Below are 55493 nucleotides of genomic sequence, written 5' to 3' on the forward strand. Positions count from 1 at the left end.
GTGTACGCCGACATGGCCCGCAAGCGCGCCGCCTGATCCCCGACCTCGCAACGTCGCCCAGAGGAGATCCCCAACCCATGCGCACCCAACGTCTCGCCGCGGCCCTGGTCGGTGCCGCGCTCGTACTGGTCACGGCCGCCTGTGGCGGCGGCAGCGGCTCGTCCAGCGGCGGTTCAGGCGGCCAGCCGTACGTCGCGATCGTGTCGAAGGGCTTCCAGCACCAGTTCTGGCAGGCCGTCAAGAAGGGCGCCGAGCAGGAGGCCGCCAAGCAGAACGTGCGCATCACGTTCGAGGGCCCGGCCAGCGAGTCCGAGATCGAGAACCAGATCACGATGCTGACCAACGCGCTGGGCCGGCAGCCCAACGCGCTCGCGTTCGCCGCGCTGGACTCCAAGGCCGCCGCGCCGCTGCTGCAGCAGGCCAAGAGCCGCAACATCCCGATCGTCGCGTTCGACTCGGGCGTCGACTCCGACGTGCCCGTCACCACCGCCGCCACCGACAACAAGGCTGCCGCGGGCGAGGCCGCGAAGCACATGGCCCAGGCCGTCGGCAACACCGGCAAGGTCGCGCTCGTCGTCCACGACCAGACCAGCCGCACCGGCGCCGACCGCCGCGACGGCTTCATCAACTGGATGAAGGCCAACGCGCCCGGCATCCAGGTGCTCGAGCCGCAGTACGGCGGCGGTGACCAGGCGAAGTCCGCCGACATCACCAAGGCGATCATCGCGGCCAACCCCGACATCAAGGGCATCTACGGCGCCAACGAGGGCTCCGCCATCGGCGTCCTGCGCGGCATCGCGGAGAGCGGCAAGCAGGGCATCCAGGTCATCGGCTTCGACTCCGGCAAGGCCCAGATCGACGCCATCAAGAGCGGCGCGATGCTCGGCGCGGTCACCCAGAACCCGGTCGGCATGGGCGCGTCGACCGTCGTCGCCGCGGTGAAGGCGATCAAGGGCGAGCAGCAGCCGAAGACCATCGACTCCGGCTACTACTGGTACGACAAGTCCAACATCGACAGCCCGGAGATCACGGCCGTCCTGTACCAGTGATCCACCCCTGACAGACCGAAGAGCCCGCCCCGGAACACGGGGCGGGCTCTTCGCCGTCCCGAGACAGGTGACTCGCGGTCCCAAGGCGGGCAACTCGCGGTGCCAAGACGGGCAACTCGCGGTCCCAAGACGGACAACTCGCGGGCACGGGGTCCAGTGCACCGCGCGAGTTGCCCGGATCGGGACGGCGAGTCGCCCGCTTCGGGACCGCGAGTTGCCCGGATCGGGACGGCGAGTTCCCCGCTTCAGGACGGCGAGTTGCCCAGGTCGACGCGGCTGCTGGGGGTGCTCAGCCCGTGCGGTCAGGCGGGGACGTGCGTCAGGACGGTGGCGCGACGGCGACGCAGCAGTACCAGGCCCGCGCACGCCGCGAGCGGCACGATCCCGCAGACCGCCATCCCGGCCCGCGCCCCGTACGCCGCGGTCAGAGCCCCGATGATCGGCGCGCCGATGGGCGTCCCGCCGGCGAAGACGAGCATGTAGAGACCCATGACCCGGCCGCGGATCGCCGGGTCCACCCAGGCCTGCACCGACGCGTTCGCCATCGCCTGGAACGCCAGGTTGGCCACGCCCAGCGCGACCAGAGCCACGCAGAACACCGCCACGTTGGGCGCTGCGGCCGCCGCGGCCTGCACCCCGGCGAAGATCGCCGCCGAGCCCACGAGCACGGGCATGCCCGGCCGGCGCACCTGCGTGGCGACCAGTGCGCCGCCCACGGAGCCGACGGCGAGCACGACGTTGAACAGCCCGTACAGTCCCGCTCCCCCGCCGAACGACTCGCCGGCCATGGCGGTGAGCACGATCGGGAAGTTCAGCCCGAACGTGCCGACGACGCCGACCAGGACGATCGTCGCGGCCACCCGGGGCCGGGCCGCGATGTGGCGCAGCGCGTCGCGCACCCGCGCCGCCGACGGGTCGACCGCCGGCGCCGGCTGGAGCTCGGCCGGTCGCATCAGCAGGAGGCCGGCGATCGGGAACAGGAACGACACGGCGTTGGCGGCGAACGCCCAGCCCGTCCCGACGGTGCCGATCAGCAGGACCGCGACGGCCGGCCCGACCAGCCGTGACGCCTGGAAGGTGGCCGCGTTGAGCGCGATCGCGTCCCGGGCCCGTCCCGGCGGCACCACCTCGTTGACGAAGACCTGACGGGCCGGGTTGTCCACCACGAAGACCAACCCACCGGCGAGGGCCAGCAGGTAGAGGTGCTCGACCCGCACCACCCCGCTGATCGTCAGCACGGCGATCGTGCCGCTCACGACGGCGTTCAGCGACTGGGTGAGCAGCAGGACCGTGCGCTTCGGGAACCGGTCGGCGATCAGGCCGCCGTGCATCCCGAGCAGCAGCATCGGCAGGAACTGGCACGCCATCACGATCCCCACCGCGGACGGCGTGCCGGAGCGCTCCAGCACCAGCCAGTCCAGCGCGATGCTCTGGATCCACGTGCCGGTGCTGGCGACGGTGTGGCCGGCCAGGTAGATGCGGTAGGTGCGCTCCCGGAGGACCGCGAAGGCGCTCCCCCCGGTCGCAGCGATGCTGGTGGACTGCTCGGCCGTGGCCGTCGTCACGAGGGGCCCTTCGTCGTGGTGGGGAGGCGTACTCCCACCTTGCGACGGCGACGATCTATTCTGAACCCCGATCCCGGAGCTAACTGTTATCGCGAGACGCTATGACCGAGCCGTACGACCCCGCGCAGCTGCGCACCTTCCTCGCCGTCGCGCAGACCCGCAGCTTCACCCAGGCCGCCGCCCGGCTGGGCATCCGGCAGCCGACCGTGAGCCAGCACGTCCGCAAGCTGGAGGAGGCGACGGGGCGCGTGCTCGTGCTGCGCGACACCCACACCGTCGCCCTGACCCCCGACGGCGAGGCCATGATCGGGTTCGCGCGCTCGATCCTCACCGCGCACGAGCAGGCCGCCCGCTTCTTCAGCGGCGACCGGCCGCACGGGCGGCTGCGCATCGGCATGTCCGACGACCTCGCCCTGACCCGGCTCCCCGCGATCCTGCGCGACTTCCGCGCCGAGCACCCGCTCGTCGACCTCGACCTGACGATCGACCAGAGCGGCACCCTGCACCGCAGGCTCGAGAACGACCGCCTCGACCTCTTCGTCGGCAAGCGCCCGCGCGGCGAGCACGCCGGCAAGCTGGTGAAGCGGGACAAGCTGGTCTGGGTCGGCACTGCCGGCACCCGCATCGACCCGACCCGCCCGTTGCCACTGGTCGTCTACCCGAACCCGAGCATCAGCCGCGCGGCCATGCAGAACGCGCTCGACCGCGTCAGGAGCGGCTACCGCAGCGCCTGCATCTGCCGCGGCGTCAACGGGCTCATCGCCGCGGTCGCCGCCGGCATCGGGGTCTCGGCGATGGCCGCGAGCCTCGTCCCCGTCCAGCTCACGGCGCTCGGGCCGCGCCACCGCCTGCCCGAGCTCGGCCACATCGACCTCGTCCTGCTCACCAACCCGCGCACCGAGGACCGACCCGCCACCCGCGCGCTCGCCGCGGCGGTGCTGGCCAGCGGCCCGACCAGCCTCACCACGGCCTGACGGTCAGCGGAAGTCGCCGGCGTGGTCCACGGCCCACTGCGCGAAGGTGCGCGCCGGACGGCCAGTGACGTCCGCGACGACCGTCGAGACGTCGGCGGGGCTGCCGTTGCGGCTCGCCCACTGGCGCAGGAAGGTCTCCACGCCGATCTGCGGGATCGTCCTGCTCAGCTCGGCGCGGGCCTCGTCGACGGAGATCACGTCGAACCGGATCGTCCGGCCGAGTGCGTCGCCGATGTGCTCGACCTGCTGCCGCAGGGTGAGCGACTGCGGCCCGTAGACGGTGTAGGCCTGGCGTTCGTGGCCGGGCCGGGTCAGGGCGGTCACGGCCAGCGCGGCCAGGTCGGCCTCGTGGATCGGAGCGGTCTGCGCGTCCGGGTACGGGTTGCGCACGACGCCCTCGTCGCGGATGGGCTGCTGCCACCACCACAGCGTGTTGGTGGCGAACATGCCCGGCCGGACGAACGTCCAGTCGATGCCCGACCGCTCGATGGCCGACTCGACGACCCGGTGCGACTGCGCGATCGGGTTGTCGTCCGCGCCGGGCAGCACCACCGCGGCCGACGACAGGAGCACGACGTGCCGGACGCCGGCGGACACGGCGGCCTCGACGAATCCCTCGACACCGTCGGGCTTGGCGTAGACGAACACCTTGTCCGCGCCCTTCACCGCGGCCGGGAGCGTCTCCGGTCGCTCGAGATCGGCCGCCACGACCTCGACGCCCGCCGGGAATCCCGCCGCGTCGGGACTGCGGCTGGTCACCCGGACCTCCGCGCCCGCATCGAGCAGACCACGGGCGACGTGCCGCCCCACGTTCCCCCTGGCCCCGAAGACCACCACCGTCATGCGCAACGCCCCCATGATCACGTCTACCGCCCGATGGTAGCCAGTTGATCTGACGACCGAGCCCGCGATGGGCGGGGTCAGCCCGCGGTCCGGCGCAGCCACTGGGCCACGCCGTCGATGTGCACCGTCGCCTGCGCCGCGGCGAGGACGGGGTCGCGACGGGCGAGTGCCGCGACGATGGCGCGGTGCTCGGTGAGCGTGCGCTCGGTGGTGCCCTCCTCCGACATGCCGCGCCACAGGCGGGCACGGAGGGTGCTGCTGGAGAGCGTCTCCAGCAGGCCCGTCAGGTAGCCGTTGCCGGCGAGCTGGGCGATGCAGCGGTGGAACACGATGTCGTGCTTCACGAGCTCGTCGACGGGCGTGCTGCCATCGACCTCGTCGAGGAGCTCTTCGAGCCGGGCGATGTCGGCGTCGGTGGTCCGTCCGGCGGCGAGGCCGGCGGCGGCCGGTTCCAGGATGCGCCGCACCTCGAACATCTCCAGCAGCGACGTGTCCTGGTGCACGTCCACGACGAACGACACGGCCTCGAGGAGCAGCTCAGGGGTGAGGCTGGTGACGAACGTGCCGTCGCCGCGCCGCACGTCGAGCACCCGGATCGCTTCCAGCGCCTTGACGGCCTCGCGCAACGAGCTGCGCGAGAGACCCAGCGTCTCGGACAGCTCCTTCTCGGGCGGCAGCCGATCACCGGGGCGCAGCTCGCCCGTCCGGATCATCTCCTTGATCCGGCCGATCGCCAGGTCGGTCAGCGCCATCCGGTCATTCTCTCAGGCCACCGGGCGCGGCTCAGCAGATCTCCAGGTGGTCGAGCGCCGGGCAGGTCGGGCGCTCGGTGCTCGTGCGGTCCAGGTAGAGGAAGGCCGTGGAGGCGATGTCGTCGGCCAGTTGCAGGTAGCGGCCGTCCGAGCGCCAGCCCAGCGCCTGCACGTCGACGCGCAGGCCGCGGTCGAACCGGATGGGGTCGGGCACGTGCCAGCGGTACATGCCGAACCGCTGCTGGCTGCGGTAGGCACCGTCGGGCCGGAGGATCTGGTGCAGCCCCAGGTACGGCGTGGTGAACGCGGTGTAGCCCTGACCGGGCACGTCGAAGTTCCACGCGCCGCCGAAGTAGTCCTCGGTGCCGGTGCCGCAGATGGTGGGGAGGCGGTCGTCGCCGTCGAGGTAGAACTTCACCTCGCCCTCGCCCCACCATCCGGTGTTGTTGACGCCCCACGCCAGGTAGGTGCCGACGTAGCGGCCGCGGCCGGTCACGCCGTCGACGATGCGGTGCACCTGGCCGCGTTCGAGCGGGTTGTCGCGGTGCCACTGGACGTGCAGGTACGCGGCATCATCGGGGACGTCGCCGAGCGCGTAGGTGATCTGGAAGTACACGATCGCGGGTTCGCCGGCGAGGTTCTCCAGCGTGATGCGCGCTCCCCGGCGGAACGGCATCGGCCAGTAGCTGTTGCAGCCGCCGTGCGGGTTCACGGCCACCATCTGCGACGACAGTTGCGCGAACTCGCCCCAGCCCTGCCCGAAGAAGTCGCCGACCGGCACCTCGACGGCGGGTTCGGCGTCGCCGTCCCAGTGCATGCGCAGCAGGAGCTGGCGCCAGTGCCGCGGGTGGGTGGTGAGCCAGATGTGCTGGATGGTGCCGGCGCCGTCGATCTCGGCGAGGTCGGCCGTCGCACCGGCCGGGATCTCGATCGACGGCGACACCTTCCAGCCCTGACCGAGCCCGCGGGCCGCGTGCGCACCGGTGCCGTGGACGGCCCCGCCACCGCCGCCGCGTGCCCCCGTGGGGTTCTCCGGCGAGATGGACCTGGTCACGGCGTCGTCGAGCACGGCGATCGAGTGGTGGGGAGCGAACACCGGCGTCCTCCTCGACGACGAGAGATCGACTCCCGACACTACCCAGCCGGCACGGACGATCGCGATGCCCGACGCGCCCGGCCGACCAGCACGGCGGCGATCACCACGATCGCGGCACCCACACTGACGCCTGCGCCGCTGCGGGCGTCGAGCGTCGCGCCGCCTCCGACCGCCGCGGCCACGGCCACCCCGACGGCGACGACCACGGCCGTGCCGACCTGCGCGGCCGTGTTGAGCAGTCCGGCCGCACCGGCCTGCTGGTCGTCCGGCACCTCGGTGCCGAGCGCGTAGGCGGCGACGGCGCCGGCGCCGTTGCCGAGACCGGCCAGCACCAGCCCGACGACGACCACCCCGACCACCTCCGGGATCGCGGCCGCTGCCGCTGCACCCGCGCCGATGACGGCCAGGCTGCCGACGAGGACCGCGGTGGCGCCTACCGCCGAGAGCAGCCGCCCGGCGGCGGCCGCCGCGACGACGACCCCGGTGCTGAAGCAGAGGATCATCAGCCCGGCAGACCCGGTCGCGAACCCGAGGTCCTGCTGCAGGTGCACGGTGGTGATCACGATGAACGTGCTGGTCGTGGCCGTCACGCCGAACGATCCCGCGAGACCGGCGACGAACGCCGGTCGCCGCCACAGCTCGTGCGGCACCAGCGGCGAGGGCGCGCGGCGCTCCCGGACCACCAGCAGCAGTGCCGCGCCGGCGGCGAGGGCGCCGAGCACGGCGAGCAGCACGCCGGAGTGCCGGGCGGCGTCGGCCGCTGCGACGACCAGCGCGATCGTCGCGACCTGGAGGCACGCCGAGCGTGTGTCGAAGGACTCCTGCGCCCGCCCGCCGGCGCAGTCGCGACGCACGGTGCGCAGCACACCGGCCGCGAGCAGCACCGTGACGGCGATGTTCGCCCAGAAGATCGCCCGCCAGCCGACGGCGTCGGTGACGAGCCCGCCGACGAGCAGTCCGGCGGCGCCGGCGAGCCCGCCGCACGCGTTCCATGCGCTCAGCGCCCGTCCCCGGTCGGGGCCGGCCTCCCTGGTCAGCAGCGCGAGCGCGTTGGGCACGCTCACCGCGGCGGCCACGCCCTGCAGGAACCGGGCCGCGACGAGCACCGCCGTCGTCGGCGCGACAGCGGCCAGCACCGATGCGACGGCGAACGTCACGAGGCCACCGAGCAGCACCCACCGGTGGCCGCGGCGGTCGCCCCAGCGCGCGGCGACGACCAGCAGCGCGGCGAACCCGACGGCGTAACCGGGGACGAGCAGGCCGGCGGCCGCCGGGGACGCCCCGAGGTCAGACAGCATGCGCGGCAGCGCGGAGACGACGACGGTCACACCCATGACGTCGACGATCTGCACCCCGCACAGGACGGCGGTGGCGGTTCGCGAAGCACTCATCGACGTCGACGGTAGGATAATGGTTTTACATCCGCAAACCGTTAGGATGCCTGGATGCGGGCGGTACCGACGTGGACCTGGCTCGAGGGCCATCCGGCGCTGGACCTCGCCAACACGGTCAAGCGCACGGGGATGCAGGAGCACGACCTCCTGCGGAGCCCGCGCGACCTGGACTCCTGGCTCGACGCGGCCGCCCTCCCGGCGCCGCGTCCCGAGACCGTCGACGAGGCGGACCTGGCGGCCGTCATCGCGCTGCGCGACCCCGCTCTGCGGCTGCTGCGCGCCGCCGTCGGGCGCGGCCCGTGGCTCGCCGCCGACGTCGGCGCCGTCAACGCCGTCCTGCTCGCCGCGCCGGAGATCGAGCTCGTCGGGGACGCTCCGGGAGCCCGAACCCACCAGCCGTTGGGCGAGCCCGCGGTCCTGCCGCGGTTGCTGGCCCGGCTCGCCGCGGAGGTGCGGGACGCCGCCGCCCGACCCGACCTGGCCTTCTGCGACGCCCCCGGCTGCGGCCAGCTGTTCTACCGGCACCGCACCAACCAGGCGTGGTGCGGCCCGCCCTGCGGCAACCGCGCACGCGTGGCGCGCCACGGCGCCTGACCCCGACGGTTTCCTGGCATCCTGCGGGCGTGCCCGACCTCACCGTCCGCCAGCTCGATGCGACCACCTGGCCCGCGTTCGCGGACCTGGTCGAGGCGAACAACGGGGTGTGGGGCGGTTGCTGGTGCATGGGTTTCCACGTCCGCCTCGCGGGGCGCACGCCCGCGCAGAACCGGGCGGAGAAGGAGCAGCGCGTCCGCGACGGGCGCACTCACAACACGCTGGTGTTCGACGGCGACCGCTGCCTCGGCTGGGTCCAGTTCGGCACGCCGGCCGAGCTGCCCGAGATCAAGAGCCGGCGACGGTACGAGAAGGAGCTGACGGCGCTCCCCGACTGGCGGATCACCTGCTTCTTCACCGGACGGGGCGGGCGCCGGCGCGGGGTGGCGCACGCCGCGCTCGGCGGAGCGCTGGCCGAGATCGCGCGCCTCGGCGGCGGCACGGTCGAGGGCTATCCCGAGGAGACCGACGACCGGGCGGTCAACGGGTCGTTCCTGCACACCGGCCCGATGGCCGCCTTCGAACGCCACGGCTTCACCCGCACCCGCCCGATCGCACCGCACCGGTGGGTCGTGACGCGGCACGTCGAGGCCGGTTAACCGTCGTCGGTCAGCTCCCGGCGCAGGGTGGCCAGCGTGCGGGCCAGCAGCCGGGACACGTGCATCTGCGAGATGCCGATCTCCTCGGCGATCTGGCTCTGGGTCTGGCCGCCGTAGAACCGCAGCAGCAGGATCCGGCGCTCGCGGTCGGGCAGCTGGTCGAGCAGCGGCCGCACCGACTCGACGTCGTCGACGCCGGCGAGCAGCTCGTCCTCGGCGCCCAGCCGGTCGGCGAGCGCCTGGTCGTCGGGCCCGTTCGGCGCGTCGAGGGTGGACGTGTGGTGGCCGGCCTCGGCGCGCAGCGCCTCCAGCACCTCCTCGACGTCCACCTCGAGCCGGCGGGCGATGTCGCTGGGCCGAGGGGCCCGCCCCAAGTCCTGGGTGAGCTCGCCGGTCACTGCGCGGATCGAGACGCTGAGCTCCTTCAGCCGCCGCGGCACTCGCATGGCCCACGTCCGGTCCCGGAACCAGCGCAGGATCTCGCCGCGCACGCTCGGCACCAGGAAGGCCAGCACGTCGGAGTCGCCGGCCCGGACGGGGTCCCAGCGGTCGACGGCCTTGATGACCCCGACGGACGCCACCTGCTGCAGGTCCTCCCGCGACCACGGGTTGGCGGACGCGTAGCGGCGAGCCAGCCGCTCCCCCACGGGCAGCAGCTCGACGATGACCCGTTCCCTCAGCTCGGCCCGTTCCGGCGCGTCGGGCGGCAGCTCGGCCAACCGGTCCAGCATGGGGGCGACGAACGCGAACTCGCTGGCGGGGCGCTCGGGCGAGTCGGCACCGTCAGGGGCGGCGCGGTCCCGGACGGGATCTCGGTCGGAAACGGGTGTCTCGGGCATGGCACCTCCGCACCTTGCGACGGAGGGCGACCGGTTGCACCCCACGAGTCGGCACGACTCCCGCAACACCGTACCCGGGCGGGTCCCCGACCGCATCACCGCAGCGATTGGGACCACGATCCCCGGGGTACGCGCCCCCCGTGCACCCCTTCATCGCCCTCACCGCGCCCCGCCCCGACGTGCAGGTCGTGGCGTTGCGCGGCGCCCTCGACGGCGTGACCGCGGTGCGGGTGGCGCGGATCGTCGAGGCCAGGGCTCGGCTGGCCGGCACGGGCGGGGTCGTGACCCGGCACATCGTCGTCGACCTGCGCGGGACGACGAGCGTGACGGCCACGGCCGCCGCCGAGCTGGACCGTGCCGCCACCCGGGCGCGCCGCCGCGGCCTGCACGTGCACGTGGTCGGACCCGACCCGACCGCCGACATCGAATCGGTGCTGCAGCGCACGGCCGACGCGTGACGGGCGGTGCGAGGGGGTACGCGGGAGTCATGAGCACTACGCCGAACGTCCGACGGCGGGCCGGCTCGGCCGTCGTGATCGGGCTGCTCACCTGCGCTCTCGCGGGCACCGCCTGCAGCAGTGGCGGCCGTGGCGGCTCCAACCAGCCAGGTGTGGAGGGCCCGACCAGCATCGCGCAGGGCGCACCGGGTCCGCGCGTCACGATCAACTACTCGTCGGCCCAGGACATCGCCGCCCAGCTGCACGCGAACGACGTGAGCGACCCCGAGAAGTGGGCGCAGCTGCTCGTCGACAACCAGCCCTACCCCGCCGGCGCCGCCGGCAACGACAAGATCCGCGACGTCCTCACCCGCGGCGGGGCCAGCCCGGACGACATCGCGAAGATCACCAACGTGATCGTGCCCTGACCCTTCAGGAGGAAAGAAATGGGAGTGCTCGACGGGAAGCGGGTCGCCGTGCTCGCCACCGACGGCGTGGAGGAGGTGGAGCTCACCGATCCGCGCGCGGCGGTCGAACGGGCGGGCGCGACGGTCGAGGTCGTGTCGATCGACACCGACCCGATCCAGGCCATGAACTCCGACATCGAACCCGCCGGGAAGCACGAGGTGCACCGCCGCGCGGCCGAGGCGAGCGCCGACGACTACGACGCGCTGATCATGCCGGGCGGCACGGTCAACGCGGACCGGCTGCGCATGGACGCGGACGTGCGCTCGTTCGTCACGGCGGTGCTGGAGTCCGGCAAGCCGGTGGCAGCGATCTGCCACGCGCCGTGGACGCTGGTGGAGGCCGACCTCGTGGCGGGCCGCACCCTCACCTCGTACCCCAGCCTGCGCACCGACATCGCCAACGCGGGCGGGAAGGTCGTCGACGAGGAGGTCGCGGTCGACGGCAACCTCATCACCAGCCGCGACCCGGGCGACCTCGCCGCGTTCAGCGCGACCCTGGTCGAGGCGATCGCGAAGAGCTGACGCTCAGGCGGGCACCGGGGCGTCCCGAGCGGTGAAGCCGCGAGCCCGCCCCGGATCGTCCGGACCCCACAGCGTGGTGTGCAGCTCGCGGCTCACGAGCGGCACGACCTCCTCGGCGAACCGGGTGAGCACCTCCTGCTGCTGCCGGTAGGGCAGCACCGGGTTGATCGACACCGACTGGACGTCGTGGCGGTACGCGCCGTGGTAGTCGACGATCTTGGCCGCGACCCGCTCGGGTGTCCCGACCAGGGCGGGTCCGCGTTCGACCGCCTCCTCGATCGTCGCGAACGAGGTGGCCTTGCCGGGCCGGTCGTCCCCGGCGTGCAGCGCGCGCACCTTCGCGGCGAAGCCCTCGTAGATCGGCCGGTACTGGGCGATCGCCTCCTCGTCGGTGTCGGCGAGGAACAGCCCGCCCGAGCCGGAGCCGACGTAGGCGGCGTCCGGGTCGTGGCCGTGCTCGGCGAGCTTCTCCCGGTAGCGGTCGACGAGCACCTTGTAGTTCTCCCGCGGCTGCAGCGCGTTGGCGGTGAACAGCGGGTCGCCCCACTTCGCGGCCAGGTCGACCGCGGCCGTGGAGGTGGCCGAGCCGTGCCAGATGCGGAACGGTCCGGCGAACGGGCGGGGGTGGGTGGTGACGCCGTCGAGCGGCGCCCGGTGGGTGCCGCGCCAGGTGACGTCCTCCTCGCGCAGCAGCCGGCGCAGCAGCTCGTAGTTCTCGGTGAGGTACTCGTACTGCTTGGCGAGCTCCAGCCCGAACAGCGGGAAGTGCTTGTCCTCGTTGCCCTTGCCGATGACGATCTCGAGCCGGCCGCCGGAGAGCTGGTCGACGGTGGCGTAGTCCTCCGCGACCCGCACCGGGTCCAGCAGCGACAGCACCGTGACGCCCGTCGAGAGCAGGATGCGGTCGGTGGCCTGGGCGAGGGCGCCGAGCAGCACGGTCGGGGCGGACGAGACGAACTCGCCGGCGTGCCGCTCCCCCACCGCGTAGGAGTCGAACCCGAGGCGTTCGGCAAGCACGGCGTTCTCGACGACGCGCGCCAGCCGCTCGTGCACGCTGATCAGCTCGCCGGTGACCGGGTGCGGGGCGTGCGGGACGATGTCGAGTACTTGAAACCTCACACGAACGACCTTAGGCACACGCCCGCCCGGAATTGCAGTGTGAAGCACATCACTACGCGGTTCGGGAATAGTTTCCGGCGCTTCAGCCGTGGGACGGATCGGTAAATGTCCGGGCAATGGTCGCCTGCACCACAGGGGGTTGCTCACGGGGCTTCCGCCGCTTACCGTCGAAGAACCGGTGCATGCCGGTGCCCATCCAGAGCGGCCGAGAGACCCGGATCGACGACGCCGCAGCAACCCCCCGAGCCGTCGGGAGCGGGTGCTACCGCCGGGAACGATGGAGGTCGGACGTGACCAGCTCGGCGAGGGTCGACGCAGCACCCGCTGCTGTGACGACCTGGCACGCCTGGCGCCACCACGTCGACCTGTGCCGCACGGCCACCGCGCTCTGTCGCTGAACCAGCCGCGCTGACCCCATTTCCCCCGCCGCATCGACGGCGATTCCGGCATGCCCATTTCGAGGAACGATCACATGAGCGTCTCACCATTCCGCCGCGCACTCGCCGCCGTGCTGGGAGCAGGGCTGCTGGCCGGGTGCGGAGCGGGTGGTGCCACGGCCGGCGCCCCCGCCGGCCCGCCGCAGCCCGGCGGCACCCTGCGCTTCGCCGTCTCCAGCGACCAGGGCTGCGTCGACCCGCAGCAGGTCGGCAGCAACGACTCCATCTACTCGCTGCGCCAGCTCGTCGACTCCCTCACCGACCAAGACCCGGGGACCGGCGAGCTGAAGCCGTGGCTCGCCACGTCCTGGACGAGCACGCCGGACGCGAAGTCGTACACGTTCACCCTGAAGCCGGGCGTCACCTTCAGCGACGGCACCCCGCTCGACGCGGCCGCGGTGAAGGCGAACTTCGACCGCGTCCCGTCGCTCGGCGCCCGCGGCACCCTGCCCAAGGGCTACCTCACCGGGTACGCCGGCAGCACGGTCGTGAGCCCGACGCAGCTCACCGTCACGTTCGACCGGCCCAACGTGCAGTTCCTCCAGGGCACATCCACGCACAGCCTCGGCATCCTCTCCCCCGCCACCGTCGCGCTGTCCGACGACGAGCGCTGCGCGAAGGTCGTCGGCTCCGGCCCGTTCACGCTGCAGAGCTACACCAAGAACTCCGTGACGGCGCTGGTCAAGCGCCCCGGCTACACGTCGCCGTCGTCGCTGGCCGCGCACAGCGGCGACGCCTACCTCGACCGGCTCGAGTTCCGGGTCGTCCCGGAGTCGGGCGTGCGGGTGGGCAGCCTGACCTCCGGCGAGGTCGACGCGATCGGCAACATCGGCCAGCAGGACGAGGCACCGTTGACGGGAGCCGGGATCCAGCTGCCGGCCCGCGCCAACCCCGGACTCCCGTTCGGGATCGCCTTCAACGCGTCGCGCCCCCTGGGGGCGGACCCGGCCGTGCGGCAGGCGCTGTCGTGGGCGATCGACCGCCCCGAGGTCGTCAGCGCCGTGTACACCTCCGCCACCAAGCCGGCGACGGCCCCGCTCGCGTCGAGCACGCCGGGCTACGCCGACCAGGCGGCCCGGCTCGGTTTCGACGCCGCCAAGGCCGGGTCCCTGCTCGACGCCGACGGCTGGCGGCCGGGCCCCGACGGCATCCGCACCAGGAACGGACAGCCGCTGCGCATCGAGCTGACCTGGTTCGCCAACGCCGGATCGAACAAGCCGACGCTGGAGCTGATCCAGCAGCAGGTGCGCAAGGTGGGCATCGACCTGCAGCTGCGGGATCGCCCGATCTCGGACAACGCCGTCGTCCAGCAGAGCGGCGAGTTCGACGCGCTGTGGGGCAACCTGACCCGCGCCGACCCCGACGTCCTGCGCAGCACGTACTCGACGGCGGGCGCCAACATCTACCGGCTGCCGAAGACCCCGCTGGACGACCTGCTGGCTGCTCAGGCCGCCCAGCCCGACGAGGACCAGCGCACCGCGACGGTGGCGAAGGCGCTCGCGACCATCACCGAGAACTACTGGACGGTCCCGGTGGTCGAGCTGACCACCACGCTCGGGGTGGCCCCGGCCGTGCACGACCTCAAGTTCGACGCGTCGTCCAGGATCCAGCTGTACGACACGTGGAAGAGCGCGGCGTGACCCAGCTGGTCAGGTATCTGCTGCGCCGCGTCGCCCTCGCGGCGGCGGTGCTGTGGGCCGCGTTCACGGTCTCGTTCGTCGTGCTCTACCTGATGCCCGGTGACCCCGTGGCGACGATGGCCGGCGGCGGCCTCGACGGGGAGCCCGTCTCGCCGGCCGAGCTGGACGCGCTGCGCGCCCGCTACGGCCTCGACCGGCCGGTGCTCGAGCAGTACGGGCAGCAGCTGTGGTCGGCCCTGCACGGCGACTTCGGCACGTCCGTGCAGAACGGCCAGGACGTGCGGGCGGCGATCGCGGAGGCGCTGCCGTACACGCTGCAGATCGCGCTGGCCGGGCTGCTCGTCGCGGTCGTCGGCGGCACGACGCTGGCGCTGGCCGCCACGTACACGCGGTCGCGCTGGCTGAAGCAGGCGCTGCTGGGACTGCCGTCCGTGGCGGTGTCGCTGCCGGTGTTCTGGGTCGGGCTGATGCTGGTGCAGGTCTTCTCGTTCGGGCTGCGACTGTTCCCGTCGGTCGGCGCGGCCGGGCCGTCGGCACTGGTGCTGCCGGCGGTCACGCTGGGCCTGCCCACGGGCGCGCTCGTCGCGCAGGTGCTCGCGAAGAGCCTCGACCAGGCCCTCGACGAGCCGTACGTGACGACCGCGCGGGCCAAGGGAGTCGGTCGGCCGGCCATCCACCTGCGGCACGCGCTCCGCAACGCCGCGCTGCCCGCGCTGACCGTCCTCGGCTACGTCGTGGGCAACCTGCTCGCCGGGTCGGTCGTGGTCGAGACCGTGTTCACCCGGCCCGGGATCGGCCGGCTCACCGTCGCCGCCGTCGGGGTCCAGGACATCCCGCTCGTGCAGGGCATCGTGGTGTTCGCGGCCGCCGTGTTCGTACTGGTCAACCTCGCGGTCGACCTCGTCTACCCGCTGCTCGACCCGCGGATCGCGACGGGGGCACACGCATGACGGAACTCCTGATCCGACCGACGACGGCCGTGCCTGATGCCACCGGTCTACCGCAGCGGCCGGCGCGGGCGCGGCTGCTGCGCTTCCTCGTGCGCCGGCCGGGGCTCGTCGCGGCCGGCGTGCTGGTGGTGCTCGTACTGGTCGCCGCGTTCGCGCCGTGGGTGCTGGCGCCGGGCGATCCGAGCGTCGGGGTGGTCGCGGAGAAGCTGCGCCCGCCCGGCCCCGGCCACGTGTTCGGCACCGACTACCTGGGCCGGGACGTCTGGACCAGGGTCGTGCACGGTGCGTCGCTGTCGCTGCAGGCCACGGTGATCGCGGTGGCGGTGGCGCTGGTCGTGGGCGGGTTGATCGGGCTGGTCGCGGGGTTCGTCCGCGGCTGGGTCGACGACGTGCTCATGCGCGTGGTGGACGTGCTGCTGGCCATCCCCGCGGTGCTGCTGTCGCTGGCGCTGATCACGGCGCTGGGCTACGGCACGGTCAAGGTCGCGATCGCGGTCGGCATCGCGAGCGTGGCGAGCTTCGCGCGGGTGATGCGCGCGGAGACGCTGCGCGTGCGACAGGCCACGTACGTCGAGGCCGCGTACGCCGTCGGGACGCGCTGGTGGGTGACGCTGTGGCGGCACGTGCTGCCCAACGCCGCTGGGCCGGTGCTGGTGCTGGCCGTGCTGGAGTTCGGCCTGGCCATCCTCGCGGTGTCGGCGCTGTCCTTCCTCGGGTACGGGGCGCCGCCGCCGGCGCCGGAGTGGGGGTCGCTGGTGGCGGAGGGTCGCAACTACCTGGCCGTGGCGTGGTGGCTGTGCGCGCTGCCCGGGCTGACGATCGCGGCCACGGTGCTCTCCGTGAACCGCATCTCCCGAGCACTGGACGGGGAATGGCGGCGGTTCCGGTGAGCGTTCCGCTGCTGCAGGTCGAGGACCTGCGCGTCTCCTACGGTGGCGCGCTCGGCGACCTGACGGCGGTCGACGGGGTGTCGCTCACCGTCGAGCCCGGCGAGGTGGTGGCTGTGGTCGGTGAGTCCGGTTCCGGCAAGTCCACGCTGGCCATGGCCGTGCTGGGGCTGCTGCCGGGCACCGGCCGCGTCGACGGCGGGCGGGTGGTGCTGGACGGCGACCAGGAGCTGACGGCACTCTCCGAAAGAGCGCAGCGCTCCATCAGAGGGCGGCGCATCGGACTCGTCCCGCAGGACCCGACGGTCTCCCTCAACCCCGTCACGAAGATCGGCGACCAGGTTGCCGAGGTGCTGCGCGTGCACGGCCTCGCCGATCGGCGCACCGCGCGGATCGAGGCGGTTGCGCTGCTGGAACGGGCCGGGCTCGCGGAGGCCGCGGTGCGGGCCGGCCAGTACCCGCACGAGCTGTCCGGTGGCATGCGCCAGCGCGTGCTCATCGCGATCGCGATCGCGGCGAACCCGCAGCTGATCATCGCCGACGAGCCGACGAGCGCGCTGGACGCCACCGTGCAGCAGCGCATCCTCGACCACCTCGACGAGCTGACCCGCACGTCCGGCACGGCGGTCCTGCTGATCACCCACGACCTCGGCGTGGCGGCCGACCGGGCCGACCGCATCGTCGTGATGTCCGGTGGGCGGATCGTCGAGGAGGGTCCGGTGCGGCAGATCCTCGACGACCCGCAGGACGAGTACACCCGCCGGCTGGTGGCCAGCGCGCCCGGTCTGCGCCCTGTGCCGCCTCCTGCGCCGCTCCCTGACGGGCCGCCGCTCGTCGAGGTGCACGACCTGGTCAAGGAGTACCGGCTGCCCGGCCGGCACCTGCTCCGGGCCGTCGACGGGGTGTCGTTCACGATCGGTCGCGGCGAGACGCTGGGGCTGGTCGGCGAGTCCGGCTCGGGCAAGTCCACGATCACCCGGCTGCTGTTGCGGCTGGCCGATCCCACGTCGGGTCGGGTCGTGCTGGACGGCGCCGACGTGACCACGGTGCGCGGCCGGGCGGCGCGGGCACTGCGTCGCCGCGCCCAGCTCGTCTACCAGAACCCGTACGCGTCGCTGGATCCGCGCTTCTCCATCGAGGACGTGGTGACCGAGCCGCTACGGGCGTTCGCCGTCGGCACCCGTGCCGAGCAGCGGGCCCGCGCGGCCGAGCTGCTCGATCGCGTCGCGCTGCCGGCCTCGGTCCTGCAGCGCCGTCCAGCGGAGCTGTCGGGAGGGCAGCGCCAGCGCGTGGCGATCGCTCGCGCGCTGGCGCTGGCCCCGGACCTCGTCGTCTGCGACGAGCCGGTGTCGGCGCTCGACGTGTCGGTACAGGCGCAGGTGCTCGACCTGCTGCGGGAGCTGCAGGCCGATCAGGGTCTGGCCTACCTGTTCATCTCGCACGACCTCGCCGTCGTGCGCTCGATCGCGCACCGGGTGGGCGTGCTGCAGCACGGCCGGCTCGTCGAGCTGCGGCCCACCGAGCAGCTGTTCACCGCACCCGGTCACCCCTACACCGTCGAACTGCTCGCGGCCGTCGCCGGCCAGGGCCGCACCCGCATCCCGGAGGTCACGACATGACGCACCCGTCCTTCTACGCCGCGCGCAACCACCTCGGCATCGAGCTGGGTGCCGAGGCCACCGCCGCGCAGGTGCGCACCGTGGCCAGCCGCGGCTTCGACTTCGCGGTACTGCCCGGCGATGCCGCCGCCCGGATCGGGCCGCAGGTCAGCGGCATCGGGCTGGTGGTGCGCGATCCCACCCCACCCGCGACGGAACCGCGCTTCGGGTGGGAACCGGACCGGCTCCAGCCCGCCGACCTGCCGCTCTTCCACCACCTCGGGCCTGACGACCCGGTCGGGCCCGCCGCGCTCGCCGACGCCGTCCGCGTGTCGGCACCTGATCTGGCCGTCGCCGGTGCCGTCCGGGAACGGGTGCGCGCCGCGGTCGCCGCCGCGGGCCGCGATCCCGACGGCGTGCCGGTGCTCGCCGATCTCGACGTGCACGTCACCGACCGGGGCCGGCCAGGACCACCCGGGTTGCTGCAGGTCAGCGGCTCGGTCGCGGACATCGCCCGGGTCGTCGAGGCGGCCGTGCGGCTGCGCGCCGCCGACGGTGTCACCCTCCGACCCGTCGATCCCGACGCCGACCTGCGCCGCATCGGCGCCGAGCTGGTGCCGCTGCTGGCCGGGCGCGGCCTGTTCCGGCCAGGGCACGGCGGCTCGCTGCGCGAGCGCCTGGCCCTCGGCACCCGTTCCGTCACCTTCGTCTCCAGGGAGAGCGCATGACCGTCACGACCCACTCCGATCTGGCTACCGACTGGGCCGCGTGGCACGCGGAGCGCGAGGAGACCCTCCGCGAGCCGCACGGCTGGCTGAGCCTCACCGCACTGCACTGGCTCGACGAGCACGCCACCGCGTTCCCCGACCTGCCGGGCACCTGGCGGGCGACGGGTGACGGCGGCGTCGAGATCACCGCCGACGGCGAGCTCACCGTGGACGGCGCGCCGGTGCGCGGCACCGTGCGCGTCGCCCCGGTGGACGGGCAGCCCGGGGTGCTGGTGGCGGCCGGCGAGCGCCGGGTCGAGGTGATCCGCCGCACCGACTCGTACGCGCTGCGCGTGCGTGACCCGCAGGCGCCCACCCGTACCGCGTTCACCGGGGTGCCGGCGTTCCCCGTCGACGCGCGCTGGGTCGTCACCGCGCGGTTCACGCCGTACCCGCAGCCGCAGAAGATCACCGTCGGCGCCGTCGTCGACGGCCTGCAGCACTTCCCCACAGCCGTCGGGACCGTCGCGTTCGAGCTCGACGGGCAGCGCCACCAGCTGGTCGCGCTGGCGGGCCGCGACGGTGGGCTGGCGCTGCACTTCCGCGACGCCACCTCCGGCGACACGACGTACGGCGGCGGCCGGATCGTGCAGGTCCCGGCCCCGGATGCGGCCGGGTACGTGCAGCTCGACCTGAACCGCGTCGTCAACCTGCCGTGCGCGCTCACCGCGTACGCGACCTGCCCGCTGCCGCCGGAGGAGAACCGGCTGTCGGTGGCGGTCGAAGCCGGCGAGCGATCATGACGCTGCACCTGGCCGTCGAGCTGGACGGCGACGGCGCCCATCCGGCGGCGTGGCGGCGGTCCCAGCACGGGCCGGCCGAGCTGTTGACCGGCCGCCGGACCGCGCAGGTGGCCCGGCGGGCGGAGAACGCCGGGTTCACCCTGGCGACGTTCGACGACGCGCTGACCCCACCGGCCGCCGGCCCGGTCGGGCGGATCGGCGCGGTCGAGCGGGCCGCGTTCGTCGCGCCGCAGACCAGCTCGATCGGGCTCGCGCCCGTGGTCGCGACGACGTACACCGAGCCGTTCCACGTGGCGTCGCAGCTGGCGTCGCTCGACCACGCGTCGCTCGGGCGCGCCGGCTGGGTCGTGGCGGCCGCGACCGAGCCCGCCGCCGCCTGGGGCCGGACGCCCGTGACGGGCGACGGGCTGGCCCGCGAAGCTCGGGACGCGGTCACGGTCGCGTGCGACCTGTTCGACTCCTGGGGCGACGACGCCGCGATCCGCGACGTCGCCACCGGCCGCTACCTGGACCGGAAGCAGCTGCACTACATCGACTTCGTCGGCGAGACGTACACCGTGAAGGGCCCGGCGATCGTGCCGCGGCCGCCGCAGGGCCACGTCGTCGTCATCGCACCGGACGGGCTGGCTCCCTTGCCCGACGTGGCGCTGGTGACCACGCCTGCCCGCACGGCCGCTCCGTTGACGTTCCTGGAGCTGGACGTCGTGCTCGACACCGACGTCCCGGCGCAGGAGCGGCTCGACGCGCTCGACGCGCACACCGCGTGGCCGGCGACGGGTCGCCCGCGGCACGTCGGGTCGGCGGCGGCGCTCGTCGAGCGGCTGGCCGAGCTGGCCGGTCAGGTCGACGGCGTGCGCCTGCACCCGCTGGTGCTCGACGAGGACCTGCCCGTGCTCTCCGCGCGGGTGCTGCCAGCGCTGTTCGAGGCCCGGATCGCGACCCGTCCGCGCGACGGCGCGTCGCTGCGCTCGACGCTGGGCCTGGCACGGCCGGCCAACCGGTTCGAGGTGGCGTCGTGAGTGACTTCCGGTTCCCCGACGCGAAGCTGCACTTCGGGGTGTTCTTCCAGGGCGTGAACCACTGGACGATCTGGTCGCACCCGGACAGCGGTTCGCAGATCGACTTCGCGTCGTTCCGGCGGATGGTGCAGACCGCTGAGCGCGGCCTGTTCGACGCGTTCTTCCTGGGGGAAGGGCTGCGGCTGCGGGAGTCGGGCGGGAAGATCCACGACCTCGACGTGGCCGGCCGGCCCGACGCGATCACGCAGCTCGCCGCGCTGGCCGCCGTCACCCAGCGGATCGGGCTCGTGGCGACGCAGAACACGACCTACAACGAGCCGGCCGACCTGGCCCGCCGGCTGGCCGGGCTGGACGTGCTGTCCGGCGGTCGGGCCGGCTGGAACGTCGTCACCACGGACAACGCATGGACCGGGGAGAACTTCCGCCGCGGCGGCTACCTCGACCACGCCGACCGCTACGTGCGGGCCGGGCAGTTCCTCGACGTCGCCCGGGCCGTGTGGGACGGCTGGGCCGACGACTGGCAGGCTGCCGACGGCTCGTCCTGGGCGCGGCCGGACGCCGTCACGCGGGTACGGGCGCAGACGTCCCAGTTCGACGTCGACATCGTGCCGACGCTGCCCCGGTCGGCGCAGGGCCACCCGGTGATCTTCCAGGCCGGCGACTCCGCGTCCGGTCGGGACTTCGCCGCCGCGCACGCCGAGGTGATCTTCTCCGCGCACGGCGCCGACTTCGACGACGCCCTCGCGTTCGCCGACGACCTGCGCGAGCGGCTGATCGTCGCCGGCCGCCCGTCCGACGACCTGCGGGTGCTGCCCGGCACGGAGATCGTCATCGCCGACACCGAGGAGGAGGCGAAGGAGAAGCAGCGCTGGGTCCGGTTGCAGCAGGTCACCCCGGCCACCGCGCTCGCGATCGCCGGCCAGGTGTGGGGCTTCGACCTGTCCGGCCGCGACGCCGACGGGCCGCTCCCGTCGGAGGAGCCGGTCTTCGCGGAGCCGACCGGCGAGATGGGCAGCAGGCGCTGGACCGATCCGCGCTCCATCGTCGCGCAGTGGCGGGAGGTGGCGGAGGCGGAGAAGCTCTCGTTGCGCGAGACCGTGATCCGGCTCGGGCCCCAGCGCGGGCACGCCGGCACACCGGGCGGCCTGGCGGAGAAGTTCGCGTACTGGGTGCGCTCGGGCGCGGTCGACGGGTTCAACGTCTCGCCGTACCTCACGCCGGACGGGCTCGACGACATCGTCGACAAGCTGGTGCCGGAGCTGCAGGAACGCGGGGTCTATCGCACCGCGTACACCGGCACGACGCTGCGCGAGCACCTGGACCTGCGGCCCCCGCTGACGCGACGCTGATCCGCATGTACTCCGCGCTGTCCCACCTCGAGTGCTCCCGCGACGGCTCGCCGTACGACGCCGACACCGTGCAGGGGGTCTCGAAGCTCGGTGCCCCGTTGTTGGCCAGGTACGACCTGGAACGGGTCACCGTGACGCGGGAGGAGATCGCGGCCCGGCCGCCGGACCTGTGGCGCTACCACGAGCTGCTGCCCGTCCGCGATCCCGCGCACGTCGTCACGCTCGGGGAGGGCATGACGCCGCTGCTGCCGCTCCCGCGGCACGGGACGCGGATCGGGCTCCCGCGGCTGCTCATGAAGGACGAGGGCCTCGTCCCGACGGGCGCGTTCAAGGCCCGCGGGGCGGCGGTGGGTGTGTCGCGGGCTGCGGAGCTGGGCGTGGCCGGGATCGCGATGCCCACCAACGGCAACGCCGGCGCGGCCTGGGCGGCGTACGCGGCACGGGCCGGCATCGGCGCGCTCATCGTGATGCCCGTCGACGCGCCGGAGATCACGCGCCGCGAGTGCGTGGTGACGGGTGCGGAGCTGTACCTGGTCGACGGGCTGATCGGCGACGCCGGCGCGCTCGTGCGGGAGGCCGTCGGGCGGCGGCCGGGGTGGCAGGACACCGCCACCCTGCGCGAGCCGTACCGCATCGAGGGCAAGAAGACGATGGGCTACGAGCTCGCCGAGCAGCTGGGCTGGCGGCTGCCGGACGTCATCGCGTACCCGACCGGCGGCGGCGTCGGGATCATCGGGATCCACAAGGCGCTGCAGGAGCTGCGGGAGCTGGGTTGGGTCTCCGGGGAGCTGCCGCGCCTGGTGGCGGTGCAGGCGGAGGGCTGCCGCCCGATCGTCGACGCCTACCTCGCCGGGGCGGCGGAGAGCGTGGCGCCGGATTCCCCACGGACGGTGGCGTTCGGCATCACGGTGCCCAAGGCGCTCGGCGACTTCCTCGTGCTCGACGCGGTGCGCGAGACGGGCGGCACCGCCGTCGCCGTCACGGACGAGGAGCTGCTGGCCGCGCAGGCGACGCTGGCCCGCGACGAGGGCACCTGGATCTGCCCCGAGGGCGCGGCCTGCGTCGCCGCGGTGGCGCGGCTGCGGGAGGCCGGCGAGGTGGCGGAGTCCGACGAGGTGGTGGTGCTGAACACCGGCTCCGGCCTGATCTACCCGGATACGGTCGGTGTCACGGAGGTCCCCGTGGTGGCGAAGGACGGCCGCCTCCCATGACGTCACACATCGAGCATGGACGTCACACATGCTGCAACGTGTGTGACGACCGCACCTGGTGTGTGACGTCGTGAGGACGGCTGTGCTGTGGCGGCGTGATCTCCATGCCCACCCCGAGGTGGGGTTCACCGAATTCCGCACCGCCTCCCGGGTGGCGGGGCACCTCGCCGATCTCGGGTGGGACGTCGTGGCCGGACCGGACGCGATCGCGTCGGATCAGCGGCTCGGCGTGCCCCCGGCCGCCGAGCTGGACGCCGCGTACGCGCGTGCCGAGGCCGAGGGCGGCGACCCGCGGTTCCTCCCGGCGCTGCGCGGCGGGCACACCGCGGTGGTGGCGACGCTGCACGGATCCGGCCCGGTGGTGGGGCTGCGCGCCGACCTCGATGCGCTGCCGATCGTCGAGACCTCCGCTGCCGAGCACCATCCGGTCAGCGAGGGTTTCGCTTCCCGGTGGTCTGGGGAGATGCACGCCTGCGGGCACGACGGGCACGTGGGCATCGCCGTCGAGCTCGCGGAGCGGTTGACCGCTTCACCGCCCGCCGCGACCGTCCGGCTGGTCTTCCAGCCGGCAGAAGAGGGAGGCCGCGGCGGGCGGGCCGTGGCGGCCAGCGGGGTGCTGGACGACGTCGACCTGTTCGTCGCGGTGCACCTGGGCCTCGGGCTGCCCACCGGCACCGTCCTGCCGTCGGTGGACGGGCTGCTGGCGAACTCGAAGCTGCGCGCGCTCTTCCACGGCCGGGCCGCGCACGCCGCGCTCGCCCCGCAGGACGGGCGCAACGCGCTGCTCGGGGCTGCGTCGGCGGCGCTGGCGCTGGCCGGGCTGACCCGCGTGGCCGGGCACGACACGCGGGTCTCGGTGGGCCGGATCAGCGGCGGCACCGTCCCGAACGTGGTGCCCGACCTGGCCGAGCTGCTCCTGGAGACCCGCGCCGACGACGGCGCCGTCAACGCCGATCTGGAGGCGCGCGCTCGGGCGATGCTGGAGGGTGCGGCCGCGATGCACGGGCTCACCGTCGACGTCGAGTTGATCGGGTCGGTCACCACCGCAGTCGCGGACGCCGCCGCTCGCGCGCAAGTCGCCGCGGCGGCGGAGGACGCCGGGCTGCGGCGCACCGGGCCAGTCGACGGCGGTATCGCCAGCGACGACGCCACCGCGCTCATGCGGCGGGTGCAGGCGCACGGCGGGATCGCCACCTATGCGGGGGTGGGCGCCGATCTCGCGGGCCCGCACCACACGCCGCGGTTCGACTTCGACGAGGCCGCCCTGCCGGGTGCGGTCGATCTGCTGGAGCACGTCGTGCGGCGGGCCGGGACATGACCCGCCGCCGGCACGTCGACTTCTGCCGCACCGCGGCTGCTCTCTGTCGGTGACGAGCCCTTCGCCCGTCCCCCTCATCGACAGGAGCCCACCATGTCCGAGTACCCGACCCGAGCGCGCCGCCGGGCGCAGATCACCACGTCGTTCCTCGACGGCCTGGAGGCGCTGATCCAGCGCCACCGCGGCCTGCATTCCGAGGACGGCGACGCGTTGCACGCCGAGCTGATCGCGGCGGAGGTCGCGCACCATCTGGCGATCACCCGGTCCGCGCTGCAACGCACCCCCGCGGTGTAGCTCAGCTCGGTTGGAGGATGGCGGCGAAGCGCCGTTCGGCTCGGTCGAACTGCCCCGCGATGTGCGCCTTCACCTCGTCGTGCAGCGGGGTGTCGGGGCGGGCGACGAGCTCGCGGAGCAGCGGCACCACCGCGCGGTACTTCGTCGCCGCCCGCCGCACCTTCGGCCCGATGGTGTAGAGCACGCCCGCCCCGTTGTCGGTGAAGTCGGAGACCTTGATCAGCCGCGCCCACGGCTCACCGCCCAGGCTGGCGACGAGGTGTTCGCGGTACTGCTCGTCCTTGTCCCGCGCCGGGTCGTACTGCGGGTTGGTGACTGCCCCGACGAGCCAGGCGACCCGCGCCCCGAAGTCACGGGCGAGCACACCGAGCGCCGCCGAGGTGGAGTCCTCCGGCTCGCCGCCCGCGAGGTCACGCGGATGGTCCTCGACGGAGTCGTGCAGCAACGCGGCAGCGAGCACCTCCACGTCCCGCACCCGGTAGTGGCACATGATGCGGAGCGTGACCCGCAGCAGGTGGTTGATGACGGGCTCACGGGTTCGCCGATCCTCCCGGTGCAACCGCGAGGCGAGCCGCAGCGCCCGCTGCAACACCACCTGCTCCGCCTCGGCGAACGACGAGAGTTCCAGGCTGAACCGGCGCCGCAACCCCGCTTCCCCGTAGACCTCGGTGACTGCATGGAGTGGAAGGGAGAGCAGGTACGGGGCCGGGAGGTCATCCATACGTGAGGATATCGTGACGGACCGTCGCCAGAACATCGTGTGACGGATTCGTGCGACGCCCCGTCCAGCCGACGGGTGTGCCGGGGCTCCGCCCCGAACCCCGGCCCTCCTCTGGTGGAGCGGGAACTGCGGGTCGGCTCCACCGTCGATCGGTCGCCCTGACGGGATGCCACAGCCCCGGCCCGACCGCAAACGGTGGGGCGTGTTTGCGGCCGGACCGGTGCTGCGGCGTTGCTGCGCACGCCCGATCGACGGTGGAGCCTCACACCTGCCTGCTGGGCACAGAGTGGTGCCCTGGTCATGGCGCGGCCCAGAGGTCGGTCATCCACGGTGGCGGGATGAACCTCGGTTTGCCCGAGCTCATGTCTATTCGCCACTCGGTCGAATGGACTTGATCATGATGTTGGCAACACAGCATGACCAGGTTGTCCAAGGCCGTTGCGCCGCCGTGCTGCCACTCGATCACATGGTGGACTTCGCACCACGACGGTGGTCGATCACAGCCGGGGTGCGCGCAGCCGTGGTCGCGCAGGGCAACCGCCCGCCGCAACCACGTGGGGACCAGGCGGTGGGTGCGGCCGACATCGAGGGGTTGGCTGTCCCCGTCGAGCACGACCGGGACCAGGTGGGCGTCGCAGAGCAGCCGCCGCAACTGGCCGGGGGTCAGTTGTCCTCCGGTGTCCAGCATCGCGGTGCGGGCGCGGTCTTCCAGGTCCTGCAGGCGGAGGGTGACGGTGACCCGGGGGCGTTCCCCACCCACCTCACCGGAGGCGCCGTGGTCGAGGGCGAACCCGCAGATCTCCGCCAACGCCGCCGCGTTCCGCTCGGCCGCAGTGGTGCCCCGGTTCTCCGCCGAAGGGCGGGTGCGGGCCTCAATCGCGGTACGGATCGCCGCGAACGCCAACGGGTCCTCGAACTGGCCGCGCAGCCACCCGCTGCCATCAGCGTTGGCGCCCATCTGGAGTTGGTTGCGGCCGGGCCGCTCATCCGGCTCGGGCCCGTCCAGGTCAGCGGCGGCGAGCAGCTCCAGCCCCATGACACGGACGTCGCGCGGGGTGAAGGTGCGCGCGGCCTCGCCCAGGCTGGCCTCGATCGTGACCCGATCCGCCAGGCTGATCCGCGCGGCCGGGCGGGAGTTCATCAGCGCGGCGATGGTGTCCACATGCCGCATGGTGGCCGCGCCGTCGGTGAACGCCGCCGCCGTGGCCGGGAGCACCGGCTCCAATGGCTCGCCGTCCAGGGCGACCCGAGGCCCGACGTGTTCGGTGACGGTGACGTGCCGGCGGGCGGTGTCGTGATCCCAGCCCAGCAGATCCTTCAACCCGGCGAGAGTGGTGCGATACCCCTTCTCGGAAAGGGTGCCGTCGCGTTCAACAGCAGCGATCGCAGAGACCTTCGCCCGATCGACTTGCCGCGACATCCCCTCCAGAACGAGGAGCGCGGCGAGGGGGTCGGGGCTGTCGGAGATGGCCGTGAACGCCTGCTCGATCAGGCTCGCGGCCTGTGCGAGCGGGTTCTCGGTCATACCCTGATTCTACCCGAACGCAGGTTCGAACGAGTGCTGATTATCGCAGGTCAAGTGCCGTTTGGCGCGTGCAATGAAGGTGCCTGAAAGGCTCCACCGTCGGTCGGGCGTGCACAGCAAAGCCGCAGCGCCGGCCGAGCCGCAAACACGTTCTATCGTTTGCGGCTCGGCCGGCGGTGTGGCATCCCGAAGGGCGACCGACCGACGGTGGAGCCGGCGCGAAACAGCTCCACCGGAGGGAGGCGCCGGGGCCCGGGGCAGCGCCCCGGAAAGACCCCAACCCCGGAAAACCGCGACCCCAGCTATGTACTCCGAGCCGAGACCCGCTCCACCACGATCGAGGCGAGGATCCGCAGCTTGTCCTCGGAGACGGAGCCTGGATCGGCATGGAGCACGACCAGCCGCAGGCTCGGGTCTTCGGGAAGGTGGAGGTTCTCGAACCGCAGGTCCAGCTCCCCCACCTCGTCCACCCACAGGCGTTTGCGCCCGTAGGAGCGTTCGTCGACGTCGCCGGCCGCCCACATCCGGGTGAAGTGGTGGCCGTCGGCGGTCAGGTCGGCGAAGAGCGAGCGCAGTTCCGCATCGCGCGGTTGGCGGACGGAGGCGACCCGCAGCTGGCCGACCGTGGCCTGCGCGACGGCGGCCCAGTCCAGGTAGCGGCGCATCGCGAGGGGATCGGTGAAGAGGAACCGGGCCAGGTTGCCGCCGTGCAGGGTTGTGAAGTCGAAGAAGACCGACCGGGCGAGCGGGTTCGCGGCGAGCACGTCGAACCGGTGGTTCGTGACGAGCGCGGGGCCCGGCAGCGCGTCCACGAGTGCGGCCAGCTCGGGCCGGATCACCGGCGCCGGAGCCGGGGCGGGCGGCCGGGACACGGCGGCGCTCAGGTCAGCGAGGTGGTCGCGCTCGACGCGGCTCAGCCGGAGCACCCGGGCCAGCGAGTCGACGACCGCAGGCGACGGGGACCGGGCCACGCCCCGCTCCAACCGGGCGTAGTACTCGTTGCTGATGCCGGTGAGCTGGGCGACCTCCTCACGACGCAGCCCTGGCACCCGACGACGCCCGGCGCCGGGGATGCCGTGGTCTGCCGGGTCCTGACGGCTTCGCATCAGCCTCAGGAACTGTCCGAGCTCGTTGCGTCGTGACACGCGAACGATTCTGGCAGCTCCGGCAGGGTCTTCCAGGACCTGTCAGTACGCGTATCGACCGGGCGTTCCGGTGCCGCGGGGCCGCGGGTGAGCGTGGGCGGCATTCCCGACGGCCACTCCCCCGGAGATCATCGTGTGCCACTCCACGGCGTCCCGCCCGCCGGCGCCCCCGCTCGTGCTGCCCACGGACCGGCATGCCGCACTCGTCCTCGAGACTGCTGCCGGCGTGCGCTCGGTCGCCTACGAGGCCCATCCCGCGACGCCCTCGACCCGCGGCGTCGTCATCCTCCCGGACGTGCGCGGCGCCCATCGGTACTACCGGGATCTCGCCGTCCGGTTCGCGGAAGCCGGCATGCACGCCGTCGTGATCGACTACTACGGCCACCTCACCGAGGACGTGCGCCGCGACGACGACTTCGACTGGCAGTCCCGCCTCCCGCAGGTCACCGCGGACACGGTGGAACCGGTCGTCTCGGCGGCCATCGAGCACCTGGCACGGGACGGAGTCGTCGACACCTTCACGGTCGGGTTCTGCTTCGGCGGCAGCCAGTCCTGGCTGCTGGCCGCATCGACGCTGCCCGTCGCCGGCGTCATCGGGTTCTACGGCAACCCCGACCTCGTGCAGCCCCGCCTCACCGAGCTGCACCGGCCGATGCTGCTCCTGGTCGCCGGCGACGACGTCGCGACACCACGCGAGCGCTCGGAGCGGTTCGCGGCCGACCTCGCGACCGTCGGGGTGCCGTACGAGCACCACATCTACGACGGCGCCCCGCACTCGTTCTTCGACCGCAGTGCCGTCGAGTGGCAGGACGCCTGCCGCGACGCGTGGGAGCGGATCCTGGCCTTCGTCGCCCGCCGATCGACCGATGCGCCAGGCACCCGCGACGCGGCGTACGCGAGGCTCGGCGAGACGCTGCCCGACCTCGTCCGGTTCGCGGAGGAGTTCGCGCACGGGACGATCGGTGCCCGGCCCGGGCTGACCCGCGCAGAGCGGGAACTGGTCACGCTCGGCGCGCTCGTCGCGCTCGGCGACACCGGTCTGCAGCTCCGCGCGCACGCCGAGTCCGGGCTCGACGCCGGGCTGAGCCGTGACCAGCTCGGCGAGGCACTCCTCCAGGTCCTGCCCTACGCGGGCTTCCCCCGCGTCATCAACGCCACGATCTCACTCACCGACCACCTGGCGGGCGAGTGAGCTCAGTCCCCGCTGCTGAACGCCGCGTCGAACGCTGCCGACGGCTTGTCGAAGGCCGTACGGCGGACGAACGCCAGTGCATCGGGCGCCCCGACGAGCCGGTCCATCCCCGCGTCCTCCCACTCCACGGAGATGGGCCCGGAGTAGCCGATGGTGTTGAGCATGCGGAAGCACGCCTCCCACGGCACGTCCCCGTGCCCGGTGGAGACGAAGTCCCACCCGCGCCGCGGGTCGGCCCAGGCGAGGTGCGAGCCCATCCGACCGTTGCGCCCGTTGCCGACCTGACGCTTCGCGTCCTTGCAGTCGACGTGGTAGATGCGGTCCTTGAAGTCCCACAGGAACCCGACGGGGTCGAGGTCCTGCCACACGAAGTGGGACGGGTCCCAGTTCAGCCCGAAGGCCGGCCGGTGCCCGATCGCCTCCAGCGCCGCGACCGTGGTCCAGTAGTCGTACGCGATCTCCGACGGGTGCACCTCGTGCGCGAACCGCACGCCGACCTCGTCGAACACGTCGAGGATGGGGTTCCAGCGGTCGGCGAAGTCCTGGTAGCCGGCGTCCACCATCGACTGCGGGACGGGCGGGAACATCGCCACGGTCTTCCAGATCGACGAGCCGGTGAACCCGACGACGGTGTCGACGCCGAGCGCGGCCGCGGCCCGCGCGGTGGTCTTCATGGCCTCGGCCGCGCGCTGCCGCACGCCCTCGGGTTCCCCGTCGCCCCACACCCGCGAGGGCAGGATGCCCTGGTGGCGGGCGTCGATGGGGTCGTCGCAGACCGCCTGCCCGGTGAGGTGGTTGGAGATCGCGTAGACGGAGAGGCCGTGCTTCTCCAGGATGTCCTTCCGGCCCTGCACGTAGGACGGGTCTTCGGCGGCGGCCCACACGTCGAGGTGGTCGCCCCAGCAGGCGATCTCCAGCCCGTCGTAGCCCCACTCCCCCGCAAGCCGGCAGACCTCCTCGAACGGGAGGTCGGCCCACTGGCCGGTGAACAGCGTGACTGGTCTCATTCCCCGATCTCCTCCCAGCGGCTGCCCTCGGCCGCCGACCGCTCCACCGCTTCCAGCACGAGTTGGACCTGCAGCCCGTCCGCGAACGACGGGGTCGGCGCGGTGCCTGCGCCGAGGTCGCGCACGAGGTCGGCGATCTCGTGCGTGAACGTGTGCTCGTAGCCGAGCCCGTGGCCGGGCGGCCACCACGCCCCGGTGTACGGGTGGGTGGGCTCGGTGACGAGGACCCGGCGGAACCCGGCGGTGTCGTCGCCGGCCTCGTAGACGGACAGCTCGTTCATGTACTCGAAGTCGAACGCGAGCGAGCCGAGGCTGCCGTTGACCTCCAGCCGCAGCGCGTTCTTGCGGCCGGTGGCGAACCGGGTGGCCTCGAACGACGCGACGGCGCCGCCCGCGAACCGCCCGAAGAAGATGGCGGCGTCGTCGACGGTGACGGTGCCGCGCTGGCTCGTCGCCGTGGCGGCCAGGCCGCTCGACTCCCCGACCAGCGGCCGTTCCTTGATGAACGTCTCGGTCAGCGCGGAGACGCCGGTGAGCCGGTCGCCGGTGACGAACTGGGCGGCGTCGACGATGTGCGCGCCGATGTCGCCGAGCGCACCCGAGCCGGCCTTGTCCTTCTGCAGCCGCCAGACCAGCGGGAACTCGGGGTCGACGATCCAGTCCTGCAGGTAGACCGCGCGGACGTGGCGGATCTCGCCGATCCGCCCCTCCTCGACGAGCCGTCGCGCCAGCGCGAGCGCCGGCACCCGCCGGTAGTTGAACGCGACCATCGAGTGGACGCCGCGCTCGGCGGCCCGCGCCGCGGCGGCGACCATCGCGCGCGCCTCGTCCACGGTGTTGGCGAGCGGCTTCTCGCAGAGCACGTGCTTGCCGGCCTCCAGGGCGGCGATGGCGATCTCGGCGTGCGTGTCACCGGGGGTGCACACGTCGACGAGGTCGACGTCGTCGCGGCGGACGAGCGCCTTCCAGTCGGTCTCGACGGCCGCCCAGCCCATCCGCTGGGCCGCGGCCTGCGTGTTCGCCGCGTCCCGACCGCACAGGACGGCCAGTTCGGGGGTCAGCGGGAGGTCGAAGAACCGGCCGGCGGTGCGCCAGGCCTGCGAGTGGACCGCGCCCATGAAGGCGTAGCCCACCATCCCGATGTTGAGGGTTCCCGTCATGATTCGAAGCCCAGGGGCAGGTAGTCGGCCACGTTGTCCTTCGTGATGGTTGCTGACTTCAGGGTGATCGAGCTGGGCACCTCGTGCTCGACGAGGTCGCCCATGCCCTTGTTCTGCGCCACGAGCCGGGCCAGTGCGATCGCCGACGACGCCATGGTCGGACTGTAGGTCACGGTCGCCTTCAGGACGCTCGTGTCCTTCTGGATCTCGCGCATGGCGTTGGCCGAGCCGGCCCCGCCGACCATGAAGAACTCGCTGCGGTTGGCCTGCGTGATCGCGGCGAGCACGCCGATGCCCTGGTCGTCGTCGTGGTTCCAGACGGCGTCCAGCTTCGGTGCGGCCTGCAGGAGGTTCGCGGTGACCCGCTGCCCGCCCTGCGCGGTGAAGTCGGCGGCCTGGCGCGGGCCGACGCTGAACCCGAACTTCGAGAGCGCGTCCTTGAAGCCCTGGCTGCGCTGCTGGGTCAGCGGCAGGTTGTCGATGCCGGCGATCTCGCCGATCACCGGGTTCGACACTCCCTTGGCCTTGAGCTTCTCGCCGATGTACGTGCCGGCGGAGACGCCCATGCCGTAGTTGTCGCCCCCGATCCACGTGCGGTACGCGAGCGGGGAGTCGAAGATGCGGTCCAGGTTGATGACGGGGATGCCGGCGTCCATCGCCTGGCGGCCCAGCGAGGTGAGCTGCGAGCCGTCGTTGGGCAGGATCACCAGCGCGCTGACCTTCTTGGTGATCAGGGTCTGCACGGCGGCGATCTGCTGGGCGATGTCGTTGGTCGGGTTGACCGGCTCGAACGTCACGTCCGAGAACTGCTTGGCCTGGGCCGCGGCGTTGTTGGCGATGGCCGCGATCCAGCCGTGGTCGGCGGCCGGGGCGGAGAACCCGATGGTGACGGGCTTGCCGGGCGCGGCGTTGTTGCCGCCCGCGGCACCGACGTTCGACCCGGAGGAGGCCGGGCCGGCCGGGGCGTTGCTGGTGCAGGCGGTCAACGCGGCGCCGGCTCCGACGCCGAGCGCGCCGTAGAGGAAGCCGCGCCGACCCAGTTGCTCGGACATGGGGGAACCACACTCCTTCGTGGGGTTGTACTAGGCGGACGAGCGGCGCGCGCGGGCCTGGATCAGCACCGCGACGACGATGATCACGCCCTTGGCGATGTTCTGGACCTCGGTGGCGAGGTTGTTGAGCACGAACAGGTTCGTGATCACCGTGAAGACGAGCACGCCGAGGATCGACCCGATCAGCGTGCCGCGCCCGCCGGAGAGCAGGGTGCCGCCGATGATCACCGCGGCGATCGCGTCCAGCTCGTAGAGGGTGCCGTGGGTGCTGGACCCGGTGGTCGTCAGCGAGGCGATCATGATGGCGGCGATGCCGCAGCACAGGCCCGACAGCGCGTAGAGGGCGACGGTGTGCCGCTTCACGTCCAGACCGGCGAGCCGGGCGGCCTCCGGGTTGCCGCCGATGGCGAACGTGCGACGACCGAACGTGGTGCGGTTGAGCACCACCCAGCCGACCGCCACGACCGCGGCGAAGATGAACACCAGCAGCGGGATGCCCAGCAGCCGCGTCGTCGCGATGGACGCGATCGTCTGGTCGGTGACGATCTGGCTGCGCCGCCCCGAGATCTGCTCGGCCAACCCCTGCGCGGAGATCAGCGCGGCCAGCGTGACGATGAACGGGACGATCCGCCCGTACGCGATGAGCAGGCCGTTGACCAGGCCCGCGCCCGTTCCGACGGCCAGCGCGCAGAGGATCATCACGAACGGCCCGTACGACTGGGTGGCGACGGTGGTCGCCCACACCGAGGCCAGCGCCATCACCTTGCCCACCGACAGGTCGATGCCGCCGCCGATGATCACGAACGTGACCCCGACGGTGATCACACCGATGATCGACGCCGACGTCAGGATCGTCAGCAGGTTCGACGTCGTCAGGAACGTGTCCGCCGTGGCGACGCCGACGATGCCGAGGATGAGCAGCACCGCGACGAGCCCGAGGTTGCGGCCGGCGCCGCTGTCGAGGAGATCGCCGATGCCGGCCCGCCGACGGTGCGCGGCACCGTTCTTCAAGGTCGCCGGCTCAGCCATGGCGTCGTTCCATGTCGCTGCCCTCCATCACGAGGTCCAAGACCCGTTCCTCGTCCAGCTCGTCCGCGGGGGCGGAGTGGATGATCCGGCCCTCGCGCACCACGTGCACGGTGTCGGCCAGCCCGAGCACCTCCGGCACCTCGCTGGACACGAGCACCACCGCCACGCCGTCGGCGGCGAGGCGGCGGATCAGCTGGTAGATCTCCGAGCGGGCTCCCACGTCGACGCCGCGGGTCGGCTCGTCGAGCAGCAGCACGGTGCAGCCGCGCATCAGCCAGCGGGCCAGCACCACCTTCTGCTGGTTGCCGCCCGACAGCGTGCGCACGGGCCGGCCCGGGTCGGACGGCCGCACGTCCAGCTGCGCGGTGACGGTGCCGGCCTCGGCGAGCTCGGCGTCCCGGCCGATGAACCCGCCGCCGAGCAGACCGCCGCGCGCGAACCGGCCGAGCACGGGCAGCGACACGTTGCGCGCCACCGGTTCCAGCATCAGCAGTGCCTGGCTCTTGCGCTCCTCCGGGCACAGCCCGACGCCCGCGCGCACGGCGGCGGGCACCGAGCCGGTGCGCAGCGCCCTCCCGGCCACCCGCACCGTGCCCGTCGACGGGCGACGGGCACCGGCGATCGTCTCCAGGATCTCCGAGCGGCCCGAGCCCACCAGCCCGGCCAGCCCGACGATCTCCCCCGGCCGCGCGGTGAGCGAGACGCCGCTGAACTCGCCGGTCCGGCCCAGGTCCTCGACCTGCAGCACCGGTTCGCCGGCCGGCTCCGCGCCGCGCGGCGGGAACACGTACTCGATGGAGCGGCCCGTCATGAGCCGGATGACCTCGGCGGTCGGGGTCTCGCGGGCGGACAGGTTGCGCGCGACCGTGCGCCCGTCCTTGAGCACGGTGACGCGGTCGCCGATGGCGCGGATCTCCTCGAGGCGGTGCGAGATGTAGACGACCGCGACGCCGTCGGCGGTCAGCTCGCGGATGACGCGGAAGAGGTTCTGCACCTCCTCCGGGTCCAGCACGGCGGACGGCTCGTCCATGACGATGAGGCGGGCGTCTCGGGCCAGCGCCCGCGCCATGCTCACCACCTGCTGGCCGGCGGCGGAGAGGCGACCCAGCTCGCGGCCCGGCGGGATCTCGGGGTGGCCGAGGCGCTTCAGGAGGCCGCGGGTCACCTCCTGCGCGTCACGGGGGCGGGTGAAGCCGAGGTGGGCGGGCTCGTGGCCGAGCACCACGTTCTCGGCGACCGAGAGCCCGGGCACCAGGTCCAGCTCCTGGTGGATCGTGGCGATGCCAGCCGCGTCGGCGGCGTGCGGCGACGCGAACACGACGGGCTCGCCGGCCCACGTGATCTCCCCGGCGTCCGGGCGGTGCGCCCCGGCCAGCACCTTGATCAGCGTGGACTTGCCGGCCCCGTTCTGGCCGAGCAGGCAGTGCACCTCGCCGGCCGCGACCTCGAGATCGACGCCGTCGAGGGCCCGCACCCCGGGGAACGTCTTGACGATCCCCCGCATGGTGAGCAGGACCGGACTCGGTACCGGGGTCTGCTCTGACACGCACGCACCGTAGGAGCGTTGACCAGCGCCGTACAACGACCGAATAATGCCGTTTAACGTCAAATTTCCGGCCGAATTCGGGATGATATGTCGCCCCTGCCCCCGCTGCGTCTGAGCACGCCCGACCGGCCCGGACGGTCCGACTCGGCCACCGTGCTGAGCACGATCGCCCGGCTCGTCGCGTCGGGGACGGCGGTGAGCCGTGCCGATCTCGTGCCGGCCGCCGGCCTCGCCCGCACCACCGTCAGCGCGGCCGTCGACGACCTGCTCGCCCGCGGGCTCCTGCGCCCCGACGGCATGCGCCCCACGCTCGGCCGCGGACGGCCCGCCGACCGCCTCGCCATCTCCGCGCAGGGCGGCACGATCCTGGTCGCCGACCTCGGCGCGCGCATCTGCCAGCTCGCCGTCGGCGACCTCAACCAGCACATCCTCGCCCGCACCGAGATCGCCGCCGACGTTCGCGACGGCCCCGGCGCCGTGCTCGACGCCGTGGAGGACGGGTTGCGGGCGCTGCTGCGCCGCAGCGGCACGTCCACCCCGCCGGGCGCCATCGTCATCGGCGTGCCCGGCCCCGTCGACGGGCGGTTGGGCATCCCGGTGCGGCCGCCGATCATGCCCGGCTGGCACGCCTACCCGGTGACGGCGCGGCTGCGCGAGACGTTCGGCTGCCCCGCCGTCCTGGAGAACGACGTCAACCTGCGCGCGCTCGGCGAGGCGCGGGCGCTGCCGGCCGACCAGGCGCCGCTGCTGTTCGTCAAGGTGGGCACCGGCATCGGCGGCGGCCTGGTCACGCGGGACGGCGGGCTGCACCACGGCGCCGACGGCGCGGCGGGCGACATCGGGCACGTCCGCGTGCGCGGTGCCCCCGACCAGCTGTGCGTGTGCGGCAACGTCGGCTGCATCGAGGCCGTCGCGTCCGCGTCGGCGATCGTGCGGAGCCTTCCCGACGTCGAGGGGATCAGCGCACTGCGCGCCCTGCTCGGGCGCGGCGATCCCGCCGCCATCGCCGCCGTCCGCGACGCCGCCGGGCTGATCGGCGAGCTCGTCGCCACGCTGGTGCACTTCTACAACCCGGCTCGCGTGGCGCTGGGCGGATCGCTCACCGCCGCGAGCGACGAGCTGCTCGCCGGCGTGCGCAGCGTCGTCTACCAGCGGGCGCTGCCGCTCGCGACGCGCAACCTGGTGCTCACCAACAGCGTGCTCGGCGAGCGGGCCGGCCTCGCCGGGGCGATGGTCCTCGGGATCGAGCAGGTGCTCTCCGCCGACACGATCGGCGCCTTCGCCGCGCGCTGAACGCGGCCATCCGTCTCACCCGCCCGACCGGCGGCGAGATCGTCTGAGACCGATCGTCCATCGGAACCGATGCACCCGGCCGATCCTCTCCGATTCTCCGGCACCCATAGCCGAATGATCGTTCGGTGGCTGACCATGGCGCCAGGCGTCTCACGAGGAGGTCCCCATGCGCGTGCTGATCGACGAGCACGGTCGGGCGGTCGGCGATCCCGTGCCGGCCGGCCTGCTCGACGGCTATCGCGAGCTGGTGCTCGCGCGGCGGCTGAACGACGTCGCGAGCGCGCTGGTGCGCCAGGGTCGGCTGGCGGTCTACCCGTCCTCGCACGGGCAGGAGGCCTGCCAGGTCGCCGCGGCGCGGGTGCTCGGCGACGGCGACTGGCTCTTCCCGACCTACCGCGACGGCGCCGCGATCGTCGCGCGCGCGGTGGACCCGGTCGAGGTGCTGGCGATGCTGAGCGGTGACTGGCACTGCGGCTACGACCCGACCGTCTCGCACGTCGCGCCGCAGGCCACCCCGCTGGCGACGCAGCTGCTGCACGCCGTCGGTGTCGGGCACGCGGCCCGGCTGAAGGGCGAGCCGACGGTGGTCATGGCGCTGTGCGGCGACGGCGCCACCAGCGAGGGCGACTTCCACGAGGCCCTCAACTTCGCCGCGGTGTTCCGCGCGCCGGTGGTGTTCCTCGTGCAGAACAACAAGTACGCGATCTCGGTGCCGCTGGCCCGCCAGACCGCCGCGGAGTCACTTGCCGCCAAGGCCGTCGGCTACGGCATGCCCGGTGAGCAGGTCGACGGCAACGACCTCGCCGCTCTGCTGGTCGTGCTGGGTGCCGCCGTCGAGCGGGCGCGGTCCGGCGGCGGCCCGACGCTGGTCGAGGCCGACACCTACCGCGTCCAGGCCCACACCAACGCCGACGACCCGACCCGCTACCGCACCGACGACGAGGTGCAGCCGTGGCGCGCGCGGGACCCGCTGCTGCGCCTGCGCACCCACCTCGTCGCCACCGGCGAGCTGGACGACGAGCGCGAGGCCGCCTTCGCCGCCGAGGCGGAGCGGCTCGCCGAGCACGTCCGGGCAGGGATGAACGCCGAGCCGGCCACCGACCCGACCGAGCTGTTCGCGCACGTCTACGCCGCGCCGACCCCGCAGCTGGCCGAGCAGCGCGCGGTGCTGGCCGCCGAGCTGGAGCTGGAGGGCACCCGATGACGATCATGGCCGAGCGCCCGGTGGCCGCCGCGCCCGCCACGACGACCATGGGCCAGGCCCTCAACACCGCTCTGCGCGACGCGATGGCCGCCGATCCGCGGGTGGTCGTCTTCGGTGAAGACGTCGGCCCGCTGGGCGGGGTGTTCCGGGTGACCGACGGGCTCACCGCGCAGTTCGGGCCCGACCGCTGCTTCGACACCCCGCTCGCCGAGAGCGGCATCGTCGGCATGGCCGTCGGGATGGCGATGAACGGGTTCCGGCCTGTCGTCGAGATGCAGTTCGACGCGTTCGCCTACCCGGCGTTCGAGCAGATCGCGAGCCACGTCGCGAAGTACGGCAACCGCACGCGCGGGCGGGTGCGGTTGCCGCTGGTGATCCGCATCCCGTACGCGGGCGGCATCGGCGGGGTGGAGCACCACTGCGACAGCTCCGAGGCCTACTACGCCCACACGCCGGGTCTCACCGTTGTCGCTCCCGCGACAGTCACCGACGCATACGCGTTGATGCGACACGCGATCGACTCCCCCGACCCGGTCGTCTTCATGGAGCCGAAGAAGCTCTACTTCGCCAAGGACACCCTCGACAGCGCGATCGCGCAGCCGCCCATCGGGCAGGCCGTGATCCGCCGGGACGGGCAGGACGCCACCCTGATCGCGTACGGGCCGTCGGTGCCGGTCGCGCTCGCCGCGGCCGAGCAGGCCGCCACCGAGGGCCGTGACCTGGCCGTGGTCGACCTGCGCAGCATCGTCCCGTTCGACGACGAGACGGTCATGGCCGCGGTTCGGCGCACCGGCCGCGCCGTCGTTGTGGCGGAGGCGCCCGGGTTCGCGTCGGTCGCCTCCGAGATCGCGGCGCGGGTGTCCGAGCGCTGCTTCCACCACCTCGCCGCCCCGGTCCGCCGCGTCACCGGGTTCGACGTGCCCTACCCGCCGCCAGCACTGGAACGCCACCACCTCCCCGGCGTGGACCGCGTCCTCGACGCCGTCGACGACCTGCAGTGGGACCTGTCATGACCGCCACCGCGACCGAGCATGTCTTCACCCTGCCCGACCTCGGCGAAGGACTCGTCGAGGCCGAGCTGGTCAGCTGGTTGGTGCAGCCCGGCGACCGGATCGCCGTCGACGCCCCGATCGCGGAGGTCGAGACGGCCAAGGCCACCGTCGAGGTGCCGTCGCCGTTCGCCGGCGTGGTCATCACGCTGCACACCGAGGCCGGAACGACGGTCGCCGTGGGCGCGCCCCTGATCACCGTGGGCGAGCCGGCGGCTGCCACCTACGTCGAGGAGGAACGGGCGGGCTCGGGCAACGTGCTCGTCGGATACGGCACCTCTGCCGAGCGCCCCGGCCGCCGTCGGCGCCCCGGCACGCGACCGGCGCCTGCTGCTCCGAGCGGGGAACGGCCGCGCATCGCCTCACCCATCGTGCGCCGGCTGGTCCGCGACGCCGGGCTCGACCCGGCGCAGCTCAGCGGCACCGGCCCGGGCGGGCTGATCGTGCGCGCCGACGTCGAGCGGGCGATCGCGTCGCGGGTCGCACCCACTTCGTCAGGCGTGGAGCGCCGCACGGGCCTCCCGGAGGCCCGCCGGGTGCCGCTGACCGGGGTGCGCGGCGCGATCGCGGCCACGCTGTCCCGCAGCCGCAGCGAGATCCCCGAGGCCACCACCTGGGTCGACGTCGACGCGACCGGCCTGCTCGCCGTGCGCGAGCAGATGGGCCGCGACGGCTGGCGCCCCGGCGTGCTCGCCCTGCTCGCGCGGTTCGTCGTCGCCGGGTTGCAGCGCTACCCCGAGCTCAACGCCCGCGTCGACACCGACGCAGGAGAGGTCGTCCACCTCGACGGCGTCAACCTCGGCATCGCCGCGCAGACCCCGCAGGGCCTGCTCGTCCCCGCCATCCGCGACGCGCACCGGCGCAGCATCCGCGACCTCGACACCGAGATCCGGCGGCTGACCGCCGCCGCGAACGCCGGCACGGCCACCGCCGCCGAACTGTCCTGCGGCTCGTTCACCCTCAACAACTACGGCCGCTTCGGCGTCGACGGCAGCGCCGCGATCATCAACCACCCCGAGGTCGCCATCCTCGGCATCGGCCGCCTCATCCCCCGCCCCTGGGTGGTGGACGGCGAGATCGTCGCCCGCACCGTGGGCCAGCTGTCGCTGGTCTTCGACCACCGGGTGTGCGACGGCGGCACGGCCGGCGGCTTCCTCCGCTACGTGGCGGACGCGGTGGAGAACCCCCTCGCCGCCCTGGCGGACACGTAGCACGACGTCACACACGGCTGGGCCCGTTCACACATGTCCGGACGTGTGTGAAGGGGCCCGGCGGTGTGTGAGGTGGGCGGTGCGCCAGCCGCGCAGGGAGTTGACCAGGGCGATCCGCTCCGCGCGCGCCAGATCCGCCGGCACCAGCACCCGCTCGGCCAGCACCCCGGCCCGCACGAGCACGCCGCGGGCGATGCCGGGGAGGCAGCCGCTGCCCAGCGGCGGGGTCCACCAGCGCCCGTCCAGCAGCACGGCGAGGTTGGCGACGCACGACTCGGTGAGCTCGCCGCGCTCGTTCACGAGCAGGACGTCGTCGGCGTCGGGGTGACGGGCCAGCCGCGTGTCGTAGGGCTCCCGGCGGCTGGTCTTGTGGTGCGGCCACGGCTCGCGGGAGTCCACCGGTTCGAGGTCGAGCGCGACCCGCGCCGGCGCGGGGACCGGTGCCGGTCCGAGCGTCACGTGGGCCGCGCCGTCGCGGTGCGCGGTGAGCCGCACCCGCGCGTCCTCCGCACGGCCGCGCACCGCGTCGACGACGGCCGCGCGGGCCTCCTCGACGTCGAACGGGAAGCCGAACCAGGCCGCGGAGTCGGCCATGCGCTGCAGGTGCAGGTCCAGGCGCAGCGGCCCGCGGCCGGCCTCGAACCGCAGCGTCTCGATCAGGTGCACGTCGACGGGCCGCGCCGTCAGGACCGCCGTCTTCGCGATGACCTCAGCGTGCTCGGCTGCCGGCTCCGAGCTCCACGTGATCCCGCCGCCGCTGCCGTACGTGGCGACACCGCGCTCCCGGTCGACGACGACCGTGCGGATCGCGACGCCGAACCGAGCACGCACCGGCGCGTCCGGCGGCCCGACGATCCCGACCGCGCCGCAGTACACGCCCCGCGGCGCGTCCTCCAGCTCGGCGATGATCCGCATGGTCGACGCCTTGGGTGCGCCGGTCACCGAGCCGCACGGGAACAGCGCCGCGAACACGTCCGCCAGCCCGATGCCGGGTCGCAGCCGCGCCTCGACGTCGGACGTCAGCTGGTGCACGGTCTCGTACTGCTCGGCCCGGAACAGCGCCGTCGCCCGCACGCTGCCGGTCCGCGCGATGCGCGCCAGGTCGTTGCGCACCAGGTCGACGATCATGACGTTCTCGGCGCGCTCCTTGCTGCTGGCCCGCAGTGCCGCGACGACGTCGGCGTCCTCGGCGCGGGTGCGGCCGCGCCGCGCGGTGCCCTTCATCGGACGCATCAGGACGTGGTCGCCGCGCAGCTCGAAGAAGAGCTCAGGGCTCGCCCCGGCGATCGTGAACCGGCCGGTGTCGAGGTAGGCGTGGTACGCCCCGCGCTGGGCGTGCGCGAGCCGCGCGTAGAGCGCCCGCAGGTCCTCGACGACGGGCGCGTCGAGCCGGGTGGTGAGGTTGACCTGGTAGGTGTCGCCGGCCGCGATGCGCTCCCGGACAGCGCGAACAGCCGCCGCGTGCTGCGCGGCGTCCCACTGCGGGGCCCACCGCCACGGCGGCCCGTCGGGCGGCAGGGCCACCGGTTCGGTCTCCACCGGTGCCGCGCCGACACCGAACCACGCGAGCGGCAGCCCGTCGACCGGCGGATGCGTGACCAGCGCCGGATCCAGCCCACCGGCCGCCTCGTACGCCACGAACCCGACGGCCCACTCCCCTGCCGCCGTCCGCCGCTCGACCTCGTCGAGCACCTCGCGCACCTCGTCCGGGCGCCACGCGACCAGCTCGTCGCGCGGCCCGGAGAACGCCAGCGCCCGGCCCGACCGCATGTCGTCGAGCCGCGCCCAGCCCGGGGTCACCGGGCCGCGCTGCGCGGCTTCTTCTCCCGGACCCGCACCGACACCCGGACCGGGCTCCCCGGGAATCCGAAGTCCTCGCGCAGCCGCCGCTCGATGAACCGCCGGTAGCCCGCCTCCAGGAAACCGGTGGTGAACAGCACGAACGTCGGCGGACGGGTGCGCACCTGCGTCGCGAAGAGGATCTTCGGCTGCTTCCCCCCGCGCACGGGCGGCGGGTTCGCCGCCACCACGTCACCGATCCACGAGTTGAGCACGCCGGTGGAGATGCGCCGGTCCCACGACTCCAGCGCCCGCCGCATGTACGGCGCGATCTTCTGCACGGACCGGCCGGTGAGAGCCGAGATGTTGACGTGCTCGGCCCACCGCACGCGGACGAAGTCGCGTTCCAGCTCCCGCTTCATCGCGAGGCGCCGGTCCTCGTCGACGAGGTCCCACTTGTTGAACACGATGACGAGTGCCCGCCCGGCCTCCTCGACCATCGTGATCACCCGCTGGTCCTGCTCGGAGACGGGCTCGCTGGCGTCGAGCAGCACCAGCGCCACCTCGGCCGCCTCGATCGCGGCCTGGGTGCGCAGGCTGGCGTAGTACTCCATGCCGGCCGCGTTCTTCACGCGCTTGCGCAGGCCCGCCGTGTCGACGAAGCGCCAGATCTCGCCGTCCAGGTCGACCAGCGAGTCGACGGGGTCGACGGTGGTGCCGGCGACGTCGTGCACCACCGAGCGCACCTCGCCGGCGACCCGGTTGAGCAGGCTCGACTTGCCGACGTTCGGCCGCCCGATCAGCGCCACCCGGCGCGGACCGCCGCCACCTGCACCGATGTCGTCGCGCGGCGACTCGGGGAGGATGTCCAGGATCGCGTCGAGCAGGTCGCCGGAGCCGCGGCCGTGCAGGCCGCTCACCGGGTGCGGCTCGCCCAGCCCGAGCCGCCACAGGTCCGCGACGTCGGACGTGAGCCGGTCGTCGTCGACCTTGGTGGCCACCAGCAGCACCGGCCGGTCCGAGCGCAGCAGCACCCGCGCCGCAGCCTCCTCGGTCGCGGTGGCGCCCACCGACGCGTCGACGACGAGCATGACGGCGTCGGCCGTGCGCATCGCGTACTCGGCCTGTGTCGCGACGGCCGCCTGCAGGCCGGTGGCGTCGGGCTCCCAGCCGCCGGTGTCGACGAGCACGAACCGGCGCCCGTTCCACAGCGCGTCGTACGAGACGCGGTCACGGGTGACGCCCGGGATGTCCTGCACCACCGCCTCACGCCGCCCGATCAGGCGGTTGACCAGCGTGGACTTGCCGACGTTCGGCCGGCCCACCACCGCCAGCACCGGTGCGGGAGGCAGCGCGTCGGCGCCCTCGCCCTCGATGTCGGCGCCGAACTCGTCGGGGTCGAGACCCAGCGCCGCCATCGCGGCCAGGTCGTCCTGCGGGGTGTCAGTCATGCCGTGCTCCGTCGTGTATCGAGTTCGCGGACCGTCGCAGCCAGCTCGGCGCGCACGGTCTCGGTGGCGGCGGCGAGCCCGGCCCGGCCGCCACCTGCAGGAATGCTGACCGGCTCGCCGACCAGCACGTCCACCCGGGGGCGGAAGCGCCGGCGCGACCCGTCCGGGCGGCGGGTGCCGCGGCACACCACCGGCACGACGGCCGCCCCGCTGGTGCGGGCCAACCAGGCCGCCCCCTGCTGGACGGCCGCCACGTCGCCGCTGCCGCGGGTGCCCTCCGGGAAGATCGCCACCAGGCCACCGCCCCGCAGCACGGCCACGGCCGTGGTGAGCGGGGTGCGGTCGGCCGTCCCGCGGCGGACCGGGAGCTGCCCGATCCGGGGCAGCACCCACCCCAGCGGACCGGTGAACATCTCCTGCTTCACCCAGAACACCGCGCGGCGCCGGAAAAGTCCGAACAGCAGCGGCCCGTCGATGAACGCGCTGTGGTTGGCGACGACCACCACCGGCCCGGCGGCGGGGATGCGCTCGCGGCCGTGCACGTGCAGCCGGTACACGACGAACCACATCCAGGTGCCGATCCAGCGGGCGAGGTCGTGCAGCCACGGCCACGCGCCGGGCGGCAGGTCGCGCGCGGGCTCACTCACAGAGCCCACGCTCCTTCACCAGCCGCACCAGCAGGTCCAGCACGGCGTCCGCCGACAGCTCGTCGGTGTCGACGACCAGCGCGTCCGGGGCGGCGTGCAGGGGCGAGGTCTTGCGGGTGGAGTCGAGGCGGTCGCGGCGCCGCACGTCGGCCAGCACGGCCGCCACGTCGACGTCCCGGCCGGCCTTGCGGTCCTGCGCACTGCGCCGCGCGGCTCGCACCTCCGCCGAGGCCGTCAGGTACACCTTCAGCGGGGCGTCCGGGACGACGACGCTGCCGATGTCGCGGCCCTCCACCACGATCCCGCCGGTCTCGCGGACGGCGGCCGCGATCAGCTCCCGCTGCCGGTCCACCAGCACCGCGCGCACGGCCGGCATCGCCGACACCGCGCTCACCGCCGCGGTGACCTCGGGCCCGCGGATCTCGGCGTTGACGTCCTCCCCGGCCAGCCGGATGCCGGGCGAGTCGGGGTCGGTGACGAGCTCCAGCTCACACGTCGTCGCGATCTCGACGACGGGTTCGACGGGCCCCTCCGGGTCGAGCCCGGCCCGCAGCACCGCCAAGGTCGCCGCCCGGTACATCGAGCCCGAGTCGAGGTAGCCGGCACCGCACTGCTTCGCCAGCCGCCGCGACACCGTCGACTTGCCGGTGCCCGCGGGTCCGTCCATCGCCACGACCCCGCGCAGCTCTCCGGTCACGCTGACGAACCCCTTCCACTGCCGCTTCCCGTCTCCCGTGAGCGACGAGAAACCAACACCACGCTACTGGGGCAGATCCGTGCGCAGCGCAGCGGCTCCGCGCAGGTAGACGTGCCGGACCTCGGCCCGCGACCGCGGCGTGTCGACATGCGCCAGCAGCCGCAGCACCCGCGGCATCGCCCCCGGCACCGCGATCTCGGCGGCGCACATCAGCGGCACGTCGGTGAGCCCGAGCAGCCGCGCGGCGTAGGCGGGGAACTCGGCCGTCAGGTCCGGGGTGGCGGTGAACAGGATCGAGACGATGTCGTCGGCCGCCAGCCCGTTGCGCTCCAGCACCGTCGTGACCAGCTCCGCGGCCCCGGAGAGGATCTCGTCGCGGGTGTCGCAGTCGATCTGGATGGCGCCCCGGACAGCGCGGATGGTCATAGCCCGACCGAGGTGTACAGCGAGCCGATCTCCACCTGGTCCAGCGGGCGGAACTTCCCCGGCCGCTGGTTGCCCAGCTTCACCTCGCCGATCGCGGTGCGCACGAGCCGCTGCACGGGATGGCCGACCTCGTCGAGCAGGCGGCGCACGATGTGCTTGCGGCCCTCGTGCAGCACCAGCTCCACCAGCGACTTGCCGCCCATCACGTCGACGACGCGGAACCCGTCCACCGACGCAGAGCCGTCCTCCAGCTCGATGCCCTCGCGCAGCCGCCGCCCCAGGTCCCGGGCCGGGGTGCCGATGACCTCCGCCAGGTAGGTCTTCTCCACCTCGTACGACGGGTGCATGAGCCGGTGCCCGAGGTCGCCGTCGTTCGTGAGCAGCAGCAGGCCCTCGGTGTCGGCGTCGAGCCGGCCGACGTGGAAGAGCCGGTTGCGGGCCCGCCCCTCGAACTCCGCCTCGACCAGCCCGCGCTCGACGACGAGGTCGCCGACGCACGGCCGGCCCTGGTCGTCCGACATCGCCGAGAGGATCCCGCGCGGCTTGTTCAACGCCAGGTAGACCAGGTCCTCGCGCAGCTGGATGCGGGCGCCGTCGACGTGCACGACGGCCGTCTCGGGGTTCACCCGCCGGCCCATCTCGCGGACGACCTTCCCGTTCACGGAGACCCGGCCGGCCGCGATCATCTCTTCGGCCGCTCTCCGGGACGCCACACCCGCCTGGGCCAGCACCTTCTGCAGCCGCACGCCGTCGGGATGAGCCGCGGTGTTCATCTCACTCATGTCCTTCTTCGATCTCACAACTCGTCGATCGCGTCGACGTCGGGGAGGAGCGGGGCGATCGGTGGCAGCTCGTCCAGACCGGACAGCCCCAGCCGCTCCAGGAACAGCTCGGTGGTGCGGAACAGCGTGCCCTGCGTGCTCGGGTCGGTCCCGGCCTCCTCGATCAGGCCACGCGTCAGCAGGGTGCGCAGCACCCCGTCGCAGTTCACGCCGCGCACGGCCGACACCCGCGCCCGGGTGACCGGCTGGCGGTACGCGACCACGGCGAGGGTCTCCAGCGCGGCGCGGGTCAGCTTGGCGCGCTGCCCGTCGAGCAGCAGCTTCTCCACGTACGGGGCGTGCACGTCCCGGGTGTAGAAGCGCCAGCCGCCGCCGACGTGGCGCAGGTCGAACCCCCGGCCCGCCTCGGTGTAGGCGCCCGCCATCCGTCGCAGCGCCGACCGGACCCGCGCGACCGGTTCGCCGAGCGCGGAGGCGAGGGTCTCGTCGTCGGTCGGGGCGTCGACGACGAGCAGCAGCGCCTCGAGGGCGGCCTCCAGGGCGGAGTCGTCGGCGAGGTCGCCGGCCAGTTCGCCGTCGAGCTCGCCGTCGAGCTCGGTCTCGAGCTCGGTCTCGAGTTCGTCGAGCTCGATCGAGGCTTCTGCGGGCGGAATCACGGGTGGAACTTCCAGATCGTCAGGCACGGCCGTCGGGGTAGCCCGTCCAGCGTACGGTCAGCTCGCCGAACGGTTCAGGCTGCTCCAGGTCGAGGCACTGCTCGCGGAACATCACCAGCACCGCGAGGAAGCGGGCGACCACCTCGATCGGGGCCACGCAGTCGGCCGTCAGCTCGGCGAAGCTCGCCTCCCCCAGCTCCTTCAGCCGCGCCTCGATGATCGCCGCGTGCTCGGGCACCGACACGTCGTGGGCGTGCAGGTGGTCGACGCGCACCTCGGGCGGCGGCTTCGGCCGGAACACCGACGCCGCCAGCTCCGCGAACGTCGCCGGATCGACGCCGAGCAGCACCTCCGGCAGCAGGGCGGAGAACCGCTCCTCCAGCGCGACCGACCGCGGGAAGCGCCGCGCCGCGGTGGCCTCCAGCTCGACGAACACCTCCGCCACCTGTTTGTACGCGCGGTACTGCAGCAGCCGCGCGAACAGGAGGTCGCGCGCCTCCAGCAGCGCGAGGTCCTCCTCGTCCTCCACCTCGGCCTGGGGCAGCAGCCGGGCCGCCTTCAGGTCCAGCAGGGTCGCCGCGACGACCAGGAACTGCGTGGTCTCCTCGAGCTCCGCGTCGTCGCCGAGGGCAGCGAGATGGGCGATGAAGTCGTCGGTGACCGTGTGCAGCGCCATCTCGGTGATGTCGAGCTCGTGCTTGCCGATCAGCTGCAGCAGCAGGTCGAACGGGCCGGTGAAGTTGTGCAGGCGGACGGTGAACCGCGGGCGGCCGTCCTCCACCTGACCGGGGAACTCCTCGGGGGCGATCGTCACCGCGCGAGGACCTCGCGGGCCAGCAGCCGGTACGACTCCGCTCCGTTGGACTGGGGCGCCCAGGTGGTGATCGGCTCGCCGGCCACGGTGGTCTCCGGGAACCGGACGGTCCGGTTGATCACGGCGTCGAACACGAGGTCGCCGAACGCCTCCTCGACGCGCTGGCGCACCTCGCGGGTGTGCAGCGTGCGCGGGTCGAACATCGTGGCGAGGATGCCGAGGATCGTCAGCTCGGGGTTGAGCCGGTCCTGCACCTTCTCGATGGTGTCCATCAGCAGCGCCACGCCGCGCAGTGAGAAGAACTCGCAGGCCAGCGGCACGAGCACGTGGTCGGCGCAGGCGAGCGCGTTGATGGTGAGCAGGCCGAGCGAGGGCTGGCAGTCGACGAGGACGATGTCGTAGTCGCCGAGGATCGGCTTGATCGCCCGGCCCAGCGCCTGCTCGCGGCCCACCTCGGTGACCAGCTGCACCTCGGCGGCGGACAGGTCGATGTTGCTGGGCAGCAGGTCCATGCCCTCGACGTTGGTCTGCCGGATGATCTCGCGGATGTCGGCGCCGCGCTCCATGAGGACGTTGTAGATCGTGGTCTCGAGCTCGTGCGCGGCCACGCCGAGGCCCACCGACAGCGCGCCCTGCGGGTCGAAGTCCACCAGCAGCACCTTGCGCCCGTACTCGGCCAGCGCGGCGCCCAGGTTGATGGTGGACGTGGTCTTGCCGACGCCACCCTTCTGGTTCGCCACGGCGATGACACGCGCGGGACCGTGCGAGGTGAGCGGCTCCGGTTCGGGAACCTTCAAGCGATGTCTCCCCATCGGCTCGGGTGCGCTGATGTCGTCGGCGACGTTCTCGACATCGGGATCGACATCGGGCTCGGCACCGTCCTCGGCGAAGCGCTCCGGGCGAGGGGCGAAGGGCCGCGGTGTGTCCATGCGGGCTCCCGGTCTGTCGCTGCCGACCCCACGGAGGGGCCGGTCACCGCAGGGTAGGAGGCGCTGCTCACGTGCAGCAACGCGCCCCGCCGTGTCGTGGCCGTTCTCTTCGACCGGAAGCGGCCGATTTTCCCGACGACGCTACCTCAGGGTAGCCGGGCCGTTGACAGCGGGTCACCTGCGTGCCGTCGCCCGCGGGTGGCTCGTGGCGTAGACCTCCCGCAGCGTGTCCACCGTCACGTGCGTGTAGATCTGCGTGGTGCTGACCGACGCGTGGCCGAGCAGCTCCTGCACGACGCGCACGTCGGCGCCGCCGGCGAGCAGGTGGGTGGCGAAGCAGTGCCGAAGGGTGTGCGGCGACACGGCCGCCGCGAGCCCCGCGTTGTCCGCCGCGGCCTGCAGGGCGTGCCACGCGCTCTGCCGGGTCAGGCGGCCGCCGCGGGCGTTGAGCAGCAGGGCGGACGACCCGGTGCCGCGGGCGGCCAGTTGGGGCCGGGCCCGCACCAGGTAGGCGTCGACCGCGGCCAGGGCCGGCCGCCCCACCGGCACGATGCGCTGCTTGCCGCCCTTGCCGCGCAGCAGCACCGTGCGTCCGTCGACGTCGAGGTCGTCGCGGTCGATGCCGACGGCCTCGGAGATCCGCGCCCCCGTCGAGTACAGCAGCTCCAGCAGCGCCCGGTCGCGCAACGGCACCGGGCCGGTGCCGATGCAGCCGGCGAGCAGCTGGTCGACGTCGTCGACGGTCAGGGCGCGCGGCAGCTTCGCCGGCAGGGCCGGCGGCGTGACCGCGCGGGCCACGTCGTCGGCCACCAGCCCGTCGCGTGCGGCGAAGCGGTGCAGACCGCGAACCGCGGCCAGTGCCCGCGCAGCCGACGACGCCGCGAGCGGCACCGCGCCCCCCGTTCCCGGGTTGCGCAGCGCCGTCACGAACCCCGACACGTCCGCCTCCCGGACCGCCCCGAGGTCGTCGATGCCGCACGCGTTGAGGTGCTCGACGTACCGGCGCAGGTCGCCGGTGTAGGAGCGCAGCGTGTTGGCCGCGCTCCCCTTCTCGACGGCGAGGTGGTGGAGGAACGCGTCGACAGCGGCGGCGGGCGTGGTCATGGCTCGGCTCGGTTCAGCTCAGCGCTGGGATGACCTCGCGCTCGAACAGCTCGATGCCGGACCGGTCGTACGCGGCCTCCGGGAAGTTGAGGATCGCGTAGGTCATGCCGGCGTCGCGCAGCTTCGTGAGGTTCTCGACGATCTGCTCCGGTGTGCCGTGGCAGGGCATGTTGCGGATCATCGAGCCCGTCCACTGGTCGGCGCTCTCCTGGCCGATGTACGGCACGAGCCGGGCGACGGTCTGCTGCAGCCGCTCCTCGACCTCGGCCTCCGTCGCGCCGATGGCGACGTTGTAGTTGGCCGAGCGGACGATCGCGTCGAAGTCGGTGCCGACGGTCTTGCAGTGCCCGGCCAGCACCTCCGACTTGTGCGTGAAGCCTTCGAGGGTGCCGTCGAAGTTGGTGTACTGCGCGTACTTCGCGGCGATCTTGAGGGTGACCTTCTCCCCGCCACCGGCGATCCAGAGCGGGATGCCGCCCTCCTGCAGCGGCTGCGGCTGCACGATCGCGCCGTCGACCTGGTAGTGCTTGCCGTCGAGCGACGCGACGCCGTCCGCCCACGCCTGGCGCATGATCTGCACGCCCTCGTCGAGCTGCTTGAGCCGCTCGGGGCCGGTCGGGAAGCCGTAGCCGTACGCGCGCCACTCGTGCTCGTACCAGCCCGCGCCGATGCCCATCTCGACGCGACCGCCGGAGACGATGTCGCAGGTGGCGGCCACCTTCGCGAGGTAGACCGGGTTGCGGTAGCCCATGCAGGTACACATCTGCCCGAGCCGCACCCGCTCGGTGACGGCGCCGAACGCGGCCATCAGCGACCACGCCTCGTGGGTGGCCTGGTCCGACGGCTTCGGCACGGTGTGGAAGTGGTCGTAGACCCAGATCGACTCCCACGGGCCGGCGTCGGCGGCCTGCGCGAGCCCCTTCATCGTCGCCCACTGCTCGGCGGGCTCGATGCCCACCAGGTCGTGCCGCCATCCCTGAGGTACGAAGATCCCGAAACGCATCGCGGTCATGGTGTTCGATGCTAACGGTGCCGGCCGGTCCCGCCCGTCCGACGCTCGCGATCGACACGCATCAGCAGCGCGATCCAGCTCCGGTACGGGCGCCACTCCTCAGCGACGGCCGCGAGCTCGGCCGACGTGGGATCGGACAAGCCGTACGCATGGCACATCTCGGCGTGCAGCCGCCGCTCGGCCGACGGGAAGACGTCGGGGTGCCCGGCGCCGCGCACCAGGATCAGCTCCGCGGAGAACGGCCCGACACCGGGCACCGTGCGCAGCCGGGCCAACGCCTCCTCGACGGGCAGCGCTCGCAGCTCGGCGGCGTCCAGCACGCCGTCGAGGGCTGCGTCGGCCACCTCCCGCAGCCGCTCCACCTTGACGTCCTGGACGCCCTCGGCGACCGCGGCGGCGACCAGTTCCTGCGGCGGCGGGAAGGCACGCACCTCCTGCCCGTCGACCTGCACGACGGCGCCGTGGCGCGCCACGATCCGCGCCTTGACGGCGGCCGCCTGGGTCATGCGGACCCGCTGCGACAGGATCGCCCACACCGCCGCCTCGTACGGCGAGGCGAAGCAGACCGGCCGCAGCCCCGGCCATCGACGCAACAGCCCCGCCACGACCGGATCCCGCTCACCGACAGCGGCCAACCCGCTCCCGTCGACGTCGAGGAAGAGCGACCGCGCGGCCTGTGCGACTGCGGCATCGCCTGCCCCCGGCCCGTACGTCTCGATCCGCACCCCGCCCGGGTGCTCGGTGACCGCCACCCCCGCCGGACGCCAGTCGTCCTCGACGGGGAAGGCGAGCCGCAGCGGCCCGTCGGCCGCAGCGTCCGGCAGCGCGGCCGGGGTGAACCCGACCCAGAACTCCTTCGCCGCGGCCAGGGAGAACGGGCCGTGAACAGCGATGTCGGGCATGGCGCGACGGTACGTCGGCACACCGACAGTTCCGCCTCACACGGCCGCGGTTCGGTCCACCAAGTGCGGTCGGGTCCCACTGATGCCGAGCAGCAACGCTCTGACGTCGACGTTCCGCGGGTCGGCCATGCGGGCGATGCAGGGCTACCCTCGTGGAGCAAGCCCCGCCACTCCGCAGCAGCTGAAGGGGCATCGTCTGATGAATCCCACGTCCCAGGTCCGAGACGACGAAGCGTTCGCTCGCGACGACGCGGGCGATCTGCGCGACACCGCCGCTGCGGAACGCGACTGTGACGCGGATCGGCGCGATGCGCGGGCCACGTCGCGCGACGAGGACGCTGGCTCGTCCATCCACGACCTGGAACGTGACCTCGAGGCGCTCCACTCCCGGCTGCGTGAGCGGCTCGATCACGGCCAGGACGAGCTCGACGACGCTCTCGTCCTGGCCGGCCTCTCCCCGGCGGGTCGGCAGCGGTTGCGCGCGCACGCCACGCAGCAGCGGCGCCTCGCCGACGACGACCTCGCCGTTGCAGGTCGACTTCTCGAGCAGGCCCACGAGGTAGCCGGCCGCGCGATGCCCGACCGCTACGCGGCCGACCGGGATCGGCGCGATGCCCGTCGCGACCGTGTGCAGGCCGCGCAGGACGGGCACGCCGCCGCGTCCGATCGCCGCGCGTCCGCAGGCGATCGTGAGCAGTCCGACGTCGAGCGGCAACTGGTCAATGTCGCCGAGCCGGACGAGAGCGCCGTGCCGGCCGGCGCAGGCCACTCGAGCGGGTCACTGCCCGAGCGGGTGCGTCAGGCGCTCGCGAAGTCCCGTCGTCGCATCGACGACAGCCGCGCCCTGCTGATGCGCGAGATCACGACGGCACCCCGCGCCCCCAGACCGAGGTAGGCGTACACCGCTCGGTGACGGAGGACGGCCGTGCCACGCCGATGGTTCCTCGTGGATGTCGTGATGACCGTTCGTCAGCCCCGGCGCGCGTCGAACGCCGTGGGCCGGTCCGTCCACGGCGCGTCGACAGGGCGGCCGCCTGCCGGGGACCCGGCGACCGCGTGCGCGGCGAGCAGCCCGGCGACGGCGGCGGCGTTGACGATCGTGCCGGCGAGCACCATGCGCACCGCCACCGACAGCGACACCCAGCGGGTGGTGAGGTCGGCCTCTTCGTCGTCGGCGCCGGTGTCGACGCGGTCCGACTCGGTGAGGTCGCGGGCGAGGAACACGCGCACGGACTCGTCGGAGAAGCCGCCCGACGGCACGATGTCGACCAGCACCGACCACTCCTGCGCGGTCAGCCCGGCCTCCTCCGCCAGCTCGCGCCGCGCCGCCTCGACGGGTTCCTCCGTCGCGTGGTCGAGCAGCCCGGCCGGCAGTTCCCACAGCCGCCGGCGGACGGCGTGCCGGTACTGGTGGATGAGCATGACGCGGTCGTCGGCGTCGAGCGCGAGGATCGCGACGGCCCCCGGGTGCTCGATGATCTCCCGCACGGCCGTGCCCCCGCCGGGCATGACGACCTCGTCGGCGCGCAGCGCCATCACGCGGCCCGTGTAGATCTCCTTCGAGGACGCGACCTCGAACTCGTGCCTGGCCATCAGCTGCCGGCTCCGTTCACGGTGACGCGCTCCCGGGCGGGCAGCTCGACGGGCAGCCGGCCGGCCGCCTGGTAGTCCAGCGCCGCCTTGACGAACGCCGCGAACAGCGGGTGCGGCCGGGTGGGACGGCTCTTCAGCTCGGGGTGGGCCTGGGTGCCGACGAAGAACGGGTGCACCTCGGTGGGCAGCTCGACGAACTCGACGAGCTTCCCGTCGGGCGAGGTGCCGCCGAAGACGAGCCCCGCCTCCTCCAGCCGCCCGCGGTAGGCGTTGTTGACCTCGTAGCGGTGCCGGTGGCGCTCGGAGACCTCACGGCTGCCGTACGCGGCGGCCACGACCGACCCGGCCGCGAGCGAGGCGGGGTACGCGCCGAGGCGCATCGTGCCGCCCATGTCGCGTTCGCCGGCGACGACGTCGCGCTGGTCGGCCATCGTGGAGATCACCGGGTGCGGGGTGCGCTCGTCGAACTCGGCGGAGTTGGCGCCCTCCAGCCCGGCGAGCGAGCGCGCGACCTCGATGACCATGCACTGCAGGCCGAGGCAGAGCCCGAGCGCCGGGATGCCGCGGGTGCGGGCGTGCCGCACCGCGCCGAGCTTGCCCTCGATCCCGCGCACGCCGAAGCCGCCGGGGATCAGCACGCCGTCGACGTCCGCGAGTGCGGCCGCGGCACCGGCCGGGGTGCGGCACTCGTCCGACGGCACCCACACGATCTCGACGCGCGCCCGGTGCGCGAACCCGCCGGCCCGCAGCGCCTCGGTGACCGAGAGGTACGCGTCGGGCAGGTCGACGTACTTGCCGACGAGCGCGATCCGGGTCGTCTCCTCGGGCTGGTGGACCCGGTCGAGGAGGGTGCCCCAGACCGACCAGTCGACGTCGCGGAAGGGCAGGCCGAGCCGGCGCACCACGTACGCGTCGAGCCCCTCGCTGTGCAGCACGCGCGGGATGTCGTAGATGGACGGCGCGTCCGGCGCGGCGACGACGCCGTCGGTGTCGACGTCGCACATGAGGCTGATCTTGCGCTTCATCGGCTCCGGGATGTCCCGGTCGGCGCGCAGGACGAGGCCGTCGGGCTGGATGCCGATGTTGCGCAGCGCCGCGACGGAGTGCTGCGTCGGCTTCGTCTTCAGCTCCCCCGACGGCGCCAGGTACGGCACCAGCGAGACGTGCAGGAAGAAGCAGTTGTCGCGGCCCACGTCGTGGCGGACCTGCCGCACGGCCTCCAGGAACGGCAGCGACTCGATGTCGCCGACCGTGCCGCCCACCTCGGTGATGACGACGTCGGGCACGACACCGTCCGGACCGGGCTCGGCCATCGCGAGGATGCGGTCCTTGATCTCGTTGGTGATGTGCGGGATGACCTGGACGGTGTCGCCGAGGTACTCGCCGCGGCGCTCCTTGGCGATCACCTGCGAGTACACCTGGCCGGTGGTGACGTTGGCCCGCCCGGTGAGGTCGCGGTCGAGGAACCGCTCGTAGTGACCGATGTCGAGATCGGTCTCGGCACCGTCCTCGGTGACGAACACCTCGCCGTGCTGGAAGGGGTTCATCGTGCCCGGATCCACGTTCAGGTAGGGATCCAGCTTCTGCATGATGACCCGCAGTCCGCGGGAGGTGAGCAGGCGACCGAGGCTCGAAGCCGTCAGGCCCTTACCCAGCGAGGACGCAACCCCGCCGGTGACGAAAAGATGACGCGTCGCGCGAGGCTGCACGGAGTTTCAGGGTACAGCGCCGCCCTGACCACCGGTCGGGCGACCCACACTGTGCACATCGCACTGTCACTCCGGGCACGCATGGCACTCCGCCTCGTGACGGCGAGTGGCCCAGGCCATAGCGTCTGCGGTACTGGGGGACTTGGGGGAGTGCGCATGGACGAGCTCGCGGACGGATCGTCGGCTCAGCACCTGAGCCTCGGCGTGGACGACCACGCCCTGGCCAGGGTGCCCACGGCCGAGCGGTACTCCTGGTGGTCGGTGGCGGTGCAGCGGTTCGGCCAGCTGTCCGCGCTGTCCCAGTTCGTGCTGGGCGCCACGATCGGCTTCGGGATGGACTTCTGGTCGGCGGTGCTGGCCTTCACCCTCGGCGCGATCGTCCTGGAGCTGGTCTCGATCGGCGTCGGCATCATGGGGCGCCGCGAGGGGTTGCAGACCTCGGTGCTGGCCCGCTGGACCGGCTTCGGCCAGGGCGGCAGCGCGCTGGTCGGGCTCGCCATCGGCATCAGCCTGATCGGCTGGTTCGGCATCCAGTCCGCGGTGTCCGCCCAGGGTCTCGTGAGCCTGTTCGGCGGCCCGGTCTGGCTGTGGTCGCTGCTGTTCGGCCTGGCCGTCACGGCGATCGTGCTGTGGGGCTTCCTGTCGATGAAGTGGGTCGCCTACATCACGGTGCCGGCGTTCCTGATCCTCGTCGGCTGGTCGATCGGCAGCGAGCTGGCCGCGCACGACCTCGGCGCGCTGCTGGCCTCTCCCCCGCCCGGCCCGCGACTGTCGCTGCTGGAGGCGACGACGCTGGTGGCCGGCGGGTTCATGGTCGGCGCGGTGATCACCCCGGACATGACGCGGTTCAACCGCTCCGACGCCGACGTCGTCAAGCAGACCATCGTGGGCATCACCGTCGGCGAGTACCTGATCGGCCTGTCCGGGGTGCTGCTGGCGCACGCCGTCGGCTCGAGCGACGTCACGGCGATCGTGATGTCCTCGGTCGGTTGGGTCGGCATCCTGGTGATCGTCCTGGGCACGCTCAAGATCAACGACTGGAACCTCTACAGCTCCGGCCTCGGCCTGGTCAACTTCATGGGCACCGTGCTCGGCCGGCACACCCACCGCGCGCTCGCGACGCTCGCGCTCGGCGTCGTCGGCAGCGTGCTGGCCGCCGCCGGCATCCTCGAGAGCTTCACGTCGTTCCTCATCATCCTGGGTGTGGCGTTCCCACCCATCGCCGCGATCATGATCGCCGAGTACTTCGTGGTGAAGCGGTGGCGCGGCGAGCTGGAGGCGAGCCGGGCCGGCGGCACGCTGCCCGACGCGGCACCGACTTGGGTGCCCGCCACGCTCGTCATCTGGCTGGGCTCCGCCCTGATCGGCTACTTCATCGACTGGGGCCTGCCCAGC

The 55493-nt window shown here is 73.0% G+C and carries 55 protein-coding genes (2 of these 55 only partly in view); 26 read left to right on the forward strand and 29 right to left on the reverse strand.

Annotation, left to right across the window (positions count from 1 at the left end; translation table 11 throughout):
- Nucleotides 1-36 carry the end of an ABC transporter permease gene (locus ACQEVB_RS31830; RefSeq protein ID WP_432979515.1) on the forward strand. The gene continues 963 nt to the left of window position 1, outside the view, so only the last 36 of its 999 coding nucleotides appear in the window; its start codon lies off the left edge, out of view; it ends in the stop codon at nt 34-36.
- A gap of 41 nt (nt 37-77) precedes the next feature.
- A complete protein-coding gene (locus ACQEVB_RS31835; protein WP_432979518.1) occupies nt 78-1049 on the forward strand; it encodes an ABC transporter substrate-binding protein in 972 nt (323 codons plus the stop codon).
- 302 nt (nt 1050-1351) lie between these two features.
- Here ACQEVB_RS31835 and ACQEVB_RS31840 read toward each other — a convergent pair whose 3' ends face one another.
- Nucleotides 1352-2614: an MFS transporter gene (locus ACQEVB_RS31840; RefSeq protein WP_432979521.1), complete on the reverse strand. Its 1263-nt coding sequence runs from the start codon at nt 2612-2614 to the stop codon at nt 1352-1354.
- Between the two features lie 101 nt (nt 2615-2715).
- On the opposite strand from ACQEVB_RS31840, the gene ACQEVB_RS31845 reads away from it, so the two are divergent.
- Nucleotides 2716-3588, forward strand: coding sequence for a LysR family transcriptional regulator (locus ACQEVB_RS31845; protein WP_432979524.1), 873 nt, complete (start codon nt 2716-2718; stop codon nt 3586-3588).
- Between the two features lie 3 nt (nt 3589-3591).
- Here ACQEVB_RS31845 and ACQEVB_RS31850 read toward each other — a convergent pair whose 3' ends face one another.
- The 4 genes from ACQEVB_RS31850 to ACQEVB_RS31865 all read right to left on the reverse strand — a co-directional run bounded on the left by ACQEVB_RS31850 (nt 3592) and on the right by ACQEVB_RS31865 (nt 7670).
- A complete protein-coding gene (locus tag ACQEVB_RS31850) occupies nt 3592-4446 on the reverse strand; it encodes an NAD(P)H-binding protein (RefSeq protein WP_432979527.1) in 855 nt (284 codons plus the stop codon).
- Between the two features lie 62 nt (nt 4447-4508).
- On the reverse strand, nt 4509-5183 hold the full coding sequence (locus ACQEVB_RS31855; protein WP_432979530.1) for a FadR/GntR family transcriptional regulator: 675 nt from the start codon (nt 5181-5183) through the stop codon (nt 4509-4511).
- A gap of 31 nt (nt 5184-5214) precedes the next feature.
- Nucleotides 5215-6279, reverse strand: coding sequence for a glycoside hydrolase family 172 protein (locus ACQEVB_RS31860; protein WP_432979533.1), 1065 nt, complete (start codon nt 6277-6279; stop codon nt 5215-5217).
- A 38-nt stretch (nt 6280-6317) separates the two neighbouring features.
- Nucleotides 6318-7670: an MFS transporter gene (locus ACQEVB_RS31865; RefSeq protein ID WP_432979536.1), complete on the reverse strand. Its 1353-nt coding sequence runs from the start codon at nt 7668-7670 to the stop codon at nt 6318-6320.
- Between the two features lie 54 nt (nt 7671-7724).
- Here ACQEVB_RS31865 and ACQEVB_RS31870 point away from each other — a divergent pair, with 54 nt between their 5' ends.
- Both ACQEVB_RS31870 and ACQEVB_RS31875 read left to right on the forward strand, forming a co-directional pair.
- Nucleotides 7725-8267 carry a CGNR zinc finger domain-containing protein gene (locus ACQEVB_RS31870; protein ID WP_432979539.1) on the forward strand — a complete coding sequence of 181 codons (543 nt, stop codon included), beginning with the start codon at nt 7725-7727 and terminating at the stop codon, nt 8265-8267.
- A 29-nt stretch (nt 8268-8296) separates the two neighbouring features.
- Complete coding sequence (locus tag ACQEVB_RS31875) at nt 8297-8866, forward strand: GNAT family N-acetyltransferase (RefSeq protein WP_432979542.1); 570 nt, start codon at nt 8297-8299, stop codon at nt 8864-8866.
- Here the strand turns inward: ACQEVB_RS31875 and ACQEVB_RS31880 are convergent.
- Nucleotides 8863-9705: a sigma-70 family RNA polymerase sigma factor gene (locus ACQEVB_RS31880; protein ID WP_432979545.1), complete on the reverse strand. Its 843-nt coding sequence runs from the start codon at nt 9703-9705 to the stop codon at nt 8863-8865. The genes ACQEVB_RS31875 and ACQEVB_RS31880 overlap by 4 nt on opposite strands.
- 140 nt (nt 9706-9845) lie before the next feature.
- Here ACQEVB_RS31880 and ACQEVB_RS31885 point away from each other — a divergent pair, with 140 nt between their 5' ends.
- The 3 genes from ACQEVB_RS31885 to ACQEVB_RS31895 are packed head-to-tail and all read left to right on the forward strand — an operon-like array spanning nt 9846 to nt 11131.
- Nucleotides 9846-10163, forward strand: coding sequence for an STAS domain-containing protein (locus tag ACQEVB_RS31885; protein ID WP_432979548.1), 318 nt, complete (start codon nt 9846-9848; stop codon nt 10161-10163).
- 29 nt (nt 10164-10192) lie between these two features.
- On the forward strand, nt 10193-10570 hold the full coding sequence (locus ACQEVB_RS31890) for a hypothetical protein (RefSeq protein WP_432979551.1): 378 nt from the start codon (nt 10193-10195) through the stop codon (nt 10568-10570).
- A gap of 18 nt (nt 10571-10588) precedes the next feature.
- Entirely contained in the window at nt 10589-11131 is a 543-nt protein-coding gene (locus tag ACQEVB_RS31895) for a type 1 glutamine amidotransferase domain-containing protein (RefSeq protein WP_432979554.1), read from the forward strand.
- Between the two features lie 3 nt (nt 11132-11134).
- Here the strand turns inward: ACQEVB_RS31895 and ACQEVB_RS31900 are convergent, their stop codons facing one another.
- The gene (locus ACQEVB_RS31900; protein WP_432979556.1) at nt 11135-12250 is read right to left on the reverse strand and encodes an LLM class flavin-dependent oxidoreductase; all 1116 of its coding nucleotides are present in this window, start codon (nt 12248-12250) and stop codon (nt 11135-11137) included.
- A 472-nt stretch (nt 12251-12722) separates the two neighbouring features.
- Here ACQEVB_RS31900 and ACQEVB_RS31905 point away from each other — a divergent pair, with 472 nt between their 5' ends.
- From ACQEVB_RS31905 to ACQEVB_RS31955, 11 genes are all read left to right on the forward strand, one after another.
- Nucleotides 12723-14327, forward strand: coding sequence for an ABC transporter substrate-binding protein (locus ACQEVB_RS31905; RefSeq protein ID WP_432979559.1), 1605 nt, complete (start codon nt 12723-12725; stop codon nt 14325-14327).
- A gap of 5 nt (nt 14328-14332) precedes the next feature.
- A complete protein-coding gene (locus ACQEVB_RS31910) occupies nt 14333-15277 on the forward strand; it encodes an ABC transporter permease (RefSeq protein WP_432980692.1) in 945 nt (314 codons plus the stop codon).
- The gene (locus ACQEVB_RS31915) at nt 15274-16167 is read left to right on the forward strand and encodes an ABC transporter permease (protein ID WP_432979562.1); all 894 of its coding nucleotides are present in this window, start codon (nt 15274-15276) and stop codon (nt 16165-16167) included. Before ACQEVB_RS31910 ends, ACQEVB_RS31915 begins: the two co-directional genes overlap by 4 nt.
- A complete protein-coding gene (locus ACQEVB_RS31920; RefSeq protein WP_432979565.1) occupies nt 16149-17783 on the forward strand; it encodes a dipeptide ABC transporter ATP-binding protein in 1635 nt (544 codons plus the stop codon). The genes ACQEVB_RS31915 and ACQEVB_RS31920 overlap by 19 nt, the downstream gene beginning before the upstream one ends.
- Complete coding sequence (locus tag ACQEVB_RS31925; protein ID WP_432979568.1) at nt 17780-18490, forward strand: hypothetical protein; 711 nt, start codon at nt 17780-17782, stop codon at nt 18488-18490. Before ACQEVB_RS31920 ends, ACQEVB_RS31925 begins: the two co-directional genes overlap by 4 nt.
- A complete protein-coding gene (locus tag ACQEVB_RS31930; protein WP_432979571.1) occupies nt 18487-19272 on the forward strand; it encodes a DUF1684 domain-containing protein in 786 nt (261 codons plus the stop codon). The genes ACQEVB_RS31925 and ACQEVB_RS31930 overlap by 4 nt, the downstream gene beginning before the upstream one ends.
- Complete coding sequence (locus ACQEVB_RS31935; RefSeq protein ID WP_432979573.1) at nt 19269-20291, forward strand: LLM class flavin-dependent oxidoreductase; 1023 nt, start codon at nt 19269-19271, stop codon at nt 20289-20291. The genes ACQEVB_RS31930 and ACQEVB_RS31935 overlap by 4 nt, the downstream gene beginning before the upstream one ends.
- Entirely contained in the window at nt 20288-21640 is a 1353-nt protein-coding gene (locus ACQEVB_RS31940) for an NtaA/DmoA family FMN-dependent monooxygenase (protein ID WP_432979576.1), read from the forward strand. Before ACQEVB_RS31935 ends, ACQEVB_RS31940 begins: the two co-directional genes overlap by 4 nt.
- Before the next feature lie 5 nt (nt 21641-21645).
- Nucleotides 21646-22851 carry a threonine synthase gene (locus tag ACQEVB_RS31945; RefSeq protein ID WP_432979579.1) on the forward strand — a complete coding sequence of 402 codons (1206 nt, stop codon included), beginning with the start codon at nt 21646-21648 and terminating at the stop codon, nt 22849-22851.
- A gap of 70 nt (nt 22852-22921) precedes the next feature.
- Nucleotides 22922-24169 (forward strand): amidohydrolase, encoded by a 1248-nt coding sequence (locus ACQEVB_RS31950; RefSeq protein ID WP_432979582.1) that lies wholly within the window; start codon nt 22922-22924, stop codon nt 24167-24169.
- Between the two features lie 93 nt (nt 24170-24262).
- The gene (locus ACQEVB_RS31955; protein ID WP_432979585.1) at nt 24263-24463 is read left to right on the forward strand and encodes a hypothetical protein; all 201 of its coding nucleotides are present in this window, start codon (nt 24263-24265) and stop codon (nt 24461-24463) included.
- A gap of 1 nt (nt 24464) precedes the next feature.
- On the opposite strand, the gene ACQEVB_RS31960 is transcribed toward ACQEVB_RS31955, so the two are convergent.
- From ACQEVB_RS31960 to ACQEVB_RS31970, 3 genes are all read right to left on the reverse strand, one after another.
- Nucleotides 24465-25184 (reverse strand): HD domain-containing protein, encoded by a 720-nt coding sequence (locus tag ACQEVB_RS31960; protein ID WP_432979588.1) that lies wholly within the window; start codon nt 25182-25184, stop codon nt 24465-24467.
- 298 nt (nt 25185-25482) lie between these two features.
- Nucleotides 25483-26709: a DUF222 domain-containing protein gene (locus tag ACQEVB_RS31965; protein ID WP_432979591.1), complete on the reverse strand. Its 1227-nt coding sequence runs from the start codon at nt 26707-26709 to the stop codon at nt 25483-25485.
- Nucleotides 26710-27011: 302 nt separating this feature from the next.
- Nucleotides 27012-27854 (reverse strand): helix-turn-helix transcriptional regulator, encoded by an 843-nt coding sequence (locus tag ACQEVB_RS31970; protein WP_432979594.1) that lies wholly within the window; start codon nt 27852-27854, stop codon nt 27012-27014.
- Nucleotides 27855-27987: 133 nt separating this feature from the next.
- Here ACQEVB_RS31970 and ACQEVB_RS31975 point away from each other — a divergent pair, with 133 nt between their 5' ends.
- On the forward strand, nt 27988-29046 hold the full coding sequence (locus ACQEVB_RS31975; RefSeq protein ID WP_432979597.1) for a dienelactone hydrolase family protein: 1059 nt from the start codon (nt 27988-27990) through the stop codon (nt 29044-29046).
- Between the two features lie 2 nt (nt 29047-29048).
- Here ACQEVB_RS31975 and ACQEVB_RS31980 read toward each other — a convergent pair whose 3' ends face one another.
- The 5 genes from ACQEVB_RS31980 to ACQEVB_RS32000 are packed head-to-tail and all read right to left on the reverse strand — an operon-like array spanning nt 29049 to nt 34798.
- The gene (locus ACQEVB_RS31980; RefSeq protein ID WP_432979600.1) at nt 29049-30053 is read right to left on the reverse strand and encodes a sugar phosphate isomerase/epimerase family protein; all 1005 of its coding nucleotides are present in this window, start codon (nt 30051-30053) and stop codon (nt 29049-29051) included.
- The gene (locus ACQEVB_RS31985; RefSeq protein ID WP_432979603.1) at nt 30050-31213 is read right to left on the reverse strand and encodes a Gfo/Idh/MocA family protein; all 1164 of its coding nucleotides are present in this window, start codon (nt 31211-31213) and stop codon (nt 30050-30052) included. The genes ACQEVB_RS31980 and ACQEVB_RS31985 overlap by 4 nt, the downstream gene beginning before the upstream one ends.
- Nucleotides 31210-32265: a substrate-binding domain-containing protein gene (locus tag ACQEVB_RS31990; protein ID WP_432979606.1), complete on the reverse strand. Its 1056-nt coding sequence runs from the start codon at nt 32263-32265 to the stop codon at nt 31210-31212. The genes ACQEVB_RS31985 and ACQEVB_RS31990 overlap by 4 nt, the downstream gene beginning before the upstream one ends.
- A gap of 30 nt (nt 32266-32295) precedes the next feature.
- On the reverse strand, nt 32296-33294 hold the full coding sequence (locus ACQEVB_RS31995) for an ABC transporter permease (protein WP_432979609.1): 999 nt from the start codon (nt 33292-33294) through the stop codon (nt 32296-32298).
- The gene (locus ACQEVB_RS32000; protein ID WP_432980695.1) at nt 33287-34798 is read right to left on the reverse strand and encodes a sugar ABC transporter ATP-binding protein; all 1512 of its coding nucleotides are present in this window, start codon (nt 34796-34798) and stop codon (nt 33287-33289) included. The genes ACQEVB_RS31995 and ACQEVB_RS32000 overlap by 8 nt, the downstream gene beginning before the upstream one ends.
- Before the next feature lie 195 nt (nt 34799-34993).
- On the opposite strand from ACQEVB_RS32000, the gene ACQEVB_RS32005 reads away from it, so the two are divergent.
- From ACQEVB_RS32005 to ACQEVB_RS32020, 4 genes are all read left to right on the forward strand, one after another.
- Entirely contained in the window at nt 34994-36133 is a 1140-nt protein-coding gene (locus ACQEVB_RS32005) for an ROK family protein (RefSeq protein ID WP_432979612.1), read from the forward strand.
- A 166-nt stretch (nt 36134-36299) separates the two neighbouring features.
- Nucleotides 36300-37337 carry a pyruvate dehydrogenase (acetyl-transferring) E1 component subunit alpha gene (gene pdhA, locus ACQEVB_RS32010; protein WP_432979614.1) on the forward strand — a complete coding sequence of 346 codons (1038 nt, stop codon included), beginning with the start codon at nt 36300-36302 and terminating at the stop codon, nt 37335-37337.
- Entirely contained in the window at nt 37334-38350 is a 1017-nt protein-coding gene (locus tag ACQEVB_RS32015; protein ID WP_432979617.1) for an alpha-ketoacid dehydrogenase subunit beta, read from the forward strand. The genes pdhA and ACQEVB_RS32015 overlap by 4 nt, the downstream gene beginning before the upstream one ends.
- Complete coding sequence (locus ACQEVB_RS32020) at nt 38347-39597, forward strand: dihydrolipoamide acetyltransferase family protein (RefSeq protein ID WP_432979620.1); 1251 nt, start codon at nt 38347-38349, stop codon at nt 39595-39597. Before ACQEVB_RS32015 ends, ACQEVB_RS32020 begins: the two co-directional genes overlap by 4 nt.
- A 27-nt stretch (nt 39598-39624) precedes the next feature.
- On the opposite strand, the gene ACQEVB_RS32025 is transcribed toward ACQEVB_RS32020, so the two are convergent.
- The 12 genes from ACQEVB_RS32025 to ACQEVB_RS32080 form a co-directional block, all read right to left on the reverse strand.
- Nucleotides 39625-41397, reverse strand: a complete 1773-nt coding sequence (locus ACQEVB_RS32025) for a chorismate-binding protein (RefSeq protein WP_432979623.1) — start codon at nt 41395-41397, stop codon at nt 39625-39627.
- A complete protein-coding gene (gene der / locus ACQEVB_RS32030; RefSeq protein ID WP_432979626.1) occupies nt 41394-42827 on the reverse strand; it encodes a ribosome biogenesis GTPase Der in 1434 nt (477 codons plus the stop codon). Before der ends, ACQEVB_RS32025 begins: the two co-directional genes overlap by 4 nt.
- A complete protein-coding gene (locus ACQEVB_RS32035) occupies nt 42824-43474 on the reverse strand; it encodes a lysophospholipid acyltransferase family protein (protein WP_432979629.1) in 651 nt (216 codons plus the stop codon). The genes der and ACQEVB_RS32035 overlap by 4 nt, the downstream gene beginning before the upstream one ends.
- On the reverse strand, nt 43467-44141 hold the full coding sequence (gene cmk / locus ACQEVB_RS32040; RefSeq protein WP_432980698.1) for a (d)CMP kinase: 675 nt from the start codon (nt 44139-44141) through the stop codon (nt 43467-43469). The genes ACQEVB_RS32035 and cmk overlap by 8 nt, the downstream gene beginning before the upstream one ends.
- Before the next feature lie 93 nt (nt 44142-44234).
- A complete protein-coding gene (aroH, locus tag ACQEVB_RS32045; protein ID WP_432979632.1) occupies nt 44235-44597 on the reverse strand; it encodes a chorismate mutase in 363 nt (120 codons plus the stop codon).
- The gene (locus ACQEVB_RS32050) at nt 44594-45370 is read right to left on the reverse strand and encodes a pseudouridine synthase (RefSeq protein WP_432980701.1); all 777 of its coding nucleotides are present in this window, start codon (nt 45368-45370) and stop codon (nt 44594-44596) included. Before ACQEVB_RS32050 ends, aroH begins: the two co-directional genes overlap by 4 nt.
- Nucleotides 45371-45393: 23 nt before the next feature.
- The gene (scpB, locus tag ACQEVB_RS32055) at nt 45394-46062 is read right to left on the reverse strand and encodes an SMC-Scp complex subunit ScpB (protein ID WP_432979635.1); all 669 of its coding nucleotides are present in this window, start codon (nt 46060-46062) and stop codon (nt 45394-45396) included.
- Nucleotides 46055-46849 carry a segregation and condensation protein A gene (locus tag ACQEVB_RS32060; protein WP_432979638.1) on the reverse strand — a complete coding sequence of 265 codons (795 nt, stop codon included), beginning with the start codon at nt 46847-46849 and terminating at the stop codon, nt 46055-46057. The genes scpB and ACQEVB_RS32060 overlap by 8 nt, the downstream gene beginning before the upstream one ends.
- On the reverse strand, nt 46846-47778 hold the full coding sequence (locus tag ACQEVB_RS32065; RefSeq protein WP_432979641.1) for a ParA family protein: 933 nt from the start codon (nt 47776-47778) through the stop codon (nt 46846-46848). The genes ACQEVB_RS32060 and ACQEVB_RS32065 overlap by 4 nt, the downstream gene beginning before the upstream one ends.
- Nucleotides 47779-47952: 174 nt before the next feature.
- Nucleotides 47953-48882, reverse strand: coding sequence for a site-specific tyrosine recombinase XerD (gene xerD, locus ACQEVB_RS32070; RefSeq protein WP_432979644.1), 930 nt, complete (start codon nt 48880-48882; stop codon nt 47953-47955).
- Nucleotides 48883-48895: 13 nt separating this feature from the next.
- On the reverse strand, nt 48896-49885 hold the full coding sequence (locus ACQEVB_RS32075; protein ID WP_432980704.1) for an LLM class F420-dependent oxidoreductase: 990 nt from the start codon (nt 49883-49885) through the stop codon (nt 48896-48898).
- A gap of 20 nt (nt 49886-49905) precedes the next feature.
- Nucleotides 49906-50796, reverse strand: coding sequence for a DNA-3-methyladenine glycosylase family protein (locus tag ACQEVB_RS32080; protein WP_432979646.1), 891 nt, complete (start codon nt 50794-50796; stop codon nt 49906-49908).
- Between the two features lie 82 nt (nt 50797-50878).
- On the opposite strand from ACQEVB_RS32080, the gene ACQEVB_RS32085 reads away from it, so the two are divergent.
- Nucleotides 50879-51691 (forward strand): hypothetical protein, encoded by an 813-nt coding sequence (locus tag ACQEVB_RS32085; RefSeq protein WP_432979649.1) that lies wholly within the window; start codon nt 50879-50881, stop codon nt 51689-51691.
- Nucleotides 51692-51765: 74 nt separating this feature from the next.
- Here the strand turns inward: ACQEVB_RS32085 and ACQEVB_RS32090 are convergent, their stop codons facing one another.
- Together ACQEVB_RS32090 and ACQEVB_RS32095 are read right to left on the reverse strand one after the other, a co-directional pair.
- A complete protein-coding gene (locus ACQEVB_RS32090; RefSeq protein WP_432979652.1) occupies nt 51766-52389 on the reverse strand; it encodes an NUDIX domain-containing protein in 624 nt (207 codons plus the stop codon).
- A complete protein-coding gene (locus ACQEVB_RS32095; RefSeq protein WP_432979655.1) occupies nt 52389-54098 on the reverse strand; it encodes a CTP synthase in 1710 nt (569 codons plus the stop codon). Before ACQEVB_RS32095 ends, ACQEVB_RS32090 begins: the two co-directional genes overlap by 1 nt.
- 156 nt (nt 54099-54254) lie before the next feature.
- Between ACQEVB_RS32095 and ACQEVB_RS32100 the strand changes: the two genes are divergently transcribed.
- A protein-coding gene (locus ACQEVB_RS32100; RefSeq protein WP_432979658.1) for a purine-cytosine permease family protein crosses the window boundary here: on the forward strand, nt 54255-55493 show its 5' portion. Its footprint extends 120 nt past the window's final position; only the first 1239 of its 1359 coding nucleotides appear in the window; the start codon lies at nt 54255-54257; its stop codon lies beyond the right edge, outside the window.

Source organism: Pseudonocardia sp. CA-107938 (genome assembly GCF_050936315.1).
Classification (GTDB): Bacteria; Actinomycetota; Actinomycetes; order Mycobacteriales; family Pseudonocardiaceae; genus Pseudonocardia.

Bases quoted from the DNA above. Each gene is read 5' to 3' on its own strand.
- ACQEVB_RS31870 (WP_432979539.1), top strand. From the start codon at position 7,725: ATGCGGGCGGTACCGACGTGGACCTGGCTCGAGGGCCATCCGGCGCTG.
- ACQEVB_RS31865 (WP_432979536.1), bottom strand. From the start codon at position 7,670: ATGAGTGCTTCGCGAACCGCCACCGCCGTCCTGTGCGGGGTGCAGATC.
- ACQEVB_RS31850 (WP_432979527.1), bottom strand. From the start codon at position 4,446: ATGGGGGCGTTGCGCATGACGGTGGTGGTCTTCGGGGCCAGGGGGAAC.
- xerD (WP_432979644.1), bottom strand. From the start codon at position 48,882: ATGACCACGCCCGCCGCCGCTGTCGACGCGTTCCTCCACCACCTCGCC.
- cmk (WP_432980698.1), bottom strand. From the start codon at position 44,141: ATGGACGGACCCGCGGGCACCGGCAAGTCGACGGTGTCGCGGCGGCTG.
- ACQEVB_RS32075 (WP_432980704.1), bottom strand. From the start codon at position 49,885: ATGCGTTTCGGGATCTTCGTACCTCAGGGATGGCGGCACGACCTGGTG.
- ACQEVB_RS31880 (WP_432979545.1), bottom strand. From the start codon at position 9,705: ATGCCCGAGACACCCGTTTCCGACCGAGATCCCGTCCGGGACCGCGCC.
- ACQEVB_RS31890 (WP_432979551.1), top strand. From the start codon at position 10,193: ATGAGCACTACGCCGAACGTCCGACGGCGGGCCGGCTCGGCCGTCGTG.
- ACQEVB_RS31895 (WP_432979554.1), top strand. From the start codon at position 10,589: ATGGGAGTGCTCGACGGGAAGCGGGTCGCCGTGCTCGCCACCGACGGC.
- ACQEVB_RS31945 (WP_432979579.1), top strand. From the start codon at position 21,646: ATGTACTCCGCGCTGTCCCACCTCGAGTGCTCCCGCGACGGCTCGCCG.
- ACQEVB_RS31965 (WP_432979591.1), bottom strand. From the start codon at position 26,709: ATGACCGAGAACCCGCTCGCACAGGCCGCGAGCCTGATCGAGCAGGCG.
- ACQEVB_RS31835 (WP_432979518.1), top strand. From the start codon at position 78: ATGCGCACCCAACGTCTCGCCGCGGCCCTGGTCGGTGCCGCGCTCGTA.
- ACQEVB_RS31960 (WP_432979588.1), bottom strand. From the start codon at position 25,184: ATGGATGACCTCCCGGCCCCGTACCTGCTCTCCCTTCCACTCCATGCA.
- ACQEVB_RS32065 (WP_432979641.1), bottom strand. From the start codon at position 47,778: ATGGACACACCGCGGCCCTTCGCCCCTCGCCCGGAGCGCTTCGCCGAG.
- ACQEVB_RS31845 (WP_432979524.1), top strand. From the start codon at position 2,716: ATGACCGAGCCGTACGACCCCGCGCAGCTGCGCACCTTCCTCGCCGTC.
- ACQEVB_RS31855 (WP_432979530.1), bottom strand. From the start codon at position 5,183: ATGGCGCTGACCGACCTGGCGATCGGCCGGATCAAGGAGATGATCCGG.
- aroH (WP_432979632.1), bottom strand. From the start codon at position 44,597: ATGACCATCCGCGCTGTCCGGGGCGCCATCCAGATCGACTGCGACACC.
- ACQEVB_RS31925 (WP_432979568.1), top strand. From the start codon at position 17,780: ATGACGCACCCGTCCTTCTACGCCGCGCGCAACCACCTCGGCATCGAG.
- ACQEVB_RS31935 (WP_432979573.1), top strand. From the start codon at position 19,269: ATGACGCTGCACCTGGCCGTCGAGCTGGACGGCGACGGCGCCCATCCG.
- ACQEVB_RS31985 (WP_432979603.1), bottom strand. From the start codon at position 31,213: ATGACGGGAACCCTCAACATCGGGATGGTGGGCTACGCCTTCATGGGC.
- ACQEVB_RS32085 (WP_432979649.1), top strand. From the start codon at position 50,879: ATGCCGAGCAGCAACGCTCTGACGTCGACGTTCCGCGGGTCGGCCATG.
- pdhA (WP_432979614.1), top strand. From the start codon at position 36,300: ATGCGCGTGCTGATCGACGAGCACGGTCGGGCGGTCGGCGATCCCGTG.
- ACQEVB_RS31920 (WP_432979565.1), top strand. From the start codon at position 16,149: ATGGCGGCGGTTCCGGTGAGCGTTCCGCTGCTGCAGGTCGAGGACCTG.
- ACQEVB_RS31955 (WP_432979585.1), top strand. From the start codon at position 24,263: ATGTCCGAGTACCCGACCCGAGCGCGCCGCCGGGCGCAGATCACCACG.
- der (WP_432979626.1), bottom strand. From the start codon at position 42,827: ATGACTGACACCCCGCAGGACGACCTGGCCGCGATGGCGGCGCTGGGT.
- ACQEVB_RS31905 (WP_432979559.1), top strand. From the start codon at position 12,723: ATGAGCGTCTCACCATTCCGCCGCGCACTCGCCGCCGTGCTGGGAGCA.
- ACQEVB_RS31990 (WP_432979606.1), bottom strand. From the start codon at position 32,265: ATGTCCGAGCAACTGGGTCGGCGCGGCTTCCTCTACGGCGCGCTCGGC.
- ACQEVB_RS32050 (WP_432980701.1), bottom strand. From the start codon at position 45,370: ATGAACACCGCGGCTCATCCCGACGGCGTGCGGCTGCAGAAGGTGCTG.
- ACQEVB_RS32090 (WP_432979652.1), bottom strand. From the start codon at position 52,389: ATGGCCAGGCACGAGTTCGAGGTCGCGTCCTCGAAGGAGATCTACACG.
- ACQEVB_RS32000 (WP_432980695.1), bottom strand. From the start codon at position 34,798: ATGCGGGGGATCGTCAAGACGTTCCCCGGGGTGCGGGCCCTCGACGGC.
- ACQEVB_RS32080 (WP_432979646.1), bottom strand. From the start codon at position 50,796: ATGCCCGACATCGCTGTTCACGGCCCGTTCTCCCTGGCCGCGGCGAAG.
- ACQEVB_RS31915 (WP_432979562.1), top strand. From the start codon at position 15,274: ATGACGGAACTCCTGATCCGACCGACGACGGCCGTGCCTGATGCCACC.
- ACQEVB_RS32020 (WP_432979620.1), top strand. From the start codon at position 38,347: ATGACCGCCACCGCGACCGAGCATGTCTTCACCCTGCCCGACCTCGGC.
- ACQEVB_RS31980 (WP_432979600.1), bottom strand. From the start codon at position 30,053: ATGAGACCAGTCACGCTGTTCACCGGCCAGTGGGCCGACCTCCCGTTC.
- ACQEVB_RS31995 (WP_432979609.1), bottom strand. From the start codon at position 33,294: ATGGCTGAGCCGGCGACCTTGAAGAACGGTGCCGCGCACCGTCGGCGG.
- ACQEVB_RS32015 (WP_432979617.1), top strand. From the start codon at position 37,334: ATGACGATCATGGCCGAGCGCCCGGTGGCCGCCGCGCCCGCCACGACG.
- ACQEVB_RS31930 (WP_432979571.1), top strand. From the start codon at position 18,487: ATGACCGTCACGACCCACTCCGATCTGGCTACCGACTGGGCCGCGTGG.